The following is a 55,188-nucleotide window of genomic DNA, read 5'->3' on the forward strand; positions in this document are numbered from 1 at the left end:
ACCACGACCATCAGTTTCGCGCCTGCCACGCCGCCCGGCATCACGCGGCCGGCCGGGCCGCCATCGTCCAGTAGCGATTCGCTCATCCACCAATCGCGGAAGGCGGGAAGGTCGGCCGGGAGCAATGCCGGGTCGATCCGGGTGGGCCGGGGCGGCGGCGCGTCGACGTCCACCGGGGGGCGGCGACGCGGGGGCAGCCGGTCTCCGTTTTCGTCCTGTTCGTCCTCGGGCACGATCCACTGGCGGGGCTCGTCCAGAAAGTCGAATTCGACCCCGGCTTCGCGCCACCAGTTCAGCGCACCTGTGATATCGTCCAGAAATTGCCGATTTGGGGCCTGATCCATCGCGTGGGTCTTGACCTCTTGCCATCCACCAATCAAGGCAATTCGCGAAAATTAATCGAGCGACTAAACTAGGGGCTTGCTGCGTGGACGCAATGATTGAACGCGAAGAGATGCCGTATGACGTCGTCATCGTGGGCGGTGGGCCCGCAGGACTGGCGACGGCGATCCGGCTGAAGCAGGTCGATCCTGAGCTTTCGGTCTGCGTGCTCGAAAAGGGCTCGGAGATCGGCGCGCACATCCTTTCGGGCGCGACGATCGATCCCAAGGCGCTTGACGAACTGCTGCCGACCTGGCGCGAGGACGGCTGCCCGCTGGCGGAAACGCCCGTGACCGACAACTGGCACTGGCATCTCACGAAAAAGAAGAAGTTCTCTCTGCCGCATCTGGTGATGCCGCCGTTCATGTCGAACGATGGCAACTACACCGGCTCTCTAGGCAATCTCTGCCGCTGGCTGGCCGAGCAGGCCGAGGCGCTGGAGATCGAGATCTTCCCCGGCTTCCCCGCCGCCGAGATTCTCCATGACGACAATGGCGCCGTCATCGGCGTGCAGACCGGCGACATGGGCGTGGACCGCGAAGGCAAACCCAAGAGCGATTTCCAGCCGGGCATGAACCTGCTGGGCAAGTACACCGTGTTCTGCGAAGGCGCGCGCGGCCACCTGACCAAGCGGCTCAAGGCGAAGTACAATCTGGAGGCCGATTGCCAGCCGCAGATCTATGGCATCGGCATCAAGGAACTCTGGGATATCCCGGCGGACAAGCACGTCCCCGGCCGCGTGATCCACACCCAGGGCTGGCCGATGAGCGAGACCGATAGCTGGGGCGGCGGCTTCCTCTACCACCAGGCGAACAACCAGGTGGCATTGGGCTTTGTTACCGCGCTGGATTACAAGAATCCCTACGTCTACCCGTTCGAGGAATTCCAGCGCTGGAAGCAGCACCCGGAAATCCGGGCGATTCTCGAAGGCGCAAGCGCGTCGCCTACGGTGCGCGTGCGATCAACGAGGGTGGCTGGCAGTCGGTGCCGATGCTGGCCTTCCCGGGCGGCGTGCTGGCAGGCTGTTCGGCCGGCTTCGTCAACGTGCCGCGCATCAAGGGCACGCATACCGCCATGAAAAGCGGCATGCTGGCTGCCGAGGCGATTGCTGCGGCCATCAAGGCAGGCCGCGAGCAGGACACGCTGGGCGAATACGACACCGCCGTGCGCGAGAGCTGGATCGCCAAGGAACTCAAGCTCGTCCAGAACGCGGAGCCGCTGGTCGCCAAGTGGGGCGGCGAGATCGGCACGGTGCTGGCGGGCGCGGACATGTGGCTGCGCACGCTGTTCGGCTTCGGGCTGGCCAGGCCGATGAAGCATCACACCGATGCCTCGACACTCCAGCGCGCCGATCTCTACAAGCCGGTCGCATATCCCAAGCCGGACGGTGTCATCAGTTTCGACCGCCTGACCAGCGTGTCCTACTCCTTCACCAATCACGAGGAAGACCAGCCGGTCCACCTGAAGCTGACCGATCCGACGGTCCCCACGCGCATCAACCTGCCGCTCTATGCGGGGCCAGAGGCGCGCTATTGCCCGGCGGGCGTCTACGAATTCGTCGATCCGGACGGTTCGGGCATGAAGCTCCAGATCAACGCGCAGAACTGCGTCCACTGCAAGACCTGCGACATCAAGGATCCGAGCCAGAACATCGAATGGGTCACCCCTGAAGGCGGCGGCGGCCCGAACTATCCGAATATGTAATCGGAATGAGGGAAGGGCAGCGCCCTTTCCCGGTTCGGAATCTGATTGCCGCCGATTTCTCCCGTCACCCTGAAACGGGTTCAGGGTGACGGTTCCCCGGTTTGCAACGAGGGGTGGGAAGGCCAACGCTCGCCTTGCCTCTGGGCTCGCCTCGCGCCATGGACGGAGCGATGCTGACCGAAACTGCCTATGCCAAGATCAACCTCGCCCTCCATGTCCGCAGGCGGCGCGAGGATGGCTATCACGAGCTGGAAACCCTGTTCGCCTTCGTCGATGCGGGGGACGAACTGGCGGCGGCGCCCGCCGAAGTGGATTGCCTTGCCACGCACGGCGAGTTTGCAGGGAAGATCGACGACCCGCTCGGCAACATCGTCGCCAAGGCCCTGACAGCGCTGCCGCATGGCAAGGGATGGTCGGTCGACCTCGAAAAGCGCTTGCCCGTCGCGGCAGGGCTGGGCGGGGGCTCCGCCGATGCAGGCGCCATCTTCCGCATGGTCGAACGCGCTCATGGCCTCCCGGACGACTGGCATGAGCGCGCCGCAAGGCTGGGCGCCGACGTGCCCGCCTGCGTGCTTTCGCGGCCCTGCATCGGCACCGGCACCGGCACCGATCTTGCCGAAGTCTCCGAAAACGACCTTGCCGGATGCCCGGTGCTGCTGGTCAATCCCCGCGCGCCGGTGCCTACCGGGCCGGTGTTCAAGGCGTGGGACGGCGTAGACCGCGGCCCGATGCCGGGCGGAACCCTGCGCGAGATCGCCCAGGGCGGGCGCAACGATCTGGAAGGACCGGCCATCGCCATCTGCCCGGTTATCGCCGATGTCTTGGCGGCCTTGCGCGATACCGGGCCGTTCCTCGCGCGCATGTCAGGCTCCGGCGCAACGTGTTTTGCGCTCTATGAGAGTCAGGAAGCCTTAAGCGATGCTGCCGCAAGCATCGCGGCGGAACACCCCGACTGGTGGCAACTATCCGGGAAATTGCGTTGAAAGCCCCTGCGATGAAAACCGAACTCTACAAGTTGCTCGGCAAACCCGTGGAAGGCGGCATCGTCGTCATCGCCGACCATGCCTCGAACCATGTGCCTGACGGAATCGACCTCGGCATTCCCGCGGATCTGATGAACCAGCACATCGCCATCGACATCGGCGTCGCCGCCGTGGCGGAGAGGATGACGGGGGCGGGCACTTCGGCATGGCTTGCCGGGATCAGCCGCCTCGTCTGCGATCTGAACCGCGATATCGGGATGCCCGGCATGTTCCCGGTCGTTTCGGACGGCTACGCGATCCCCGGCAACATGATCGGTGACGATGGCCGCGCCGCACGCGTGGCGGAATACTTTGCCCCTTATCACACCGCTCTCGAAGAAATGCTGGAATCTGCCGAGCCTGCACTGATCGTTTCGCTTCACAGTTTCACGCCGGGCCTGGCAACGTGCGACAAGCCGCGGCCCTGGGAGATCGGCATTCTCTACAACCAGGATGACCGCGCGGCGCGCATCGCCATTGCGCTGCTGGAGGCGGAAGGCCTGACGGTGGGCGATCAGGAGCCCTACTCGGGACGGATACTGAACGCCTCCATGAACCGCCATGCCGAGGCGCATGGGCGGCCCTACCTCAGCATCGAGATCCGGCAGGACCAGATTGCGGACGAGGCCGGGCAGGCGCTCTGGGCCGAGCGGATGACGCGGCTTTGCGCAGGCGTTGTCGAACGGCTGTGAGGGGGCGGCATAGGGCAGGGTGAAATTCGAAAACCTGCTTGACCCTTGAACCAATAAAACAATCTTTATGGCGTTTGCGAAAGAAAATGTCTCACTCCCCATTGCTGCGGCGCAGTTCGCAGTGTAGGGGCCGGCGCAAAGGGCGTATAGTCGCGCCCCTGTATCCCGGAGTTCGCACAATGCCCGCCTATCGTTCCCGCACTTCCACCCATGGCCGCAACATGGCGGGCGCGCGTGGCCTCTGGCGCGCGACGGGCATGAAGGATGCGGACTTCGGCAAGCCGATCATCGCGGTGGTGAACTCGTTCACGCAGTTCGTGCCCGGCCACGTCCACCTGAAGGACCTGGGTCAGATGGTTGCCCGCGAGATCGAGGCTGCGGGCGGCGTCGCCAAGGAATTCAACACCATCGCGGTCGATGACGGCATCGCGATGGGCCATGACGGCATGCTCTATTCGCTGCCCAGCCGCGACCTGATCGCCGACAGCGTGGAATACATGGTCAACGCCCACTGCGCCGACGCCATGGTCTGCATCTCCAACTGCGACAAGATCACGCCGGGGATGCTGATGGCCGCGCTGCGCATCAACATCCCGGTCGTGTTCGTTTCGGGCGGGCCGATGGAAGCGGGCAAGGTCGTGCTGCGCGGCAAGGAGCAGGCGCTCGATCTGGTCGATGCCATGGTCGCCGCCGCCGACGAGAGCTACACCGACGAGGAAGTGAAGGCGATCGAGCGTTCGGCCTGCCCCACGTGCGGTTCGTGCTCGGGCATGTTCACTGCAAACTCGATGAACTGCCTGACCGAAGCGCTGGGCCTGTCGCTGCCGGGTAACGGCTCGACGCTGGCGACTCACTCCGACCGTCAGCGACTGTTCCTCGAAGCAGGCCGTCTCGTCGTGGACCTGTGCCGCCGCTATTACGAGCAGGAAGACGAATCCGCGCTGCCGCGCAACATCGCCAGCTTCGCGCTTTCGAAAACGCCATGAGCCTCGATATCGCCATGGGCGGATCGACCAATACCGTGCTTCACCTGCTGGCGGCTGCCGTGGAAGCGGGCGTGGACTTCACGATGGAGGACATCGACCGTCTCAGCCGCAAGGTGCCGTGCCTTTCCAAGGTCGCGCCGGCCAAGAACGACGTCCACATGGAAGACGTCCACCGCGCCGGCGGCATCATGGCGATCCTCGGCCAGCTCGACCGCGCCGGCCTGCTCAACTCTGACCTGCCGACGGTGCATAGCAAGTCGCTGGGCGACGCGCTCAACCACTGGGATATCTCGCGCACCAATTCGCCTTCGGTGCAGGAGTTCTTCAAGGCCGCGCCGGGCGGCGTGCCGACCCAGACCGCGTTCAGCCAGAGCCGCCGCTGGGACGACCTCGACCTTGACCGTGAGCACGGCGTCATCCGTTCGAAGGAACATGCCTTCAGCCAGGACGGCGGCCTTGCGGTGCTCTACGGCAATATCGCTGCTGACGGTTGCATCGTGAAGACGGCGGGCGTGGATGACAGCATCCTCAAGTTCACCGGCACTGCGCGCGTCTACGAATCGCAGGATGCCGCCGTTGCGGGCATTCTCGGCGGACAGGTGGCTGCGGGCGATGTCGTGGTGATCCGCTACGAAGGACCGCGCGGGGGGCCGGGCATGCAGGAAATGCTCTACCCGACCAGCTACCTGAAGTCGAAGGGCCTCGGCAAAGCCTGCGCGCTGCTGACCGACGGTCGTTTCTCGGGCGGCACTTCCGGTCTCTCGATCGGACATGCCTCGCCGGAAGCGGCGGAAGGCGGCGCCATCGGCCTCGTCGAGAACGGCGACACCATCGAGATCGATATCCCCGGTCGCACCATTCACCTCGCGGTCTCGGACGAGGTTCTGGCCCATCGCCGGGCCCAGCAGGAAGCGCGCGGAGCCGACGCATGGTCGCCGGTCCATCCGCGTCCTCGCAAGGTCTCGGCCGCGCTCCAGGCCTATGCCGCGATGACGACCAGCGCTGCCCGTGGTGCCGTGCGCGACGTGACCCAGCTCAAGCGGAAGTAAGGTTCGAGGAAGCCGGCCGAGGGTGCGTGGCGCTTCCGGCCGCATCCTCGGACGGTCCGCTCCTTATCGTCACTGCAAGCATGGCAACGCGATCCGGATCCGGTCATGCGCCGCTCCGGATTGCTCGCGATGAAAGGCGGGGGAACTGAGGCTGGGGAACTGCGCCGGTTAACCGTCGCTGACAGGGGAGAGGCGGACAGCCTCGTCAACCATGTTCTGCCATGCATCGTGAACGTCGGCGACGTTGACGGTAAGGCCACGATCCTTCTTGAGCAGATGTTCGCCGGCAAGGCACATGCCCGGCGTGGGAACCCGCAGCGCCTTTACCACTTCCCGCGCGGTCGCCTTGAACTGCTCGCGATCTTTCGCGGTAAGGCCATTCCAGTCATCCGTTCCGTGTTCAGCCTTCGCCAGCGCCCTTGCTGCGCGTTCGATCAGCGGCATAGTGCTCTCCCTCGGTAGATTATGCCCCAGCGTAACATCACGCGCGGGCCGCGTTAAGTGTCCCATTCTCGGGCTGCGCCGTGCAGAGGCTTGATGTCGACGGGAAAGTCCTTTTAGCCGGCGGCATGGCACGCTCGCTTCCCGGTTTCGTCTTCATCCTCGCACTTGCCGCCTGCTCGTCGCGGCACGAGGCGCCGAATGTCGCCGAAGGCGGCGCGGCTGTCTCCTGCGCCGTGGGCGGTTCCGCCGAACTGAAACCGGTTTGCGCGGTCGAGCGGTCGGAAGAAGGTGGAATGCTCGTTCTCGTGGTCCACCACCCCGACGGCGCCTTCCGGCGTTTCACCGTCATGACGGACGGCAGCGGCCTTGCGGTTGCCGATGGGGCGCAAGTGGCGGTAACAAGGCTGGAAGGTGAACGGCTCGACGTCAGCGTCGGGGCGGACCGCTACCTGTTCCCGGTGACGAGGAAGCCCCATGCCGCAAATCCAGAGCCTTCACGCTGACCAGATTCTCACCGTTGCGCAGATGCGGCGGGCGGAAGAGGCACTGATCGCAGCAGGGTCGTCGGTCGATGCGCTGATGCAGATCGCGGGGCGGGGCGCGGCGGAATGGATCTGGCGGATCTGCGCGGGGCGCAAGGTCACTGTGCTCTGCGGCCCGGGCAACAACGGCGGTGACGGTTACGTTCTGGCCGAGGCCATTCGCGAGCGTGGCGGCCATGTCACTGTCGTTGCCGGCGCCGATCCGAAGAGCGCGGCGGCGGTCAATGCGCGAAAGCTTTATCAGGGCGCGGTGTCTGGGCCGGAGACACCTGCCGAGGGCGATGTCTTCGTCGATTGCCTCTATGGCAGCGGGCTGACCCGTCCGCTTTCGGCAGGCGACCTGGCGCTACTCACGCGGCTGGCGAATGCACATCATCACCGGGTGGCCGTGGACCTGCCGAGCGGCGTGCAATCCGATACCGGCATGGCGCTGAATCCGTCGCTCCCGGGCTATGACCTCACGATCGCGCTGGGCGCTTGGAAATACGCGCATTTCCTGATGCCGTCCGCTGCCGCCATGGGCGCGCTGCGCCTGGTGCCGATCGGCGTCGCGCCGGTGGAAGGGGCTGCATCGGCCGTGGCCAAGCCTCGCCTCGCGGCACCGGCGGCCGACGCGCACAAGTACCGGCGCGGGCTTCTTGCGGTTGTCGGCGGGGCGATGCCCGGCGCAGCGGTGCTGGCCAGCCTTGCCGCGCAGGCCGCCGGGGCGGGCTACGTCAAACTCTTCGCGGATAGCAAGCGTAACGTCCCTGCGGACCTCGTGGTCGATCAGGGCAAGCTGGTCGATGTGCTCGTGGATGACCGCAATACCGCCGTTCTGGTAGGGCCGGGGCTGGGGCGTGACAGTCTGGCGCGGGAGCGGCTCGCCATTGCCCTGGCCGATCCGGTTCCTGCCGTGATCGATGCCGATGCGCTGGTCCTGCTGACGCCGCGCCTGCTTGCCGAGCGCAAGGCCGCCACAGTGGCGACGCCGCACGAAGGCGAACTGCTGGCTCTTGAACGGGCGTTCGGCTGCGAGGGAAGCGGAAGCAAGCCCGGCCGCGCGCTGGCGCTGGCGAGGGCAGGGGGCATGGTCGTGGTGGCCAAGGGCCCTGACACCGTGATCGCCGCGCCGGACGGCCGGGTCGCCTGCGCCCCCCGTGCCAGTTCCTGGCTTTCGACTGCGGGAACGGGTGACGTGCTGGCCGGGTGCATCGCCAGCCGCCTTGCTGCCGGAACCGAAGCTTTCGCGGCCGCCTGCGAGGGCGTGTGGCTTCATGGAGAGGCGGCGCGGCGCGCTTCGCCTGCCTTTACTGCCGGTCAGCTTGGACAAATGGTCCCGGCTGCGCTAGCGGCCTGCCTGTGACTACTGGAACAGAAGAAATCCTGCGCATCGCCTCCAAGGGCGATGGCGTTACCGAATCCGGCCGCTTCGCCTGGGGCGCTGCACCGGGCGACCTCCTGCACGAGGACGGCACGCTCGAATGGGGGCCGCATCATGTGCAGCCCGCCTGCCAGCATTTCGGCCGTTGCGGCGGCTGCCAGCTTCAACAGCTCGACGAGGAAAGCCTCGAACACTTCGTGGGATCGCGCGTGGCCAATGCCTCTGCCTCGCAGGAATTGGGAGCGGAAGCGATCTCGCCGCCCTACCTGTCCCCGCCGGGCGCGCGCCGCCGTGTGTCGTTGAGGGCGGAAAGCTCGGGCGGGCGCGTGGTCATCGGCTTCCGCGAGGCCAAGTCGCACCGACTGGTGGAGCTGGAAGAATGTCCGGTCATGGCGCCGGAACTGTTCGCGATCCTCGGCCCGCTGCGCAAGCTGCTCATCATGATGGGCAAGGCGGCGCCCGCCAAGAAGGGCGGCAGGCCCGGCAAGCCCGCGAAGCACCAGCAGGCGCGCATGGCCGCCGATATCGAGATGACGCTGACGGACCAGGGCGTCGATCTTGGCGTCAAGGGGCTCACCGCCGAAGGGCTCTCGGCGACCGAATCGATGCTCGATTTCTCGCGCCAGTACGGTCTCGCCCGCCTCACCATGGACGGCGGCTACGGCTTCGAGACGGTGTGGGAGCCGGAACCGGTGACGGTGAGCCTCGGCCCCGTCAAGGTCCCGTTCCCGCCGGGATCGTTCCTTCAGGCCACGCTCGACGGCGAACAGGCCCTGGTCGAAGCCGCGCGCGGCTGGCTCGAGGGTGCTGCGACGGTTGCGGACCTGTTTTCGGGGCTGGGCACCTTTGCGCTGGCGCTGGCCGGGCCGCAGACCAAGGTGCTGGCCGCAGAGGCTGCACGCGATGCACATCTCGCCTGCAAGACCGCGGCGGACCGGGCGCAATTGCCGGTGTTCTCCGCTCACCGCGACTTGTTCCGCAATCCGCTCCAGCCCGATGAACTGAGCAAGTTCGACGCCGTGCTGCTCGATCCGCCCCGCGCCGGTGCGCGCGAGCAGGTGGATTGCATCGCCGATTCCACGGTGAACCGGGTGGTCTATATCTCGTGCAACCCGTCGAGCTGGTCCCGCGATGCCGCGCGGCTGGTGGAGGCGGGGTTCCGGCTGGTCGAACTGCGTCCGGTCGGCCAGTTCCGCTGGTCCACCCACGTCGAACTGGCGAGCTATTTCGAAAGATAGCCCGTCCGCATGGTGGCGGGGCAGGGGGCTCCCTGCCTCGCCCCCTTCCTTACTCTCCCTGGGCCTTGGCCATCATGTCCATGAAGTCCCGCGCGGCGTTGCGGTCTTCCTCGTTGTCGAAGGCGACGTCGAGGTCAGGCGAGGCATTGAACAGATAGAGCAGCGACCACAGCGCGAAACGGCGGCTGCGGTCCTTCTCCATGCCAAGATCGACGCGCATCCGGTCAATCCCGGTTTCCAGCGTGCTGGGAGCGATCGTCGAAAGGTCGTCGGTGCCGAAGTAGCGGCGAAGCTGGTCGTCGAAATCCATGGCCTCGCCCTAGCAGGACCGGGGGCCGACGCGAAGGGGCGTCAGGAATCCGTATTGCGCCCGCATACATGCGCGGACACCAGCTGGTAGATCACCAGCGCCCAGCAGCTTCCGATCATCCCCACGAAGAAGGTCGACCAGCTCAGGCCCCAGTCCGCATCGAGCAGGTTGTTGGTAAGCGCCGCGAGGGTGACCACGACCAGAACGGCTTCGAGCGCAAAGAAGGCCCAGCGCATCGAAATGGCGGAAAATGGTTCACTGCGGGTGCTCACGCGTTTTCTCCCGAATGTGTCTTGCCCCTTTTCGCGCAAGATTAATTCAGGTTGCGTCATTCGTCCAGAATTTGCTTTCCGGTGCAAGTGTTTCAAAATGCACCGATCGGCCCTGCCGGTTTTCGGGTCAGTCGGCTCCGGAAAGCACTCTGGCGAAGGCCTGGGCGTCGGTATTGCCGCCCGAGAGCACGATGGCAGTACGCTCCGCCGAAGGAGTTCTGCCGGCCAGAACCGCCGCCAGCGCCGCGGCGCCGCCGGGTTCGATAACGAGGCGCAGCTTCGCAAAGGCGAGGCGCTGCGCCGCGCGGATTTCGGCGGGGGTGACGACGAGGCCGAACGGGCAGCGCGCCCGAAGGATCTCGAAGTTGATCGGCCAGGTTCCGGGCGTCTGCAGCGCATCGCAGGGCGTGGGCGGGGCATCGGCGCCGACGCGGCAGATCGTTCCGGTTTCGAGGCTGCGGCACACGTCGTCCCAACCTTCGGGTTCGACGGGGATCACTGCTGCATCCGGCAGGGCGAGTGCGAGCCCGGCGGTCAGACCGCCGCCGCCGCAGGGAGCCACTACCTGATCCGGCGCCGCGAGACTAAGTTCGGCCATTTGCGCGGCGATCTCGATCCCGGTGCTGCCCTGGCCTTCGATGATCCACGGGTCGCCATAGGCGTGGACCAGCGTCGCGCCCCGGGCGGCGCACAGGCGCGCCGCCACTTCGTCACGGTCCTCGCCGCCGGGCCGGTCGTAGAGCACGACCTCGGCGCCCAGAGCGCGGGTGTTGGCAAGTTTCACTTCCGGCGCGTCGACCGGCATGACGATGGTGGCTTCGATGCCCAGCCTGCGTGAGGCCCAGGCGACCCCCTGCGCATGATTGCCGCTGGAAACGCCGACGACGCCGCGCGCGCGTTCCTCTTCGGTCAGGGCGGTCAGGCGGTGCCAGGCGCCGCGAATCTTGAACGCGCCGACGGGCTGCAGGCTTTCGGCCTTGCACCAGATCGTGCGGCCATCGACGTCGAGCGGCAGAAGCGGCGTTCTTGGCAGGATTTCCGAGATCTTGCGGGCAGCCATGGCAACGCCTTGGCCGGTCGGACGGTGAAGAAGGGCCTGAGTCATGCGCCCGGCCATAGCGTCAGCGGATGAGGCGCACCATCTGGTAATAGCCCAGGGCCCCGCGCTTCACCTCAACCCGCAGCCCCAGTTCTCCGGCGATCCGCGCGGCGACCATCGGCAGGTCCAGCCGGGGGCTGACGTGGAACTTCGTCAGCCACGCGCGCAGGGCTCCGCGCAGAGGGGCGGGCAGGCCGGAAAGGTCGCCGAAGTCGACGGCATGGAGCACGCCGCCGGGTGCCAGCGCATGTGCCGCCTGTCGCAGCGCGGCCTCCCATCCGGGGATCATCGAGAGCGTGTAGGACAGGATGATCCGGTCGAAGCCGGTGCGGCCGAACAGGTCACGCGGCTCGAATCGTGTGGCGTCGCCGAGCGCCAGTTGCACGTCGGGCCCCAGCCGCGCGCGGGCGGATTTCAGCATCTCGCCGGAAATGTCGAAGCCGTGGCAGGCAGCGCCGGGCCAGGCACGGGCGACCCGTTCCAGATTGCGGCCGGTGCCGCAGCCTGCTTCGAGCACGCTCATGCCGGGTTCCGCGCCCAGTTCACGGATCAGCCGGTCCCGGCCGAACAGGTAGTATTTCCGGGTGAGGTCATAGATGTGGCGCTGGCCCCGATAGACCTTGTCCATCAGCGCGGCATGGTCCTGCGAGGTGGCGCTTCCCGTCATCGCGGATGCCTCAGCGCAGGACGTAGAGGTGGACGCCGCCATAGATGGAGGAGCGATCCCCCCGCGTGGCCGCTCGGGATTCCTCTTCGCGGTAGTCCCAGCGGGAAAGGATTTCTTCCGGCACGCGGCCCGGCAGCAGGGTGGGCTCGGCGGCAGTGCGGAACAGCACGCGCGAACCGGCGCGCGCGGTGCGGGTGATCTCGCTCCAGAGTTCGGTGAGCTGCGCGTCGCTCATCCAGTCCTGTGCATCGAGCAGGATGTAGCGGTCGAGCGAGGCTTCGGCGCTTTCTTTCAGAACCTGCGTGAAGTTCGCATGGCGCAAGGTGAGGCGGCCAAGCCGCTCGCGTACCAAGGGAACATTGGCTTCCTGAAGATAGGGCGGCAGCGGGGCCTTGGGCTCGCGTCCGTAGCCGCGCCCGAAAGCCTGCCAGGCGAAGTAGTTGTCGTTGAGGGGGAAGTGGCAGGCCAGCTTCTCCAGCCGTGCGCGCAGCACATCGGCCATGCGGTTGCCGCCTGCCAGCGCGTCGTACTGGGCAGGCGGAATGCCGAGGCCGAAAAGCGAGGCGGGCTGGTCGGTCAGCCAGCGAACCAGCTTGCGCTCGAAGATCGGCGCCAGCCGTTCGTCAAACACGCGGCGCTGTTCCTCCAGCGTCTCGGCGCCGAGGATTTCGCTGGGGTCGATCTTGTAGAGCTTGGCGAGGACATGTGCCGCACCGATGAAGTGGCCGAGCAGGCCCTGCTTGTAGATACCGCGCGCAAAGCCGCGGATGCGGCGGCGACCCACCAGATCGCGGCCTTCCCAGTACCGGCGGGTGGCTTCGTCGAGGTGCGGGGCAAGGCGGTCCCGATATGTCGCGACATTGCCGGGATGATCGGCCTCGGCAATGAAGCGGCGCAAGTCCGCATAGTCGGTCAGCTTGCGGATCGCGGCGATCTTGAGGCGGCCAAGAGCGATATGCGCGGTGTTGAGATCGACGCTGGTGATCGCGGCGGGATCGGCGGTCAGGTAGGACAGCGCGTTGCAGCTGCCGCTGGAGATGGTGATGATCCGGCTCTCCGGCCCGATCTGCAGCGCCTCCATATCGGCAACCGGATCTTCCCAGATCTGCGCGTAGACGAGGCCCTTGAACGCGAGCGCAAAGGCCTTGTCGAGCAGGCGGGCGGCACGGTTCGATTCGGGGCGGACGACGGCCTTGCCGATGAGGTCGGACGCAGGCCTCGCGTGAGGGTGCTGGGCAGGAGGCATCGGATATTCCTTGGCCGCGAGGGAAAGGTGTTCGCTCGCCGCATTGCCCCCGCCGGGTGACCGCGCGATGACGGGACGATGGCGGATTGTGACAGTTTTCGTTGGGTGCGCTCGTCACATCCGGGACGGGCGTGGGCCGGTGCCGCACAAAACGGCCGGATGGCCGTCTTGCCCAACCGACAGGTCGGACAAACGAATCAACGAAACTCGAAGAGTTGAGTTGTCACACAGGGCCTCTATATGCGGCTGTTCGCGAGCATCGCGTTAAGGAGACAAATTGGTGAGCAAGGTTCTGGTGATCGGCGCAGGCGGCGTCGGTTCGGTCGCGGTCCACAAGATGGCGATGAATCCCGACATCTTCTCGGACATCCACCTCGCCAGCCGCACGGTTTCCAAGTGCGAGGCGATTGCCGAATCGGTGAAGGAGCGCACCGGCGTCTCGATCAGCACTTATGCGATCGACGCCGATGACGTGGCGGCAACCAGCGAGCTGATCCGCTCGATCGGGCCGAAGCTCGTCGTCAATCTCGCGCTGCCCTACCAGGATCTCGCGATCATGGATGCGTGCCTGGCAACCGGCGTGAACTACATGGACACCGCGAACTACGAGCCCAAGGACGTGGCCAAGTTCGAGTATCACTGGCAGTGGGCCTATCAGGAGCGCTTCAAGGAAGCGGGCCTGACCGCGCTGCTCGGCTCGGGCTTCGATCCGGGCGTCACCTCGGTCTTCGCCATGTGGCTGAAGAAGCACAAGCTCAAGACTATCCGCACGCTCGACATTCTCGACTGCAACGGCGGCGATCATGGCCAGGCCTTCGCGACCAACTTCAACCCGGAAATCAACATCCGCGAAGTGACCGCGCCGGCCCGCCACTGGGAAAACGGCCAGTTCGTCGAAACCCCGGCGATGGGCGTGAAGCAGAGCTTCGACTTCGAGGCCGTCGGCCCGAAGAACATGTACATGATGTACCACGAGGAACTCGAAAGCCTTGCGAAGTTCATCCCCGAGATGGAGCGCGCGCGCTTCTGGATGACCTTCGGCGACGAGTACATCAAGCACCTCACCGTGCTGCAGAACGTCGGCATGACCCGGATCGACCCGGTGATCTACAACGGCGTGGAAATCATTCCGCTCCAGTTCCTCAAGGCCGTGCTGCCCGAGCCCAGCTCGCTCGGTTCGACCACCAAGGGCAAGACCAACATCGGCGATATCGCGACCGGCGAAGCGCTTGACGATTCGGGCGAGAAGACGTTCTACATCAAGAACATCTGCGACCACGAAGATGCCTATGCCGAAACCGGCAACCAGGCCGTCAGCTACACCACCGGCGTTCCGGCGATGATCGGCGCCGCCATGCTGGTTACCGGCAAGTGGAGCGGTGCGGGCGTGTTCAACATGGAGCAGTTCGATCCCGACCCCTACATGGACATGCTCAACCAGCATGGCCTGCCCTGGACGGTCGAGGAACTCGACGGACCTCTGGCCTTCTGATGACGATGCTGCGGACCGTTCTCGTCGCTGCGGCCGGCGCTCTCGCGCTGGCCGGTTGCGTGCCGCAGGGCGGTCCGCAGCAGCCCGCTCAACCTGCCGGAAACGGCGAGGCCGGGCCGGGCTATTCCCGTGACATGAGCGCTGCCGACCGCACGGCCTGCGAAGGTTCGGGCGGCAGCGTGCAGCGCCGGGGACGGCTGGGCATGGAACAATGTGTCCATGCTTTTGCCGATGCCGGGAAGCAGTGCACCGATTCCTCGCAGTGCCAGGGCAAGTGCATCGGCAGTGCCGGTGCCGCTTCTGCCGATGCCTCGGCCAGCGGCACCTGCCAGGCGGACGATCGGCTGTTCGGCTGCCATGCGGAGATCAAGGGCGGCAAGGCCGTCAATGCGATCTGCATCGACTGAGCGGGTTCGTGAACTGGACCTTCGTTGCCCCCGTGGCCATGCTCGCGGGATCCAATCTGTTCATGAACACGGCGTGGTACCTGCATCTCAAGATGCCCGGCAAGGCGCTGTGGCTGGCGATTGCCATGAGCTGGGGCATCGCATTCTTCGAATATTGCCTTGCCGTGCCGGCCAACCGGATCGGCAGCCAGGTCTACTCTCTGGGGCAGCTCAAGGTGCTTCAGGAGGCGATGTCGCTCACGGCCTTCGTGCTGGTGGCATGGCTGCTGTTCGGGCAGAAGCCGGGACTCAACGAGATCGTCGGTTTCGCTCTGGTCGGCGCGGGGGCATGGTTCATCTTCAAGGGTCCGTTTGCCTGAGGCATCCTTGAAGCTGGCAGCCGCGAAGGCCATCTGGTTGGAAATTTGGCTCAGCCGATGATGTGCGAGCCCACCGAAAGGGATTGAACCGAACATGGAAACCCGCGCCGGCGATCCGGGAGCCTTCGCTCACTTCGATCTGTCGCGAGTCGACAGTCCCAGCTTCGTGGTGGATGCCGCCAAGCTGCGCGAGAACCTGCGCGTGCTGGCCGACATCGGCGAGCGTTCGGGCGCCAAGGTGCTCTCCGCGCTCAAGGCCTTCTCGATGTGGTCCACCGCGCCGATCGTCGGCGAATACCTCGACGGCGTCTGCACTTCGGGCCTGTGGGAAGCGCGGCTTGCCTCGGAATTCTACGACGGCGAGATCGCGACCTATTGCGCGGCCTACAAGGAGCAGGATCTCGACGAGATCCTGCGCCTGTCGGATCATGTGATCTTCAATTCGCCGATGCAGATCGAGCGTTTCTGGGCGCAGATCGAGAACGCCCGCGCGCGGGGCGAGGACTTCGACATCGGCCTGCGCGTCAATCCGATGCATGCCGAAGGCGAGGTTCCGCGCTACGATCCTTGCGCGCCGCACTCGCGCCTTGGCTTCCCGATCAACCAGCTCACCGAAGAGCATGTCGAGATGATTGACGGCATCCATATGCACACCTTGTGCGAGCAGGATTTCGAGCCGCTGCGCCGCACCTGGGACAAGGCGTTCGATTACCTCGAACCGTTCTTCGGCCAGTTCAAGTGGATCAACCTCGGGGGTGGCCACCACATCACCCGGTCCGACTATCAGCGCGACGAACTGGTGGAATTCCTGATCGATCTTCAGGAAGATACCGGCGCCGAGGTCTATATCGAGCCCGGCGAAGCCGTCGCGCTCGATGCCGGTATTCTCGTGGGAACCGTGCTCGACATCGGCCATAACGGCATGCCGGTGGCCGTGGTGGACGTTTCCGCCACCTGCCACATGCCCGACGTGATCGAGGCGCCCTATCGCCCGGCCATGCTGGGTGAGCGGGCGGAGAGCGAAGGCGAGCCGGTACGTCTTGGCGGGCCTTCGTGCCTCGCGGGGGATGTGATCGGAGACTATGTCCTGCCGTCGAGGCGGAACCGGGCGTGCGCTTCGCTTTCCTCGACCAGGCGCATTACTCGATGGTCAAGACCACCACTTTCAACGGGGTGCCGCTGCCCTCGATCTGGCTGTGGGATTCCGAAACAGACCTGCTCGAATGCACCCGCCGCTTCGATTACGAGGATTTCCGCGGCCGTCTGAGCTGAGCGCAGGCAGGCCAACTCGTCATTGCGAAAGGAGCGGTCCGCCTTGGGGGGCGCTCCTTTCCTTTGTTCCCGCTCCGCCGAATCCATGAAAAACGGCTCGATCCGTCCCGCGATTGCCCCGTTCGGGCTCCGATAGATCGACTCGAGAGAACCGAACCCGTGCCGTTTGCATTGTAACCGTGAAACGCGCCTTTCGGGCATTCCGTTCGTGACGGAAGTCCGGGGTGGTGATTTTCAGGTAAATGTCTGTAAAAAGACAATAAAATGAAACGGAGAGGCGGCATGGATCTTCGCGCTATCCCCTTATGTGACGTTTCCGTGAAAGGGGACTTTTTTCACTTGCGATTCAGCTTGGGAGCCCTATATCCCGCCCCTCGCTGCCCCATGGGGACTTCCAAACCGCAAGGCAGCTCTTGTTGTTAACAATTCCGTTTGGGGGTCCCTTGAGTTGCTCGAATTTCTTGACGCACCGGCTGTAGCGCGCGCTCTCGCGCCCGACGAACCCGTTATCCTGAACCGCCCGCACGCTGCTGCGCGCGCGGCCCGTTTCTTCGCCACGAAGTTTCCGGGCAAGTCGCTCTATGCGGTGAAGGCCAACCCGTCGCCCGATCTCATCAAGATTCTCTGGGCGAACGGCATCACGCATTACGACGTCGCATCGATCGGCGAAGTTCGCATGACCCGCGCGGCCGTGCCGGACGCGACCCTGTGCTTCATGCACCCGGTTAAGACCGCCAGCGCCATCCGCGAAGCCTATTTCGAACATGGCGTGCGGACCTTCAGCCTCGACACGATCGAGGAAGTCGAGAAGATCCTCGAAGCGACCACTGACGCCGACGGCAATCGCGCCGCCGACCTGCGTCTCTGCGTGCGCCTGCGCGTCTCTTCCGAATATTCGGAACTGAGCCTGGCCTCGAAGTTCGGCATCGATCTGGCTGATGCCGGCGAACTGCTTCAGGCCACCCGTCAGGTTGCCGACTGGCTGGGCGTATGCTTCCACGTCGGTTCGCAGGCGATGACGCCCTTCGCCTATGTCCAGGCGCTGGAGCGTGCGCGTGCGGCAATCGCCGACGCCGGTGTCGTCATCGACATGATCGACGTCGGTGGCGGGTTCCCCTCGGTCTATCCGGGCATGGAGCCGCCGCCGCTGGAAGACTATTTCCAGGTGATCCACCGTCACTTCGAAGCCCTGCCGATCGCCTACAACGCGGAACTGTGGTGCGAACCCGGCCGTGCGCTTTCGGCCGAGTACAGCTCGATGATCGTCAAGGTCGAGAAGCGTCGCGGTGACGAACTCTACATCAACGAGGGTGCCTATGGCGCGCTCTACGATGCGGCGCACGTTGCCTGGCGCTTCCCCGTGAAGTGCATCTCGCGCGAGACCGCCGTTGGCGGCGAGCGTTCGGAGGACCTCCAGGAATTCGCGTTCTACGGTCCGACCTGCGACGATGCCGACTTCATGGAAGGCCCGTTCATGCTCCCGGCCGATATCAAGGCGGGTGACTGGATCGAGGTGGGCATGCTCGGCGCCTACGGCGCGGCCATGCGCACGGCGTTCAACGGCTTCGGCACCGGCGAGGTGCTGGTTGCCACGGACGAGCCGATGGCGAGCCTCTACACCGGCGAGCGCAAGGACCCGCGCGTGTCGGACAACGTGGTTTCGCTGCGCTGAACCGAGCGGAAAGTTAGCAAAAAGGCCCGCCGGAACCACGTTCGGCGGCCTTTTTTCTTGTCCGCCCGCAGGCTCAGGCCTGGACGAACAGGTCCTCGTAGACACGCGGCTGGCTGCGCAGGAACTGCGGCGCCGCCTTGACCTTCGCGCCGAGCGCGGCGGCTGCGTGCCAGGGCCAGCGGGGATCGTAGAGCACGGTGCGGGCAAGGCCGATCATGTCCGCCTCCCCGGTGGCGACGATGGCCTCGGCCTGCTCGGGCTCGGTGATGAGCCCCACGGCGATCACCGGCATCGAGACCGCTTCCCTGACCTTGCGCGCGAGCGGAACCTGGTAGTTCGGGCCGACGGGGATCTTCTGTCAGGCGTCGAGGCCGCCGCTGGAGACGTGATAGGCCGCGCAGCCGCGTGCCTCCAGCGCCTTGGCGAAAGCGATGCTCTGTTCGACGTCCCAGCCGCCTTCCACCCAGTCGGTACCGGAGACGCGCATCGTCACCGGCTTGTCGGCAGGGAATGCGGCGCGCACGGCGTCGTAGACCTCCAGCGGGAAGCGCATGCGGTTCTCCAGGCTGCCGCCATATTCGTCCTCGCGCCTGTTCGAGAGCGGCGAGAGGAACTGGTGGAGCAGGTAGCCGTGGGCGCCGTGGATCTGGATCGCATCGATGCCGAGCCGGTCGGCACGGCGGGCGGCATCGGCGAAGGCTTCGCGGATGCGGTCGAGACCGGCCTTGTCGAGCGCTCGGGCGGGTTCTCATGGCCGAGGAAGGGAAGGTCGGAGGCTGATACCGTCTGCCAGCCGTTTTCGGCGTCAGGAGCGATCTGGGCGCCGCCGTCCCAGGGCTTGGCGGTGCTGGCCTTGCGACCGGCATGGGCAAGCTGGATAGCGATCGGCATGTCGGACCAGCGACGCACGCTTGCGAGGACCGTGCCCATCGCCTCCTCGGTGGCATCGTCCCACAGGCCGACATCGGCATAGGAGATGCGGCCCTCGGGGCTGACGGCGGTGGCCTCGATCGTGAGGATGCCGGCGCCGGACTGGGCGAGGTTGCCGAGATGGATCGTGTGCCAGTCGGTCATCCGGCCGTCCTCGGCGGAATACTGGCACATCGGGGCGATGACGATGCGGTTGTCGAGAGTGAGGTTGCCGATGGTGATCGGCTCGAACAGCTTGGCCATGAAAGTCCTTCTGGTCACGTCGTCGCGGGGGGGAGGGCGCCGGGAGAAGGGCGCGCGGGAGCGACCGGGCGAACGTGGGGTCGCGCGGGAAAATGAAAAGGGCCCCGCCGCGTTAACGGGGAGCCCATTTCGAAAGAAAATATTGCAACCGCGAAAGCGCGCGGCGCCGTTCAGGCGGCGAGGCGCATTTCCATGCGTTCCCAGATCTCCACGAGAGCCTCGGTGAGGTTCCGCATCATCTCTTCGGTATGGGCCGGGCCGGGCGTGAAGCGCAGGCGTTCGGTGCCGCGCGGCACGGTCGGGAAATTGATCGGCTGCACATAGGCGCCGTATTCGGCGAGCAGGATGTCGCTGATCTTCTTGGCCTTCACCGGATCGCCGACCATCAGGGGCACGATGTGGGTCGTGGAGTCCATGACCGGCAGGCCCGCGTCGCGGAACATCTGCTTCATCATGGAGGCCGAGCGCTGCTGACCCTCACGCTCGGCGCTGGAGCTCTTGAGGTGTTTCACCGAGGCGAGCACGCCTGCCACCAGCACCGGCGAAAGCGAGGTGGTGAAGATGAAGCCCGGCGCATAGGAACGGATGCAGTCGATGATCTTCTGGTCGGCGGCGATATAGCCGCCCATCACGCCGAAAGCCTTGCCCAGCGTACCTTCGATGATGTCGATGCGGTGGGCCGCCTCGTCACGATCGGTGATACCGCCGCCGCGCGGGCCGTACATGCCCACCGCGTGGACTTCGTCGATGTAGGTGAGGGCGTTGTACTTTTCGGCGAGGTCGCAGATCGCGTGGATCGGCGCGACGTCTCCGTCCATCGAATAGACCGACTCGAAGGCGACCAGCTTGGGCAGCGCGGGATCGGTGGCGGCCAGCAGTTCCTCGAGGTGTTCGAGGTCGTTGTGGCGCCAGACCCGCTTTTCGCAGCCCGAATTGCGGATGCCGGCGATCATCGAGGCGTGGTTGAGCTCGTCCGAGAAGATCACGCAGCCCGGCAGGAGCTTGGCAAGCGTGGAGAGCGTCGCATCGTTCGAGACATAGCCCGACGTGAACAGCAGCGCGCCTTCCTTGCCGTGCAGGTCGGCAAGTTCGCTTTCGAGTTCAATGTGATAGTGGGTATTGCCGCCGATGTTGCGCGTGCCGCCGGAGCCGGCGCCGACATCGTGCAGCGCTTCTTCCATGGCCTCGATCACCTTGGGGTGCTGGCCCATCGCAAGATAGTCGTTCGAGCACCAGACGGTGATGGGCTTCGGGCCGTTGTGGCCGGCGAAGCATCGTGCGTTCGGGTAAGCGCCCTTGTTGCGCAGGATGTCGATGAAGACACGGTAGCGACCTTCCGAATGGAGCCGCTCGATTGCCTGATCGAAGATGTGTTCGTAGTTCACCTAGGCTCTATCCTGCGTTCGCCTTGAAAGGGCTTTTACCCGTTGATGCGGGCAAATACATGATCGTTCCGGACATGACCAGTCGCTTGTCCTGCTCACCGTGATCGATCTTTCGTGAAACCTCTGAGCGCGCCGGGGACCGGGCCGGGATCGTGGCCGGGAACGATGAACATCGCGGGAGCGGCATGCTTGAGCGCGTTTATGGTCTTGAGCCAGGACACGATCCGCACCCGTTCGTCCACGTCGCCGACGGTGGAGAAGGTGCGCGCAGGCGGCCGGGCGTCCACCCAGTTCTCGTTGATCGTGGCGACGTCTCCGGTGAACAGGTACTCGCGCCCGTTTTCGAGGCGGGCGTAGACCATCATCGCGCGGTTCGGCAGCCCCTTGAGCGGGATGGCCACCACGCCGTGCGCCACGGCGTGCGGCTCGCCGTCGGAAAAGTCGGGCAAGGGGCGGGCGCCGGGCGATACCAGCGCGCGGTTGCCGCGGTGGAGCAGGTGGTCGAGCAGGACGAGCCGGAGGCCGGCCGCTTCCACATGCCGGTCGATCCGGGCCTGGGCGGCGGTGTCATAGTCCTGGAGGTGGCGTTCCTCGGCCCCTGCGGGCGTGGTGCCCGCGTCGATCATGATAGGCCCGGAATCCGGCACCGTCAGTTCGAAGGCGCGAACCGAAAGGCGGATCGGCCGCAGGCCGCCACCGGCGGCGATCTGGTTGTGAAGGACCGAGCGATAGCCGATCAGTTCCTCGTGCAGATGGGTCGGGCCGTCTCCGGGGATCTCATCGGCCAACTGGCGCAGTTTCCCGATGGTCAGCGGCAGCGGCTTGGCGCCGGGTGCGCTGGCATCGAACTGGAACCAGTAAAGCGGCACCCCGACGAGCAGAAGCACGACGAGCAGAAACAGATTCAATCGCGGCGTCAAAACCTTCCGCCCCCCAGCAGACCGTAGCGTGCCAGCGCTTCGCCGTACGCTCCGGGAAATTCCCCTGGCCCGGTGAATAGCGCGCGGTCGGGTTCCTGGCGAGCGTATTCCTGGCCTTGCGTGAGACGCTCGATCTGCCGGGCGATTCCTTCCGCGCCATGAACGAAGCGCACCTGCGGCCCGAAGGCTTCGGCGAGTTCCTCTTCCAGCAGGGGAAAATGCGTGCAGGCCAGGACGAGCGTGTCGATATCGGCGCCGCCGGGCATGGCGCGAAGGGCTTCCGCGGCGCGCAGGATGGCGGTGCGGTCAACCGGCTCGCCGCGCAGCTTCGCTTCGGCCGCTTCGACCAGGCCGGGGCCGCCGTAGCGCAGCAATTGCTTGTCGGCGGCGAACTCTTCCTCGAGCCGGTCCACATAGGCCTGCCGCACGGTGGCCTTCGTTCCCAGCAGGCCGATCACGCCGGTCCGCGTCATGGCGGCGGCGGGCTTGATCGCCGGAACCGTGCCGACGATGGGCACTTCGAGAACCTCGCGCACCATGCCGAGAGCGATCGTCGAGGCGGTGTTGCAGGCGATGCAGACGAGGCGCGGCGCGAACCGCTCGGTCATGCGGCCCAGCAGCCCGGCAACCCGCGCGGTGATCTGCGCCTCGGTCTTGGTGCCGTAGGGAAGGCCGGCCATGTCGGCGGCGTAGATCACGGGCGCCTGAGGCAGGATCTTGCGCAGCTCGCCGAGCACGGTGAGCCCGCCCACGCCCGAATCGAACAGCAGGATCGGCGCGCCGGGTGGGGGCCCGGCGTCAGCCATTGCGGGAAGGCGGCGCGGAGCGCGACGCACTGGTATGTTCGGAAGACATCGTTTTTTCCTGGACCTTGCACCCTGTTAATCGCGGAACGGCCCAAAGAGCAATGTTCATTGCTGCAAGTCCCTTCGCCATTTCCGCGCAAGTCGCTAAGAGACGCGCATGGAATGGATTCTCGCCCTCGTCTTGGGTTACGCTCTCGGTTCGGTGCCCTTCGGCCTGCTCATCACTCGCATCGCGCGCCGGCGATCTACGCTCGATCGGCTCCGGGAATATCGGCGCCACCAAGTGCTGCGCACGGGGCGCAAGGGGCTTGCCGCCGCCACTCTCCTGCTCGACCTGCTGAAAGGCCTCGCCGCCGTGCTGATCGCGGCGCATTTCCTGCCGGAATGGACCTGGCTTGCGGCGCTCGGCGCCTTTATCGGACACTGCTTCCCGGTCTGGCTGCGTTTCCGGGGCGGCAAGGGCGTGGCGACCACGGCAGGCATCGCCTTCGGGCTCGCCTGGCCGGTGGGGCTGGCCTATGCCCTGACATGGATCGGCCTGCTGCTGACCGTGCGCATCTCCTCGGTGGCGGGCATGACGGCAGCGGTGGTCGCGCCCATCGCCGCGCTCGCGCTGGGGCATGGAGAGGCTTCTGCCGTGCTCGCGGTGATCGCGGCGGTGGTGCTGTTCCAACACCGTGAGAATATCGCCCGGCTTCGCGCGGGCACCGAGCCGAAGATCGGGAGCGGCAAGAAGCCGTGAGCGAGGCCGGGGGGCAGGCTCGGGGGGAGCAAGGGCAAACGCTTTCGCAGGAGGAAGCCTTCGCGCGCATCCGGCTGCTGCGTTCCCCCAATGTCGGCCCGGTCACTTACATGCAGTTGATGGGCCGCTTCGGCGGCGCCCGGGCGGCGATAGAGGCGTTGCCGGGGCTCGCGGGGAGGGCGGGCAAGCTTACCAGGCCGCTCCGGAGCGCGCCGTCCACGCCGAGATCGCGCAAGTCCGCAAGGCCGGCGCGCGGTACCTGTTTCACGATTCGCCCGACTATCCGGCGCTGCTCACCCATTCCGAAGGCGCGCCGCCTATCCTCACCCTTCGCGGCGACAGTGCCATGCTGTCACGCCCGTGCATCGCGGTGGTGGGCGCGCGCAACGCTTCGGCAGGTGCCGTGCGCATCGCGCGGGATTTCGCGCATGGACTGGCGGAGGCCGGTTTCACGGTCGTCTCCGGACTGGCGCGTGGAATAGACGGCGCGGCGCACGAGGGTTCTCTCGCGTCGGGGGCGCCGGGCGGAACGGTGGGCGTGATCGCCAGCGGCATCGACATCGCCTATCCCCCGCAACATGCCGCCTTGCAGGAACGGGTCGCCCGCGAAGGCGTGCTGCTGGCTGAGCAGCCGCCCGGAACCGAACCGCTGGCCCGCCATTTCCCGACCCGCAACCGCATCATCGCCGGGCTTGCTGCCGGAACGCTGGTGGTGGAGGCCGCGCCGAAATCCGGTTCGCTCATCACCGCAAGGCTGGCGGGCGAGATGGGCCGGGAAGTCATGGCCGTTCCCGGATCGCCGCTCGATCCGCGTTCCCATGGCTGCAACCAGCTCATCCGTGACGGCGCGATGCTCGTGCAGTCGGTGGAGGATGTGATCGAGCTGTTGTCGGGCTTCGACGGCTTGCCGCGCAGCAGCTTCCGCGAAGTCTCGGCAGCATGGCATGCCGTTTCCGACGTGGATCTCGGCGCCCCGCCGGCCGATCTGGACGGGGATATCGAGAACCTTCTGACAACCGCTCCGGTGACGGTGGACGAACTGATCCGGCAATCGGGCGCCGGCGCGGCTTCGGTCCAGCTGGCCTTGCTGGAACTCGAGATCGGCGGCCGCCTGCTGCGCCATGCTGACGGAAGGGTCAGCCTCGGGTAAAGGGCGCGGTCGCTCAGGGCGCCCAGCGGTTTTCGCGAATCCAGCGGTTGTAGAGCAGCTTCGTGCCCCGGGTGACGGGGAGGCCGGCATGTTCGGTGAGGGTATCGAGGCTGCGGTCCGGCAGCGCATTGCGGAACAGCACGGCGTCGCCGACACGGCCTTTCAATTGCAGGCCGGTCTTGAGGAAGGCGGTCTCTCCGCCTTCATAGGCGTCGTTCAGCCAGACCAGCACGGTGGTGACGCGCTGGTTGGGGGAGGCTTGCACGAAATCGTAATGCGGTCGGTATTGCTGGCCATCGCGGTAGCGCAGCACTTGCGCCGCTTCGCCGTTCTCTGGAGGGAGCCCGGCAAGCGCGGCGATGCGGCGGTTCAGGGCATGGATCGCAGGGTCTTCGAGCAGCCAGTGCAGGACCGAGCCATCGGAAGAGCGGATCGGGTCCCGCACCAGCTCGCGTTGCCGATTGTAGACCATGGAGGGCTGGAAGCTGCTGGACGCCAGGGCGCTGACGTAATCACATTCTTCCCGTGTGAAGAGCTTCCGGAATACCTGCACGAACGGGGCGGAGCTCGCCTGTTCCGCTATGGCTTGCCCAACCGGGTTACCCTCCGCGTCGAGCTTCATGGAGCCGATCAGGTCCAGTGCCTTGCGGCGGGGCGCGATCTTCGTTGCCTCGAGCCGGAGCCGGGCAAGGGCGGCCTGCCAGTCCCTGCGCCCGGCCACGCCGTTCGCCAGGAGATTGGTCGCGAAAACATGGGCATCCGCATCGCCGCGCAGGGAGGCAAGTTCGAAGAGGCGCCGGGCATCGACGGGATCCTGCTCGATATCGCCGCCCCAGCGCATGATCCCCAGCGTGTATATCGCGCGTGCCAGCCCTCCGACGGCAAGGCGCTGGATGATCGTCAGGCCTTCGGTCTTGCGGCCTTGCGTGAACAGGGCGATGCCGTGATCCAGTTCCGTCTGTGCCATGGTGTCGGTATTCTGCATGGCGCCGGTATGGCAAACTTGCGAAAAGCCTGCCAGTGGCCCTGATTATGCAAAAGCGCTGTCGCGGCGGCGGCAGTATCGCGTCACGGCTATTGCGCCGCGAAGCAGTATCGGTAACGCGTTGATGCTATTGGGCTGCGGATCAGGAATGGGGGAGCACGCGCGAATGAAGATCACCTTTGGAGACATCACGGGAGAGGCCTTCGCCATCCTGCGGGAGCATAAGGCACTGATCATCCCGCTGGTGGCGGCAATGACGGCGGGGTTTGCCGTGATGGACCTCGTTTCCGACAAGCTCGGCAACTTCAGCGGCATCATTTCGAGCGTTTTCGTCCAGTATATCTTCCTTGAGCAAGTGCTTTCCGTGCGTTCGGAGCGGCGGCGGTTCGGATCGATGCTCGGCGCCAGTATGCTGGCGGGGCTGGGTATCATCGTCGGTCTGGTTTTCCTCGTGCTGCCGGGATTGTTCGTTGCCGTGCGGTGGGTGCTGGCGCCGGCCTATGTGGTGACCGAAGGGCAGCGGGCTTCGGAATCGCTGTCGTCGAGCTGGGATGCGACACGGGAAAACTGGCTTCCGCTGATGCTCGTCTATCTGGTCCTGGCGGTGCCTTCGCTGGTCATTCTGGTGGGCATCGGCTTCTCGCTCGGATTTTCTGGAGCGACGCCGGGCTGGGTCGAGACAGTGCTGCTCAACCTGATGGTTACCGTGTTCACGGTAGGCAACTGGGCCGTCGTGGCGGCAGCCTTCCGCCTGCTGGGCGAGCGCCGCGACGATCTGGAATCGCTTTTCGCCTGAACCGGGCGGAATGTCGGGCGCCGTATCTCGGCGCTTGACGAAGCCCTCAATCGCTTCCCACCCTATGCGTACACGTATATGCGCACGCGTAAGGGCGCATTGGCGCTTAGGGGCACACAGAGTCTAAAAGTATGCAGCTAGTCATCGTAGAATCGCCGGCCAAGGCGAAGACCATCGAGAAGTACCTCGGCAAGGACTACAAGGTTCTCGCCAGCTACGGCCATGTCCGCGACCTTCCGCCCAAGGACGGCTCCGTCCGTCCGGACGAGGGTTTCGAGATGGACTGGGAGCTCTACGGCGACAAGCAGAAGCAGGTGAAGGCGATCGCCGATGCCGCCAAGGGGGCCGATCGCCTGATCCTGGCGACTGACCCTGATCGCGAGGGCGAGGCGATTTCGTGGCACGTGCGCGAGCTGCTGGCCAAGCGCCGGGTGCTGCCCAAGGACGTGCAGCGCGTCACTTTCAACGCCATCACCAAGGAAACCGTCACCAAGGCGATGACCCAGCCGCGCGAGCTGGACCAGGACCTGATCGATGCCTACCTCGCCCGCCGCGCGCTGGACTATCTGTTCGGCTTCACGCTGTCGCCGGTGCTCTGGCGCAAGCTGCCGGGCGCCAAGTCGGCCGGCGCGTGCAGTCGGTGGCGCTGCGCCTGATCGTCGATCGCGAACGCGAGATCGAGGCGTTCAAGCCGCAGGAGTACTGGTCGGTCGCGGCGCAGATGGCGCATGACGGCACGGACTTCACCGCCAAGCTCGTGGCGTTCGAGGGCAAGAAGCTCGACCGGCTGAGCATCGGCGAGGAAGGCACCGCGATGCGGGCCCAGGCCGCCGTCGAAAGCGGCGCCTTCAAGGTCGAGTCGGTCGAGACCAAGCCGCACAAGCGCAATCCGCAGCCGCCGTTCACCACTTCGACGCTGCAGCAGGAGGCGGCACGCAAGCTCGGCTTCTCGGCCAGCCAGACGATGCGCGTGGCGCAGACGCTCTACGAGGCGGGCGCCATCACCTACATGCGTACCGACGGCGTGCAGATGGACCCGAGCGCGATCTCCGCCGCACGCGCCGCGATCACGGACCGTTTCTCGGGGCACTACCTGCCCGAGCAGCCGCGCATCTACCAGACCAAGGCCAAGAACGCGCAGGAAGCGCACGAGGCCATCCGCCCTACCGAGTTCACCCGCGACCGCTTCGGCTCGGGCGATGAGGCGCGCCTTTACGACCTGATCTTCAAGCGCGCCATGGCCAGCCAGATGGCTTCGGCCGCGCTGGAGAGGACCACCGTTACCTTGCGCGACGGCACCGGCCAGCACGAGCTGCGCGCTTCGGGCCAGGTCGTGAAGTTCCCGGGCTTCCTCGCGGTCTACGAGGAAGGGCAGGACAACAAGTCCGACGATGAGGACGGCGGCCTGCTGCCGTTCATGAAGTCGGGCGACATGCCCGCCAAGAAGGACGTCACCGCCGAACAGCACTTCACCCAGCCGCCGCCGCGCTTCTCGGAAGCGAGCCTGGTCAAGCGTCTGGAAGAACTGGGCATCGGCCGTCCTTCGACTTATGCGGCGACGATCCAGGTCATCAAGGACCGCAACTACGTCCGCACCGAGAAAAACCGTTTCTTTGCAGAGGAATCGGGCCGACTCCTCACATCGTTCCTCGAACGCTTCTTCCAGCGCTATGTCGCCTATGACTTCACGGCGGGCATGGAGGACGAACTCGACAACGTCTCCGGCGGCCGTCAGGAATGGAAGGCGCTGCTCGAAGCCTTCTGGCGTGACTTCAAGCCGAAGTCGGATGAGGTCATGGAGAAGAAGCCCTCGGAAGTGACTGAGGCGCTTGACGAATTCCTGTCCGATTACCTCTTCCCGCCGAAGGCCGACGGCACCGATCCGCGCCTTTGCCCCAAGTGCGGCGAAGGCCGCCTGTCGCTGCGCGGCGGGCGTTATGGTGCCTTCGTCGCCTGCTCGAACTATCCGGAGTGCAAGTTCACGCGCAAGTTCGCGCAGCCCGGCGGCAGTGCCGAGGGCGGCGACGACGAGGTGCTGGGCCAGGACCCCGAGACCGGGCTCGAGATCGTCCGCCGCACCGGCCGGTTCGGACCTTACATCCAGCTGGGCGAGGGCAAGGAAGCCAAGCGTGCGTCGATCCCCAAGGACATCGACGAATTGACGCTGGAGTGGGGGATCAAGCTGCTCAGCTTGCCGCGTACCATCGGCCCGCATCCGGAAACCGGCAACGACATCACCGCCAGCATCGGCCGCTACGGTCCCTATCTGGCGCATAACGGCAAGTATGCCCGCCTGCGTTCGACCGCCGAAGTGTTCGAAACGGGCATGAACATGGCCGTCACCAAGCTTGCCGAAGCGGCGGCGGGCGCCGGTGCGCGCGGTTCGCGTGCCGCGGCCGAGCCGATCAAGGTGCTGGGCGCTCACCCGACTTCGGGCGGCGAGATCAAGGTGCTGGCGGGCCGTTACGGTCCCTACGTCACCGACGGCACCACCAACGCGACCCTGCCGCGTGACCAGAAGCCGGAAGATCTGACCGCCGAGCAGGCGATCGTGCTGATCGATGAAAAGGCCGCCAAGGGGCCGGCCAAGGGCAAGAAGAAGGCGGCGCCGAAGAAGGCCGCTGCCAAGAAGGCTCCGGCCAAGAAGGCTCCGGCTAAGAAGGCTGCCGCGAAGGACGACGGAGAAAAGCCCGCCGCCGCGAAGAAGCCTGCTGCAAAGAAGCCTGCCGCCAAAAAGACAGCTGCCAAGGCTCCGGCCAAGGCCAAGAAGGAAGCCGCCGAATGAGCGACAAGATCGCCAAGCACAAGCAGCCCTGGAAGCCGGAGGAACTGCAGAAGCTCCAGGTTCTCGCCGGAAAGGGCAAGGGCCTGAAGGAAATCGCCAAGGCCCTCAACCGCACCGAGGAATCGACCAAGGATGCCGCGCGCCAGCACGGCATCGCCGTCGCCAAGGCGCGCTGAGGTTCACCGCCTGAGGCGGTAGAGACCGAATTTCCGCGTACCGATTACCACGCCCTCGTAGCGCTCGTAGGAGCGCGCGAGGGCGTTTCGTATCAACGCCCGCGTTCTGAAATTGGGCTGGTTGGGGCGGCTCGATTCCGCGACCACGATCACGCCGGGACGCAAGGCGAGCACGCGGGAGACTTCCGCCACCGGATCGACGCCGAGCGCTCCGGCCTCGTTCATCGCGTTGAGATGGCTGGGATAGGCGAAGCGTGTCGGGATGCAGGCGCGGGTGGTGCGATAGAGCGCACTGTCGCCTTCGTAGACGTAGAGGCAGCGGCCGTGCAATTCGCGGGATACGGCCGCGCTGGCGGCGGCGAACTCGGCCGAGGTTCCGCGCTCGCGGACTTGCAGCGCAGGGACGATGACGGCGCCGAGCAGGCCGAAGCCGAGCAGCAACCGTCCGTACCATCGCTCGCCCGGGGCGCTGCGTGCCAGCGCAGGGGCGGCCAGGACGCAGAGCGGCACGAGCACGGGCCGAGATAATGATCGTACCACGTCCCGAACGCGAGAAACCCCAGCACGGCGCTGAGCGCCCAGATGCGGATGCCGGTCAGGATAGCCGGATGAGAGGCGGGCAGGGGCGACAAGCGGCGCGGCGCCAGAATGATGGCCAGCGCGAAGGGGATCAGCGCCAGCGCCTCCTTGCCAAGCTGGGCGAAGGCGTCCTTCTGGTCGGTGATCCGGCCGAAGATCGAGAGGAAATTGGCCTGCACGAAAGCCTCGCCATGCCCGGTGTGGGCATAGCCTGCCCAGACCGCAAGCGTCGGGGCGAGGGCGGCTCCGGCCCAGAGCAGCGCCGTCGCGCCGAGGCGCGGCAGGCTCCAGCCATCGCGGATCCCCCGTGACAGCAGCATGAGCCCGAGCCCGACCCCCTCGAAGACGACGCTGTACTTGATCTGCATGGCAAGGCCGAGCAGCAGCATGACGCCGAGGCGCGCCTGCCGAGTGCGGCGTCCTGCCTGCGCGCGAATGCACCGATCGCCAGCATTGCGGCGAGGGCGACAGGCAGGTTGTAGAACACCGGCGATTGCCCCAGCGCCACGTTGAACACCGGCTGGTAGATCAGGTAAGCCAGCCCCGCCGCCTGCGCGCCGCGCGGGGGTGCGATCCGGCGGGCCATGCGCTCGATCGCCAGCGCCGTCAGGACCGAAAACAGCAGCCCGGCAAGCTGATACGCCAACACCGGATCGCCAGGCAGCGCGATCAGGCTGCGATACAGGAGGAACAGGCCGTAAGGCTTGCGGTCCCAGATATCGACGTAAGGCAGGGCGCCTGCGGCCATGCGCTGGCCGACAAGCAGGTAGAACTGTTCGTCCGACTGGAATGCCGGCTTGCCGAACATCGCAAGCCTCAGCACGAAACCGGCCGCGAGATAGAGCAGGGGCGAGGCGATACCGAGCCGCCGCCCGGCCGTGAAGCCGGGGTGTGCGGCAAGGCGCCTTGCCGCCGCTCGTCCGATTGCGATCATTGCGCGACCCTTTCAGCCCCCATCGCCGTTGGAGGAAGCCGGGCGGGTGACAAGGGCGGGGGCTTCATGGCGCGCCAAGATTGCAGTCCGGCGACTACCGCGTGACGGGGACGGACTTTCGTATGGCTTGCGACAAATTCTTACACCGGGCAGCTTGCGACCGATCCCGAACTCGGGCGTTGGGGTGCCATGCTGCGTATGCGAGACGAAGAGGCGGCGCTCGAACCGGCTGCCGTTGATGACCACGATTCCGGCCTGCCGATGCCGCGCAGGTTGTGGGCGATCGTGGCGATCTCCTTCGGCACGGCCCTGTTCGTGCTCGACGGGACCATTGCCAATGTTGCCCTGCCGACGATCGCCCGCGAACTGTCGGTGGAGCAGGGCGTCGTCGTCAACGTGGTGACGGTCTACCAGCTCGTCATGGTCATGGCCCTGCTGCCTTTCGCCAATCTTGGCGAGCGGCTGGGGCTGCGGCGGGTCTACCAGACGGGGCAAGTAATCTTCATGGCAGCCTCCGCGCTGGCATTCCTCGCCAACTCGCTGCCGATGCTGCTGGCGATCCGCGCCGGGCAGGCGCTCGGTGCGGGCATGGCGATGAGCGTCGGTACCGCGCTGATCCGGCAGATCTACCCCAAGGCGCGGCTCGGCAGCGGGCTGGGCATCAATTCGGTGATCGTCGCTTCGTCTAACGCGCTGGCGCCGGTGCTGGGCGGCTTCATCGTCGCCCATGCCGACTGGCGCTGGGTCTTCGTGGCGGCGGTGCCGTTCGCCCTGATCTCGCTGGTGATCGGGCGCTTCCTGCCCGATCCCGAACGCGGAGACACGCCGTTCGACTGGGTATCGGGCCTGTGGAGTGCGGGTAGCTTCGTATTGCTGATCGGCGGGGTGGAACTGGCGGCGCATGGCGGCATGGTGGAACCGGGCATTGCGGCGGCGCTGGCAGGCATCGGCTCGGCCCTGCTGCTGGCCCGCCGGGAGCGCGGGAAAGCGAGCCCGGTGTTTCCGGTGGACCTCATGGCCCGTCCCGCCATCGGGCTGTCCACCATCGCCGCCGTCGCGCCTTCATCGGTTCGGCGGCGCTGATCGTGGCGCTGCCGTTCCGGCTGGAGCAGGGCATGGGTTACAGCGCCGAGCAGGTCGGGCTGCTGGTCCTGCCGTTTCCCCTGACGATGCTGGTCGTCGCGCCCCTTGCGGGGTGGCTGTCGGACCATGTCTCGCCGTCGATCATGGGGCTGGTGGGAATGACCATCGCGGTGACCGGGCTGGTGCTGCTCGGCTTCCTGCCCGACCATGCCGGCGCTTTCGCAATTGCCTGGCGGCTGGTCGTGGCCGCGTTCGGTTTCAGTCTGTTCTTCTCGCCCAACGCGCGCATGATCGTGGGCAATGCCCCGCGCGAGCGCTCGGCGGCGGCGGGCGGGTTGCTCGCTACCGGGCGCCTGTTCGGGCAGACGCTCGGCGCGGCGTGATCGGGGCGGATGCTCTCGCTCGGCGCGGGACAGGGGCCGGCGCCGATGCTGATGGCCGCCGGACTGGCGGCCATCGCGGCCATCGCCAGCCTCGCGCGGTGGAGGCTGGCGGAAAGGGCCTAGCGCCGACTGGGCTTGCCAGTGGCGGTCGAGGCTGTCGGCGTCGCGGTGGGCGTGGGGGACGGTTTCGGTGTGGGCGCGGTGCCGGGAACGGCGGGCGGCACGACGATCGTGGGTACACCTTGCGGTACGGACTGCGGCTGGACGGTTACCGTCGGCTTCGTCTGCTTCACGCCGCTGCGGGTCAGCCACCAGCCGATGTCGTTGGCGGTCGCCTGCATTCCGGCGAAATTGAGGTGCCATTGCAGGCCCTGCCTGCCATCATAACCCTCGGGCGAGCCGATCATCCACGGCACCGCATCGCAGGGCGTATGCGCGGCCGAAGACTGGTTCATCTCGACGACGATGGCGCCGTAGGCCTGTGCCACGCGGCCGGTGATCTCGGACAGGCGCAGGCCGATGCGGCGGACTATCGCGGCGTGTTCCTCGCTGATCGGCGTGGCGGCGCAGAGCGAGCCGGGCTGCGGCAGCGGATTGAGGTACTGCACGAAGACCAGCCGCGCGCGCGGGGCCACCGTGCGGATGCGGCGCGCGATCTCCATCATCTGCATCTCGTCGCGCGCATATTCGACTTCGGTGGGCACTTTCACCGTGCCGCAGGCGGCGCGCTTGCTGCCGGGCGGCAACTGGCTGGCGCGGTAGAGGCAGGTCGCGGTGAAAAGGTTGCCGATGTAGTTGAGATCGTTGCCGCCGATGGTCACCGTCACCAGCCGCGTCTGCGGTGTGACGGAGTTGATCTGCGGCGGAATGTCGCCCCATGGACCCAGCACGTTGTTGGTCGTTGCGCCCGAGCAGGAACGGTCGGTCAGGACCATGCCGAAGCGTTCGGCCAGCAGGGTCGGGTAATTGTTCATGCTCTGCCCGCAGCGCACCGGCGCGCCGGGCTTGGCGGGGGGCAGCATCGGGCCGGCGGCAAACGACGAGCCGATCGCGACATAGCGCTGACCGGCAAGGCTTTCCTCGACGGCGGCGACCTGGTCGTTCTCGGCCGCGCGGGCCTTCATGTAGGGGGTGGCGCAGCCGCCCAGCAGCAGGACGGCGGCCGTGATCGCCGTCGACGTGATTCGCGTCATTACTTGACCCAGTCCAGCCCGATCTCTTCGTAGATGTCGCGGGCGTCGGCCCAGTTTTCCTCGACCTTGACGTGCAGGAAGAGGTGGACCTTCTGGCCCAGCACTTCGGCCAGTTCCTTGCGGGCGGCCTCGCCGATGGACTTGATCTTGGAACCGCCCTTGCCCAGCACGATGGCGCGCTGGTTGTCGCGGGTGACGACGATCTGCTGGCGGATCTCCACCGAGCCGTCCTTGCGCTGCTCGTAGCCTTCGGGGCGCACGGCGGCGTCGTAGGGCAGCTCCTCGTGAAGCTGGCGATAGAGCTGCTCGCGCGTGATCTCGCAGGCGAGCAGGCGTTCGCTGGCGTCGGACACCTGGTCTTCGGGATAGTGCCAGGGGCCTTCGGGCATCAGCCCGGCAAGATGGGTCTTGAGTTCGGGCACGCCGTCGCCCGAGAGCGCCGAGACGAAGAACACTTCGTCGAACTCGACCTTGCCGGTCAGTTCCTGGGCCAGCACGAGAAGCGGTTCCTTGGCGCCGGCATCGACCTTGTTGATGACCAGGATCTTGCGTTCCGGGCGCGCGGCCAGGGCTTCGAGCAGGGGCTCAAGTTCATGGCGGCGCTTCTTGATGGGATCGACCACCAGCAGCACGGCGTCCGCTTCCTGCGCGCCTTCCCAGGCGGCGGCGACCATCGCGCGGTCGAGCCTGCGGCGCGGCTCGAAGATGCCGGGCGTGTCGGCCAGGATGATCTGGGTTTCATCGAGCAGGGCAATGCCCATCAGGCGGGCGCGGGTGGTCTGGGCCTTGGCCGAGACGATCGCCACTTTCTGCCCGACGAGCGCATTGACGAGCGTGGACTTGCCCGCGTTGGGGGCGCCGATGACGGCAACGAGACCGCAATGCTGGGTCATGCGAATTTCCTCATGAATTCCTCGGCGGCGCGGGTTTCGGCATCCTGCTTGGAATTGGCCGTGGCACGCGCTGCGCCGACATTATGTACTGCCACCTCGACGGTGAACTGCGAGGCATGGTCGGGGCCTGAACGCTCGACCAGCTTGTATTCGGGGGTGCGGCGGCGATTGCCCGCCGCCCATTCCTGCAGGGCGGACTTGGGATGCTTGCGCTTGCCCGTCTTGCCCTGCATCGGTTCGGCCCAGAGAGCCCTTACCATATCGCGCGCGGCTTCGAAGCCCCGCTCGGTGAAACAGGCGCCGATCAGCGCCTCCATCACGTCGCCCAGGATATTGTCGCTGTCGAGGCCGCCATCGTCGCGGGCTTGCTTGCCCAGCCGCATGTGCGGGCCGAGGCCGATCTGACGGGCGACCTGCGCGCAGGTCTGGCGGCTGACGAGCGCGTTGAGGCGCTGCGAGAGGCGGCCTTCCGCTTCCTCGCTGTTTTCGAAAAGCCATTCGGCGACCGAGAGTCCGAGAACCCGGTCGCCGAGGAATTCCAGTCGTTCGTAATTGCGCTTCTCGCCGGTGCTGCCGTGAGTGAGGGCGGCTAGCCAGAGTGCCTCGTCGGCGGGCTTGCCGCCCGAGACGCCGGCGAGGAACTCGCGGTCCTTTTGGTCAAGCACTCAGATCACGCTCCCGATCCGGCTCCAGCGCGCGGCGGTGAACCAAGTCCAGGGCTTGAGCCATTCGGCTCCGCCGTTGGTGGAGAACATCATGACGGCGGCCTTGCCCACCAGGTTGTCCTGCGGGACGATGCCGATGCCCTGGCCCTCGATCGCCGGGAAGCGACTGTCGAGCGAGTTGTCGCGGTTGTCGCCCATCAGGAACATGTGGCCTTCGGGCACGATATAGACGCCGGTGTCGTCCTGCGGGGTCTGGCCGAGGTCGAGCACGTTGTAGCTCTTGCCGCCGGGCAGCGTCTCGCGGAACTGCGGATAGTTGCAGACCGGGTCGCCCGCGGCGTCCTTGCCCTCGAACTCCGGCGCGTAGCAATGGGTGTTGGCGGTGACCGGCAGCACGAAATCGGGCTGCTTGACGCGCGGCACGGCCTTGCCGTTGAGCCAGACCTGTCCACCCTTCACCTGCACTTCGTCGCCGGGCAGGCCGATCACGCGCTTGATGTAGTCGACGTCGTTGCCGGGAGGCGCCTTGAAGATCACCACGTCGCCGCGATCGGGCTGGCTGGCGAGGATGCGGCCCGGGATCAGCGGCAGGCTGAAGGGCAGCGAATACTTCGAATAGCCGTAGGACCACTTGGACGCGAACAGGTAGTCCCCGTTCAGCAGGCGCGGCAGCATCGACTCGCTGGGGATGTTGAAGGGCGAGATGATGAAGCTGCGCAGCACCACCACGCCGAGAACCAGCCAGAGGAGGAAGGAGAAGAAGCCCTCGTCCTTCTTGGCATCCTTCTTGGCGTCCTTTTTGACAGGCTTTCCGCTGGCGCCCGGCGCGGGCGCGGCAGATGTTTCGGTGGTGAGGCCGGAAGTCGCGGTTTCGATGTCGCTCATGGCTCGAACCCTTGTTGCGCGCAGGGGCATCCGTCAAGTGAGATACCGAGGGAAAGCGTACCGGTATCGATCAAAAACGTCATGTTCCCGACGTGCATCTGTGCACAAGAATGACCTTGGCCTTCTCCCGCCTGCTATGCATAAGGCTGGCCCCCAACCCTGAGACAAGGAACCATGGCATGAGCGAAGCGGTGTGGAACAAGCTGGAAGCATTGCCCAAACCGACGCTTTCCGAGCTTTTCGACGCCGATTCCGGCCGTCTGGACCTGCTCGCGACCCGTCTCGAACTCGGTGACGAGACCAGCCCCGGCGCAATCCGGTTCGACTGGTCGAAGACTCACCTCGATGCCGCCCATGTTGCCGCCTTCGAGGAACTGGCCGCCGCGATGGACTTCGACGGTCGCCGCGCGGCGCTGTTCGCGGGCGAGATCGTCAACCAGACGGAAGGCCGCGCGGCCGAGCATACCGCCCAGCGCGGTGTCGGCAGCGAGGAAGGCGTCGCGACCGCGTTCGAGAACCATGCCCGCATGGCCGCCATCGTCGAGGCCATCCACCGCGGCGCCATGGGCGAGGTGAAGCACCTGATCCACGTCGCATCGGCGGATCGGCGCTCGGCCCGGCACTGGCGATCGACGCGCTGGCCCGCGACGGTGCCATGGTGGACGTCCATGTCGTCTCCAATATCGACGGATGCGCGCTCGAAGCCGCGTTTGCAAAGTGCGATCCGGCCACGACGATGCTGGCGGTCGCTTCCAAGACCTTCACCACCATCGAGACGATGACCAATGCGGACAGCGTGCTGGGCTGGATGCGCGAGCACGGCGTCGAAGACCCGTACGGCCGCGTCGTCGCGCTGACCGCCGCGCCGGACAAGGCGATGGAGTGGGGCGTGGACGAAACCCGCATCCTGCCGTTCTCGGAAAGCGTGGGCGGCCGTTACTCGCTGTGGTCGTCGATCGGTTTCCCGGTCGCCATGGCGCTGGGCTGGCCGGATTTCGCCGAAATGCTGGACGGCGCGGCCGCGATGGACATCCATTTCCGCGACGCCGACGGCCTCGACAACCTGCCGCTGCGCGCCGCCTTCGCCGACCAGTATTATACGCGCCTGCGCGGCTGCCAGACCCGCGCGGTCTTCGCCTATGACGAGCGTCTCGCCCTGCTGCCCGACTATCTCCAGCAGCTGGAGATGGAATCGAACGGCAAGAGCGTGAAGGTGGACGGTTCGCCGGTGGGCGCGCCGACCGCGCCGATCACCTGGGGCGGTGTCGGCACCGATGCCCAGCATGCGGTGTTCCAGCTCCTCCACCAGGGCACCAACCTCGTGCCGGTGGACTTCATCGCCGCCATCGCGCCGGGCGACGATCTCAACCCCGCGCATCACCGCATCCTCCTGTCGAACTGTTTCGCTCAGGGCGCGGCGCTGATGGCGGGCAAGGGCAGCGAAGATCCCGCGCGCGCCTATCCGGGGGACCGTCCCTCCGCGACGATCCTGCTCGACGAAGTCTCGCCCGCCACGTTCGGCGCGCTCGTGGCGTTCCATGAACACCGGACGTTCGCCAATGCCGTGCTGATGGGGATCAACCCGTTCGACCAGTTCGGCGTGGAACTGGGCAAGGAGATCGCCAAGCAGATCGAGAAGGGCGGCACCACGTTCGATCCTTCGACCGAGGCGCTGCTTCAGCTTTCCGGGATCGCCTGAACAAGAGCCTGAGCCGAAGGGGGCGTGATCATGCCCCCTTCGGCTTGTTGCTGAATTCGGCCCTGGCGCTCAGTGGCCCAGTTCAAGGCCGTCAGACCCGTCGGCATGGGCCGATGGGTAGTGCCGGGCAGAGGCAGCGGCGCTGCCGGTCAACTGGCGAAGCAGCTGCTTGCCGTCTTCCCAGCTTCCGATCTTCGAATCCGCATTGATGTGGCCGGTCTCGCCCGCGTCCACGAACTGGCTGCCCCATTGGCGGGCCAGCAGCCGCGCAGTCGGGAAGCCGATCCACGGATCGTTGCGGCTGGCCACGAGGATCGAGGGGAAGGGCAGTTCGTCGCTCGGCGTCGGCGCGAAGCCGTTCAGGCGGTCGTCGCGCGGGAAGAAGTCCACTTCCGGCGGGGCCACCAGCAGCGCGCCCACGACGCGAAGACCAGCCGGGCTGTTCGAATTTCGCCCACCACGCCGTCAACAGGCAGCCGAGGCTGTGCGCCACAGCACCACGCGCGCGCGCGCTGGACCGATAGGTTCAGGCGGTTGATCCAGGTGTTGCGATGCGGCTTTTCCCAGAGGCCGAGGTCGACCATCTGGGCATTGTCCATCTCTTCGGCCCAGCGGCGCTGCCAGTGACCGGGGCCGCTGCCGTCAAGACCGGGGATGAGCAGCACCAGGGGTTCTTGCGCGGGTGCTGCGTGCTGGTTCGTCTTTGCCATTCTCTCTTCTCCCGATGCAGGAGGGGATGTCCGCCGGCGCAGGCTGTCCTGTAGGGAGCGGCTCTCGATGCGACTCCTATAAACTCAACTGTTTTAGTTGACAATGTATTTGCGGCCAGCGGAGCTCGCGTTTCGACGATCCGTTCCCGCGCTTCTGCGGGGGCATGCGGCGCGGGCGGCCTTGCGGGATGCGGGTGGAGGCGATGGGGGTGGGCAAAACACCCGTTGAATCGGCGATGTCCTGCCCCATATGCGCCGGTGCCCCGGAACCAGGCCGGCGCAGCAGGAGCCAAGTGCATGTCAGAATTCGACTATGACCTCTTTACCATCGGCGCAGGATCGGGCGGCGTGCGCGCCAGCCGGATCGCGGCGGCGCACGGCGCGCGCGTGGCGGTGGCCGAAGAGTACAGGGTCGGCGGCACTTGCGTGATCCGCGGCTGCGTTCCCAAGAAGATGCTGGTTTACGGCGCGCACTTCGCCGAGGACCTCGAGGACGCCAGGCAGTTCGGCTGGGACATTCCGCAAGCGACGTTCGACTGGGTGAAGCTGCGCGACAACGTGCTGGGCGACGTCGACCGGCTGAACGGGATCTACACGCAGACGCTCGAGAACAACAAGGTCGAGATATTCCACGAGCGCGCCGCGATCACCGGCCCGCACGAGATCACGCTGGCCAGCGGCGAGAAGAAGACCGCCAGGGTCATCCTCATCGCCACGGGCGCCCGCCCGATGGTGCCGTCCTGCCCCGGCCACGAACACGGCATCACCTCCAACGAGGCGTTCCACCTCGATGCCTTGCCCAAGCGCATCCTGATCGCGGGCGCAGGCTACATCGCCAACGAGTTCGCGGGCATCTTCCACCAGTTCGGATCGAAGGTGACGCTCATCAACCGCTCGGACCAGCTTCTGCGCGGCTATGACGAATCCATGCGCGATCGTCTCCTCCAGATCTCGATCACCAAGGGCATCGACTTCCGCTTCAATGCCGACTTCCGCGGCATCGAGAAGAACGCCGATGGTTCGCTCACCGTCTCGATGACCAATCACGAACCGATCGAGGTGGACTGCGTCCTCTTCGCCACCGGCCGCGTACCCAATATCGAGGGGCTCGGGCTGGAGAACGTCGGCGTGGAGCTTGACGACAAGAACGCGATCCGGGTGAATGACTATTCGCAGACCAATGTCGACTACATCTATGCCGTGGGCGACGTGACCAACCGGGTGCAGCTCACCCCCGTCGCGATCCGCGAAGGGCAGGCCTTTGCCGATACCGTGTTCGGCGACAAGCCGACGACGGTGGACTATGGCTGCATCCCCTCCGCCGTGTTCAGCCACCCGCCGATCGGCGCGGTGGGCCTGACGGAAGCGCAGGCCCGCCAGCAGCTCGGTTCGGTGGAAATCTACACCAGCGACTTCCGCCCGATGAAGAACGTCGTGGCGCATCGCAACGAGCGCTCGCTCTACAAGATGGTTTGCGAAGGCACGACGGGCAAGGTCGTCGCCTGCACATGATCGGGCCGGATGCGCCCGAGATCATCCAGGCCGCTGCCATCGCGGTGAAGGCCGGGCTCACCAAGGCGGACTTCGACGCCACCGTCGCGGTTCACCCGACGATGTCGGAAGAACTCGTGCTCATGAAGTAAGGCTGGTCGCTGGTTGGACAGTCCTGTCCGACCAGCGGTCATCGCCGCGATCGGCCGGTGCTTTGCCCCCGGCGGAATAGAGAGGCGCCATGACTGTCCATACAGTCGCGGCGCCTTTTCCGTTGGAGGCAAGGAGCGGCGGAAAACCGCAAGGTCGGCGGGATCAATCCGTGCAGGCGATCTTGGCCCGTGCAAACACATCGGTGGGGCGAAATCGACGCGAAGCTGCCGCTTTTGTGGTTTAACCGTTCGATTAAAACTATTGACCTTGGCGCTTCAACCTGCCTTAGCAGGGCAACGAATTCGTGCCGTCAAGGTCACTGCCAAGGGAACCCGGATGTCAGCCAATATCGCCGAGATGGAAAAGCGCCGCGCCGCCGCAAAGCTGGGCGGGGGCGAAAAGCGCATTGCCGCGCAGCATGCCAAGGGCAAGCTCACCGCGCGCGAACGCCTCGATATCCTGCTGGATGAGGACAGCTTCGAGGAGTTCGATCTCTACGTCGAACATGACTGCACCGATTTCGGCATGGAGAGCCAGAAGATCCCCGGAGACGGTGTGGTCACAGGCTCGGGCACCATCAACGGCCGCCTCGTCTTCGTGTTCAGCCAGGACTTCACCGTGTTCGGCGGTTCGCTCTCGCACCGTCACGCGCAGAAGATCTGCAAGCTGATGGACAACGCGATGAAGGTCGGCGCGCCGGTGATCGGCCTCAACGATTCCGGCGGCGCGCGCATCCAGGAAGGTGTGGCCTCGCTCGGCGGCTATGCCGAAGTGTTCCAGCGCAACGTGCTCGCCTCGGGCGTGGTGCCGCAGCTTTCGCTGATCATGGGGCCTTGCGCCGGCGGCGCGGTCTATTCGCCCGCCATGACCGACTTCATCTTCATGGTGAAGGACTCGTCCTACATGTTCGTCACCGGGCCGGACGTGGTGAAGACCGTGACCAACGAAGTCGTCACGCAAGAGGAGCTGGGCGGCGCGATCACGCACTCCAGCAAGACCTCGGTGTCCGACCTGGCGCTGGAAAACGACATCGAGGCGCTGCTGGCGGCGCGCGATTTCTTCGACTTCCTGCCGCTGAGCAACCGCGAGGAAGTGCCCGAGCGTCCCTGCGCCGATCCGTGGGACCGTGCCGAGGAAAGCCTCGACACCGTGATCCCACCTTCGGCCAACCAGCCTTACGACATGCATGAGGTGATCCGGAAGACGCTCGACGAGGGCGACTTCTTCGAGGTTCAGCCGCTGCATGCGGGCAACATCATCGTCGGTTTCGGCCGCATCGAGGGCAAGACCGTGGGCGTCGTCGCCAACCAGCCGATGGTGCTGGCGGGCGTGCTGGACATCAACTCGTCCAAGAAGGCTGCGCGTTTCGTGCGCTTCTGCGATGCCTTCAACATCCCGATCATCACTTTCGTGGACGTGCCGGGCTTCCTGCCGGGCACCGATCAGGAGCACAACGGCATCATCAACACGGCGCCAAGCTGCTGTTCGCCTATGCCGAAGCGACCGTGCCGAAGATCACCGTGATCACCCGCAAGGCCTATGGCGGCGCTTACGACGTCATGGCGTCCAAGCACCTGCGCGGCGATCTCAACTATGCCTGGCCGACCGCCGAAATCGCGGTGATGGGCGCCAAGGGCGCGGTGGAGATCATCTTCCGCGGCCTCTCGCCCGAAGGCATTGCCGAGAAGACCAGGGAATACGAAGACCGCTTCGCCAACCCCTTCGTGGCGGCGAGCCGGGGTTATATCGATGAGGTGATCTACCCGCACTCGACCCGCAAGCGCATTTGCGCTGGGTCTGCGCAAGCTGCGGACCAAGAGCCTCGAAAACCCCTGGAAGAAGCACGACAACATTCCGCTTTGATCGCGTCACGGATTGCGGCGTATCGCCTGGGGGCGAGCGCTGCGATCCACTCCAGCCGCGAAAGACGGCACGCATCGAAAAACCAGATTGGGAAGTCAGGTCATGGAAGACATCTACATCGTCAGCGGCGTACGCACGGCAGTCGGCGATTTCGGCGGCTCGCTGAAGTCGTTCATGCCGTCCGATCTCGGCGGCAAGGTCGTGACCGAGGCGCTGGCCCGTGCGGGCGTTTCGCCGGAGGACGTTGGCCATATCGTCATCGGCCAGGTCATGCCGACCAGCGCCAGGGACGAGATGCTCAGCCGCGTGATCGGCCTTAACGCGGGCGTGCCGTTCGAAGTGCCTTCGATGACGCTCAACCGCCTCTGCGGATCGGGCGTGCAGGCGATCGTTTCGGCCGCGCAGATGATGAAGCTGGGCGAGGCGGGGATCACCGTCGCGGGCGGCGCGGAATCGATGTCGAACGTGCCCTATCACGACCACGGCGTGCGCTGGGGCAAGAAGATGGGCGACAACACGCAGGAAGACGCGCTGACCCTGGGCCTGTCGGACGCCATTGGCGGCTACCACATGGGCATCACCGCCGAGAACGTGGCCGAACGCCACTGCATCTCGCGTGAGGACATGGACACGGTTGCCGCGACCAGTCATCAGCGCGCCGCCAAGGCCATCGCGGAAGGCCGCTTCAAGGAGCAGATCCTCCCCGTCGAAGTGAAGACCCGCAAGGGCGTGACCGTATTCGATACCGACGAGCATGTCCGCGCGGACACCACCGTTGAGACGCTCGGCGCGATGCGTCCGGCGTTCAAGAAGGACGGCACGGTTACCGCAGGCAATGCCTCGGGCATCAACGACGGTGCTGCCGCCGTGGTGCTGGCGACGGCCTCGGAAGTCGAGAAGCGGGGCCTCAAGCCGTTTGCGAAGATCCTCGCCTGGGGCCACGCCGGGGTCGAGCCCGCCTATATGGGCGAAGGCCCGATCAAGGCGGTGCCGGTGGCGCTGGAGCGGGCCGGGCTTTCGCTGGGTCAGATCGACGTGATCGAGAGCAACGAGGCTTTCGCCGCGCAGGCCGCCGCCGTGTCCAAGGTGCTCGGCTTCGATCCGGAGAAGGTGAACCCCAACGGTTCGGGGGTGTCCATCGGCCACCCGGTCGGCGCGACCGGCACGATGCTCGCCATCAAGTGCATGTACGAATTGAAACGCACGGGCGGGAAGTACGGCCTTGTCACCATGTGCATCGGCGGCGGGCAGGGTATCGCCCTCGTGCTGGAGAACGTGGCGTGAAGCTCGGCCGTCTCAACCACATCGGCGTCGCCACGCCCGATCTCGACGCCTCGATCGCGTTCTACCGGGACGTGATGGGCGCCACCGATATTACCGAGCCGTTCGTGCTGGAAAGCCAGCAAGTGCGCGTCTGCTTCGTCAATACGCCGGGTGAGGATGGCACGGCAGGCACGCAGATCGAGCTGCTCCAGCCGACCGCGACGGATTCGGCCGTGGGCAAGTGGCTGGAGAAGAACCCGCTCGGGGGCCAGCACCACATCTGCTACGAAGTGCCGGACATTCACGCCGCCAAGGCGTGGTTCGAAAGCCTTGGCAAGCGCGTGCTGGGTGAGCCGCGCATGGGCGCGCACGGGACGCTGATCTTCTTCGTCCACCCCAGGGACATGGGCGGCCAGCTTACAGAGATCATGGAAACGCCCAAGGGCGCTCACTGAGAAAGATCACGGCCCGCCGCAACCAGCGCGGGCCGGAAGGGATGCGGACTATGGCAGACATCAACGACTGGAAGGCAGCCGCCGACAAGGAGGTCAAGGGCAAGGACCTGACCTGGAATACGCCCGAGGGTATCGCGGTGAAGCCGCTCTACACCGCCGAGGACGTGACCGTCGATCCCGGCCTTCCCGGCTTCGCGCCGTTCACGCGCGGCGTGCGCGCCTCGATGTATGCCGGCCGCCCCTGGACCATCCGCCAGTATGCGGGTTTCTCCACTGCCGAGGAATCGAACGCCTTCTATCGCCGCAACCTTGCGGCGGGCCAGAAGGGCCTTTCGGTCGCCTTCGACCTTGCCACCCATCGCGGCTACGACAGCGACCATCCACGTGTCGTGGTGACGTCGGCAAGGCGGGCGTCGCCATCGATTCCGTCGAGGACATGAAGATCCTGTTCGACGGCATTCCGCTCGACAAGATGTCGGTCTCGATGACGATGAACGGCGCGGTGATCCCGATCCTGGCCTTCTTCATCGTTGCCGGTGAAGAGCAGGGCGTAGACCGCAAACTGCTCGACGGGACCATCCAGAACGACATCCTCAAGGAGTTCATGGTCCGCAACACCTACATCTATCCGCCCGAGCCTTCGATGCGGATCATCTCGGACATCTTCGGCTACACCAGCCGCGAGATGCCGAAGTTCAACTCGATCTCGATTTCCGGCTATCACATGCAGGAAGCCGGTGCGACGCAGGTGCAGGAACTGGCCTTCACCATCGCCGACGGCGCGGAATACGTGAAGTACGGCGTGGCATCGGGCCTCGATATCGACAAGTTCGCGGGCCGCCTTTCGTTCTTCTTCGCCATCGGCATGAACTTCTTCATGGAAGTGGCCAAGCTGCGCGCCGCACGCGTGCTGTGGCACCGGGTCATGACGGAGCTTGGCGCCAAGGACGAACGGTCGAAGATGCTGCGCACCCACTGCCAGACTTCGGGTGTTTCGCTGCAGGAGCAGGACCCCTACAACAACGTCATTCGCACCACGATCGAGGCGATGGCCTCGATGCTGGGCGGCACCCAGTCGCTGCACACCAACGCGCTGGACGAGGCGATCGCGCTGCCGACCGACTTTTCGGCCCGCATCGCCCGCAACACGCAGATCATCATCCAGGAGGAGACCGGCATGTGCAATGTCGTCGATCCGCTGGGTGGCTCCTACTACATCGAATCGCTCACGAAGCAGCTGGTCGACCAGGCCTGGGAGATCATCGAGCGCGTGCAGGCCGAGGGCGGCATGGCCAAGGCTGTCGCCGCCGGCTGGCCCAAGGCGATGATCGAGACCGCTGCCGCGGCCCGTCAGGCCCGCGTGGACCGGGGCGACGACGTGATCGTCGGCGTCAACAAGTACCGCCTTGCCAGCGAAGACCTGCTGGAAACGCTGGAAGTGGACAACGCCAAGGTCCGCGAAGGCCAGATCGCCCGCATCGAGAAGATGAAGGCGGATCGCGACGAGGCGGCATGCCAGGCTGCTCTCAAGGCCCTTCGTGAAGGCGCGGCGGGCGAATCGAGCATCGAGAACAACCTGCTCGCGCTGGCGGTGGAATGCGCCCGTGCGCGCGCCACGCTGGGCGAGATCAGTTCGGCCATGGAAGACAGCTTCCAGCGTTATGGTACGCAGCCGACCCCGGTGAAGGGTGTTTACGGCGCGCCTTACGAGGGCGACAGCCGCTGGCAGCAGGTGCTGGACGGCGTGGCCGCGGTGGAACGCCGCCTCGGCCGCAAGCCGAAGCTGCTGGTCGCCAAGATGGGGCAGGACGGCCACGATCGCGGCGCGAACGTGATCGCCTCGGCCTTCGGGGACATGGGCTTTGACGTGGTGTCCGGTCCGCTGTTCCAGACTCCGCAGGAAACCGTGGTGCTGGCGCTGGAAAGCGACGTGGACGTGGTGGGTGCATCGTCGCTGGCGGCGGGCCACAAGACGCTGATTCCCGAACTGATCCAGAAGCTGCGCGAAGCCGGGCGAGGGGACGTCAAGGTGATCGCAGGCGGCGTCATCCCGCCGCAGGACTACGAATATCTGCGCGGTGCAGGCGTTCAGGGCATCTACGGCCCCGGCTCCAACGTGGTGGAATGCGCGGCGACGTGCTGCGCCTGCTCGGCCACAACATGCCGCCGGTGGGCGACGCGCTGGCCACGGCCGAGTGATGATTGCCGTGCGGGGGAACACGGGAAACTGGCACGAGACGCCGCTCCGCTCTATGCGGGCGGCATCGACTGGACTCCGGCTCCGTGCCGCGCGTCCGAACGTAACAGGAAGATTTTGATGACCGACCCCCGTTTTGAACCGCGCAACGACTGGACCCGCGAAGAGATCGCCGAACTCTTCGACCTGCCGTTCACCGAACTGGTGTTCCGCGCGGCCGAGGTTCACCGGGCCAATCACCGGGCAAACGAAGTGCAGCTTTCCACGCTGCTTTCGATCAAGACCGGCGGCTGCGTGGAAGATTGCGGCTATTGCTCGCAGTCGGTTTCGGCGAGCAGCGGCGTCAAGGCGACCAAGCTGATGGAAGTGCAGCAGGTGCTGCAGCGCGCGGCGCAGGCGGCGGATCAGGGCTCCACCCGCTTCTGCATGGGCGCCGCCTGGCGCAATCCGAAGGACCGCGACATGCCTGCCATCATCGAGATGGTGAAAGGCGTGCGCGCGATGGGCATGGAAACCTGCATGACGCTGGGCATGCTGACGCCCGATCAGGCGGACATGCTCTCGGAAGCGGGCCTCGATTACTACAACCACAACATCGACACCTCGCCCGAGCGGTACGATCAGGTGATCACCACGCGCACCATGGACGACCGTCTCGACACGCTGTCGAACGTGCGCATGGCGGGCATCAACGTCTGCTCCGGCGGCATCGTCGGCATGGGCGAGACGCGCACCGATCGCGTGGGCTTCGTCCACACGCTGGCGACGCTGCCCGATCACCCGCAGTCGGTTCCGGTCAACGCGCTGGTGCCGGTAAAGGGCACGGTGCTGGGCGACATGCTGGCCGATACCCCGCTCGCCAAGATCGACGACGTGGAATTCGTGCGCACCGTGGCGGTGGCGCGCATCACCATGCCGCTGTCGATGGTGCGCCTCTCGGCGGGCCGCGAATCGATGTCCGAAATGACGCAGGCGATGTGCTTCATGGCCGGCGCCAACTCGATCTTCACCGGCGACCAGTTGCTCACCGCGCCGAATGCCGGTGACGACAGTGACATGGCCATGTTCGCCCGCCTCGGCATCAAGCCGATGGCCATCGAACTGACCGAGGCTCAGGTCGAAGCCCAGCGCATGCCCAAGGGCTGCGCCAAGCTGGAAGCGGCTGAGTGATCCGCGCGTGATCCTGCCGATCCTTCTCCTGGCCTCGGAGCCCACGATCGATTGCGCCAATGCGATGACGCAGACGGACATGAACGTGTGTTCGTACCGCGACTTCCAGTCGGCCGACCGGGCGATGAACGAGGCCTGGGGGAAGGCGGCAGCGGCGGCGAAGGCCGCCGACAGGCAGGGCCCCGGCGGAAATTTCAATCGGCTGCTCGATGCGCAGCGCAAGTGGCTCGCCTATCGCGATGCCCAGTGCTTCGCAGAAAACGGCCCGCGTGAGGAAAGCGGCACGATCTGGCCGCTTCAGCAGAACGGTTGCCTCAAGGAATTGACCGAGGCGCGCACAAAACAACTGCGCGCCGTTGTGGAAACGGGCGAGCGGTGACGTTCGACCGGTGTGAGGGGCGGCGACCGGTGAGTTTTAGCGATTCCGGCACAAGCCTGAAACAGCATTTGAGCTGCATTGGCGGTGGCCTGCTTGGCAGCGCCTTTGTGGTGACGTTGCTGGGCGGGGCAGCAATGGGAGACTGCGGTCGCCCTGGCAGTGCGGAGTGCAAGAACGATGGGTTGATCAAGTTCCTCATGTTTCCGGGGAGCCTGATCGTTCTGATCTTGGTGGGACTTTTCGCCGCTTGGCGCATGACAAAAGACAGGGATTGAGATGTTCAAGAAAATCCTCATCGCAAACCGGGGCGAGATTGCCTGCCGCGTGATCAAGACCGCGCGCCGGATGGGCATCCAGACGGTGGCCGTCTATTCGGACGCCGATGCCCGTGCGCCTTTCGTGCAGATGGCCGATGAGGCGTCCACATCGGCCCCGCGCCCGCCGCGCAGTCGTACCTGATTGCCGACAAGATCATCCAGGCATGCAAGCAGACCGGCGCCGAAGCCGTCCATCCGGGCTACGGCTTCCTGTCCGAACGTACCTCCTTCGCAGAGGCGCTGGCCGCAGAGGGTATCGAGTTCATCGGCCCTCCCGTCGGCGCGATCGCGGCGATGGGTGACAAGATCGAGTCCAAGAAGCTTGCCAAGCAGGCCGGCGTCAACGTCGTGCCCGGCTTCGTCGGTGAGATCGAGGATACCGAGCACGCCGTGCGCATCTCGAACGAGATCGGCTATCCGGTGATGATGAAGGCCAGCGCGGGCGGCGGCGGCAAGGGCATGCGCCTTGCCTATGACGAAAAGGACGTGCGCGAGGGCTTCGAGAGCGTGAAGCGCGAGGGCCTCAATTCCTTCGGCGACGACCGCGTCTTCATCGAGAAGTTCATCCTCAACCCGCGCCACATCGAGATCCAGATCCTCGGCGACAAGCACGGCAACATCCTCTACCTGAACGAGCGCGAATGCTCGATCCAGCGCCGCCACCAGAAGGTGGTGGAGGAAGCGCCGTCGCCCTTCGTCACCGAGAAGATGCGCAAGGCCATGGGCGAGCAGTGCGTCGCCCTGTCGCGTGCGGTGGGCTACTATTCGGCGGGCACCGTCGAACTGATCGTCTCGGGCGCGGACCCGACGGGCGAGAGCTTCTACTTCCTCGAAATGAACACCCGCCTTCAGGTGGAGCACCCGGTTACCGAGGCGATCACCGGCGTCGATCTGGTCGAGCAGATGATCCGCGTCGCCGCCGGCGAAAAGCTGGAGATGACGCAGGCCGACGTGAAGATCGACGGCTGGGCCATCGAAAACCGCGTCTACGCCGAAGATCCCTATCGCGGCTTCCTGCCGTCGACCGGCCGTCTCGTGCGCTATCAGCCGCCGGTTGACGGCTGGGACGACGATGGCTCCGCAAACGGCCGCCGCGGTATCGACGGCGTGCGTGTCGATGACGGCGTCTACGAAGGCGGCGAAGTCTCGATGTTCTACGACCCGATGATCGCCAAGCTCATCACCTGGGGCGAGACCCGCGACGAGGCGGCGGACAAGCAGGTTGCCGCGCTCGACCTGTTCGAGATCGAGGGCCTTGGCCACAACATCGACTTCGTTTCGGCCATCATGCAGCACCCGCGCTTCCGCTCGGGCGAACTGACCACCGGCTTCATCGCCGAGGAATATCCCGAAGGCTTCACCGGCGCGCCTGCGTCCGAGGAACTCAAAGGCAAGCTGGCCGCCGTTGCCGCGTTCGTCGCCACCGCCCGGGCCGACCGTGCGCGCCGCGTGGACGGGCAACTGGCTTCGCGCCGTCTGGCACCGCCTTCGGAATGGACCGTCATCATCGACAAGGCGCCTTTCGAAGTCGTCATCGACGATGAGGACGTGACGGTGAACGGCATCTCGGTTGATCTCGCGATGGAATATACGCCGGGCGACCGCCTGATCGATGCCGAGATCGACGGCGAGGCTATCGGCATCCGCGTTGCGCCCACGCGCACGGGCCTGAAGATGACCACGCGCGGCTGCATCCACGATGTGCTGATCCTGCCGAGCCGGGTGGCTTCGCTGAACGAGCACATGATCGAAAAGATTCCGCCGGATCTTTCGAAGTACCTGATCTGCCCGATGCCGGGCCTGCTCGTCGCGCTCCATGTGGGCGAGGGCGACAAGGTGGAAGCGGGCCAGCCGCTGGCCGTGGTGGAAGCCATGAAGATGGAGAACATCCTGCGCGCCGAGAAGTCGGGCGTGGTGAAGGCGGTCAATGCCAAGGCGGGCGAAAGCCTTGCGGTGGACGTCGTGATCCTCGAAATGGAATAAATGCATCTGGACCACGACCCCGCCGCACCCGCGGCCGAGCAGATATCCTTCGACGACTTCCTGAAAGTGGACATCCGCGTTGGCACCATCGTCGCCGGGGAATCTACGAGGGCGCGCGCAAGCCAAGCTGCAAGCTGCGGATCGATTTCGGCCCCGGCATTGGCGAGCGCAGGAGCGTGGGGCAAGTCGCCGCGCTCTATGCGCCGGAGGACCTGGTCGGGCGGCAGGTGGCGGCGGTCGTGAACTTTCCCACGCGGCAGATCGGCAAGGCGCTGTCCGAGGCATTGACGCTCGGCTTCGCGGACGAGGAAGGGCGCGTGGTCCTATTCGCACCGGACCAGCCGGTGCCCAATGGTTCGAGGTTGTTCTGATGACGGGTTTCGCCGCGCTTCTGGCCGAGGCAGAGGAAATCGAGGGCGGTTTCGCGTTCGATGTCACCGATGACTGGCTTCAGGGCCGCACCGCTTACGGCGGGCTGACTTCGGCGCTGGCGCTGGCAGCGGCGCAGCGGGTCGATCCCGAATTGCCGCCGCTGCGTTCGGGCCAGTTCGCGATGATCGCGCCGCTGGCAGGCCGCGTGGAGGCGCGGGGCGCGAATCGTGCGCAAGGGGCGCAACGCCACCTGGGTTGCGGCGGAACTGTCGAACGAGAAGGGCGTGGGTTTCAGCGCCAGCTTCGTGTTCATGCGCCAGATCGAAAGCGCTGCCGATATCGCCGGTTATCCGCTGCCGGAAGGCGTGAGCCCGGTCGCGGATGCCAAACCGGTGCCGATGGACCATGCGCCGCAGTTCCTGAAGCAGAACTTCGATGCGCGCTTTGCCCTGCCGAAATCGGCGCTGGGCGAAGCGGATCTGTGCTGGTGGGTGCGGCTCAGGGCGCGCGAAAATCTCGACCCGGCGCTTGAAGCGGTGCTGGTGGGCGATGCCTTGCCGACGGCGGTGCTGCCGCTGCTGGGCTTCCGCGTGCCGATCAGCTCGATGCACTGGCACGTCAACTTGCTGGAGCCTGTGCCGACGACGGAAGATGGCTGGTGGCTGCTGCGCTCCACCAGCGAATTCGCGCGCGGCGGCGGGGCGAGCGAGCAAATCCTTCAGTGGAATGCAGCGGGCAGGCCGGTGATCGCGGGGATGCAGTCGGTCGCCGTGTTCGGCTGACGGGCTTTCCGCTTGATCCCAGAACGGCGCCCTTGCCTGAGCAGGGGCGCCGCTTTGCTATCAGGCGGGGCCGGGCTCACCGGCCAGCGTCTTGCCCAGTGCGATCTTGAACGCCGCGAAGGCGATCAGGCCCACGGCGGCCGAGGCGACGTGGATCAGCCAGAAAGACACGGTATCCATCGAGGAATACCAGCCGCCCACTTCGCCCACGACCTTGTTGGCGCCGAAGAACGCAAGGTAGTAGATGCCCACCACCGTCGCATTGAGCGCGCGCGGGGCAACCTTGGTGAACAGGGCCAGGCTGACCGGCATGATGTGCGCGAAACCGATCGAGTTGAACAGGTGGAACATCACCGGCCAGAACAGGCCGATCTTGGCATCGCCAGCGGTTGCGGCGGCGATGACGAGGCACATGCCGCCCATGATGCTGAACACCGAGCCGATGATCATCTTGCCCAGTTCGTCGGGCTCGCGGCCGGTGCGGGTCGAGTACCACTTCCAGAATGCCGCCACGGCAACCAGCATGGAGAAGCTGAGGGTGGCGTCCACGGTGATCATCCAGCTCGTCGGCAGGGTATCGCCGAAGAAGGTCAGCTGGAACTTGTCGTCCGCCCAGACGAGGTAGGCGTTGAAGATTTCCTGATTGCTCATCATCGCGATGGCCAGCACCGGCACCAGCACGGCCAGTGCGCCGAGGCGGGGCCAGTCGGAACGGGTCAGGCGGATTTTTTGCGCCTTTTCCCCCTTCGGAGCGCGGCTATCGGCGGGAAGCCAGTGTCCGGCCCTCAGGTAGATGATCAGGCCCAGCACCATGACCACGCCGGCGGTGCCGAAGCCGTAGTGCCAGCCCACCTTCTCGCCCAGGGTGCCGGCGATCAGCGGCGCGGCGATGACCGAAACGTTGATGGCGATGTAGAAGATCTGGAACGCCATGGCGCGGCGCAGGTCGCCGGGCTTGTAGAGTTCGCCGACCTGGCTGGCGATATTGCCCTTGAACAGGCCGACGCCCACCACCAGCGAGATCAGCGCGAAGAGGAACATGCCCTCGAACGCCATGAGGAAGTGGCCGAGCGACATGACCACGGCGCCAGCGATCAGGGTGGCCTTGCGACCGAGCCAGCGGTCGGCGACGATGCCGCCGAGAATAGGGGTCAGATAGACGAGCGAGGTATAGTCGCCGAAGATCGCCGATGCGAGCGGCTGCCCTTCAAGCCCGGCATAGTGCCAGCCGCGCAGCCACGACAGCCCCATGACCTTGCCGACGTTCTCCGGCAGCAGCAGGTACTTGACCATGTAGAGCACGAGCAGCGTCTGCATGGAGTAGTAGGAGAATCGCTCGCAACCCTCGACGAAGGAGAGGTAGCCGAGGCCCTTGGGGTGGCCCAGGAAGGCGCGGTCGTCTCGCTCGATCTCCTCGGGGAAGTCGAGCTCGGGAGTGGCTTCTGAAAGTGTCATGGCGGTCTGGTGCGGCCCGGTACTTTTGTTGTCCAAGCGCGCACCATAGTGGCGCGTCATTGTAATGTCACGCACGAGCCCCGTCTATGAGAGTAAGTGCGATGCAGGGGTGTCGGTTACGGCTCTCGCCTTCTCTGTACCTTTTAGGTGTCGTTCAATACCGGGGCCGCCAAGTGCCTGAAAGCAGGCGGTTCAGGGCTGGCGGGCCAGTTCCTCGTCAAGGAATGCAGCGACGTCTTCGAGCGAAACCTGCTTGTCCAGATAGGTCTGTCCAATGCCCTTGAGTAGCAGGAACGGCAGGGTTCCGGCATCCATCTTCTTGTCGTGGAGCATGTGACCGACCAGTTTCCCGCCATCGCAATCGAGGCTCAGTTCCGGAAGGCTGGAGGGCAGGCCGATCTCGCGGATATGGTTGGCGATATGCTCGGCGCTGGCCCGGGGCAGCAGTTCGCGGCGGGCCGAATAGCGGGCCGCCAGCACCATGCCGAGCGCGACCGCCTCGCCGTGAAGCAGCCGGGAGGAGAAGCCGGTTTCCGCTTCCAGCGCATGGCCGAAAGTGTGGCCAAGGTTGAGAAGCGCGCGCTTTCCCGTGGTTTCGAACTCATCCTCGGCAACGATCCGCGCCTTGCTCGCCACGGAATGCGCCACGGCATATTCGCGAAGCTGGCTGTCTCCGGCGATCATCGCGCCGCCATTGGCATCGCACCAGGCGAAGAAGTCGGCATCGTCGATCAGGCCGTATTTCACCACTTCGGCATAACCGGCCCGAAGCTCGCGTTCCGGCAGCGTTTCGAGGGCGGAAAGGTCGGCCAGCACCAGCGAGGGCTGATGGAACGCGCCGACGAGGTTCTTGCCAGCCGGCGTATTGATCGCGGTCTTGCCGCCGACGCTCGAATCGACCTGGGCGAGCAGGGTGGTGGGAACCTGGATGAACTTGCAGCCGCGCTTGAGAACCGAGGCGCAGAAGCCCGTAAGGTCGCCGATCACCCCGCCGCCCAGCGCGATGATATGGTCGCCGCGCTCCACTTCGAGCGACAGGAGCCAGTTGACGGTCGCCGCCAGTTCATCCCAGGATTTGGTCGCCTCACCGGCAGGCAGGATGCGCCAGTGCGGCTCGTGGCCGCTTTCGCGCAGGCTTGCCTCGACCACCTGGCCCCAGGCCGCATGGACGTTGATGTCCGTGATGATCGGCACGCCGCGCTTTCGCAGGCGCCCGCGGCACTGCGGCACGAGTTCCGCGAGCAGACCGGCTCCGACCCGGACTTCATAGGGACGACCGGCGATATCGACGGGGATTACAGCCATTGCGAAATTCCCTGAAGGACCTTGTTGATGGTCTGAACGTGAGGCCCGCTGTTGCTGATCACATGGATCGGTGCCTGCGAATAGTGCGGCCTGCGGTCTTCGCGCAGCCGGGCGAGTATGTCGCGCGGATCTCCGCCGCGCAGGAGCGGACGGTGATCCTTGCGCGCGGTGCGTTCGACAAGGGTGTCCACCTCGCTGTCGAGCCAGACGGTGATCGCCTTGTCGAGGATCAGCGCCCGCGTCGTCTCGTTGCAGAACGCGCCGCCGCCGGTGGCGATCACGCAGCGTTCCACGCCGGATTCGATGAGGCGGGAGATCACCCGGCGTTCGCCGTCGCGGAAGTAATCCTCGCCGTAAGTCTCGAAAATCTCGGGGATCGTCATCTGCGCCGAGCGCTCAATCTCATCGTCGGCGTCGACGAAGGCGCAGTCGAGCAGCGTGGCAAGGCGCTTGCCGACGCTGGACTTGCCCACGCCCATCATTCCGACCAGCACGATGGGGCGATCGATGCGCCGCGCGAGTGCGGCAATTTCCTGTGCGGAAAACCGGGTTTGTTGAACGTCCATTGCTCCATCGCCTATAGTTGCGCTAGGTCGCAGCGCAAGCATCGGTGAAGGAAGGCGAGTGACGATACAAAAACGCAGGCGCAGGTTTTCAGGCGTGGCTGCCGTTTCCATCGTCGTACTGGCGGTCGTTCTGGGTGTCTGGGCGTGGATGGATGGCGGTCGTTCTCCGGTCCGCGATATCGTCCAGCCGGTGCCGGTTCCGGAGCTGCCGCGATGAAGCCTCGCAAGGGAACATACATGAGGACCTGGCACTTGCTCGCCGGCGCTTCGCTCGCCGTGACGTCCGCGTGGGCGATGGCGCAGGATGCCCCGGAATCGCTGCTGCCCAAGATGTTCTCAGAGCCCGCGCCCACGCAGGCGCCCGCTACGCCGCCACCCGCGAATCGCCCTGCCACCGCCACGCCGGCCACGGCGCCGCGTTCGGTGTCGACCCCCGTGGTCCAGCCGTTGCCTGCGCAGGTGCCGCCATTTGCCACGGATTCCTTCGTTACCACTGACGTGAACGGCAAGAGCACGCTGTCACGCCTGCCGAGCCTCGAAGAACTGGAGCGCATGTCGCCCGAGGATTTCGAAGCCCTGCTGGGGGACAAGCTCGACCTCGACATGCCTTCGGGCGCGCGCGCTCGATGGAGCGGATCGGCCTTATCGACGAGAGCGAGGGCGGGATGCCGGAGGCGTCGCTCGCCGGGCAGAATCCCTATCTGGTCCAGTCCGCGATCGCGGCAAACCGGGGCGCGGTGTTTTCGCGATGGGGCCATATCCTGCTGCGCCGCGCGCTTGCCTCGCGTCTCGAGACTCCGGCGGGAATGAGCCCGCAGCAGTTCCTGGCCCTGCGGGTCGGCCTGCTGCTCCGCATGGGTGAAACCGATGCCGCCGGCGCTTGCTGCAAGGTATCGACATATCGAACTTCACGCCCGAGATCGGAAACGAGGCGTTCGACGTCTATCAGCGTTCCGCCGATTTCACGGGCATGTGCCCGGTGATGTCGATCCAGGGTTCGCTGCGGGACGATCCTGAATGGAACGCAGCCCAGGCGATCTGCGAGGCCTTCCGGGGCGGCGGTGCCTCGGCGATCTCGAAGCTTGAACGCGCGCGTGTCAGCGGCAAGCTGGAGCGCATCGATTCGCTGCTGGCGCAAAAATACGCCGGCGCGGCAGGGCGTTCGCGCAAGGCCGTTACGATCGAGTGGAACAACGTCGATACGATGACGCCCTGGCGCTATGGCCTTGCCCTTGGCGTGGGCCTGACCCCGCCGGAAAGCGCGATGTCCGCGCGCGA

The 55,188-nt window shown here is 65.6% G+C and carries 44 protein-coding genes and 13 pseudogenes (1 of these 57 cut by a window edge); 34 read left to right on the plus strand and 23 right to left on the minus strand.

Annotated elements, in window-relative coordinates; all coding sequences use genetic code 11:
- A protein-coding gene (locus tag ADT71_RS23575; RefSeq protein WP_054440817.1) for a uracil-DNA glycosylase family protein crosses the window boundary here: on the minus strand, positions 1-344 show its beginning. It extends 457 nt beyond the left edge of the window; 344 of the gene's 801 nt are visible here — the first part of the coding sequence; its start codon is at positions 342-344; the stop codon falls past the left edge of the window.
- A gap of 92 nt (positions 345-436) precedes the next feature.
- On the opposite strand from ADT71_RS23575, the pseudogene ADT71_RS23580 reads away from it, so the two are divergent.
- The 4 genes and pseudogenes from ADT71_RS23580 to ilvD all read left to right on the plus strand — a co-directional run bounded on the left by ADT71_RS23580 (position 437) and on the right by ilvD (position 5,834).
- Positions 437-2,085 (plus strand): annotated as a pseudogene (locus tag ADT71_RS23580) (electron transfer flavoprotein-ubiquinone oxidoreductase).
- Positions 2,086-2,255: 170 nt separating this feature from the next.
- The gene (locus tag ADT71_RS23585; RefSeq protein ID WP_132468966.1) at positions 2,256-3,068 is read left to right on the plus strand and encodes a 4-(cytidine 5'-diphospho)-2-C-methyl-D-erythritol kinase; all 813 of its coding nucleotides are present in this window, start codon (positions 2,256-2,258) and stop codon (positions 3,066-3,068) included.
- Between the two features lie 11 nt (positions 3,069-3,079).
- Positions 3,080-3,799, plus strand: coding sequence for an N-formylglutamate amidohydrolase (locus ADT71_RS23590; protein WP_054440821.1), 720 nt, complete (start codon positions 3,080-3,082; stop codon positions 3,797-3,799).
- Positions 3,800-3,978: 179 nt separating this feature from the next.
- Positions 3,979-5,834: pseudogene (ilvD, locus tag ADT71_RS23595) on the plus strand (dihydroxy-acid dehydratase).
- A gap of 168 nt (positions 5,835-6,002) precedes the next feature.
- Here the strand turns inward: ilvD and ADT71_RS23600 are convergent.
- Positions 6,003-6,278 (minus strand): hypothetical protein, encoded by a 276-nt coding sequence (locus ADT71_RS23600; RefSeq protein ID WP_054440823.1) that lies wholly within the window; start codon positions 6,276-6,278, stop codon positions 6,003-6,005.
- Positions 6,279-6,403: 125 nt separating this feature from the next.
- Between ADT71_RS23600 and ADT71_RS23605 the strand changes: the two genes are divergently transcribed.
- From ADT71_RS23605 to ADT71_RS23615, 3 genes are read left to right on the plus strand one after another with little or no spacing between them, the layout of a single operon-like run.
- Positions 6,404-6,781 (plus strand): hypothetical protein, encoded by a 378-nt coding sequence (locus ADT71_RS23605; protein WP_054440825.1) that lies wholly within the window; start codon positions 6,404-6,406, stop codon positions 6,779-6,781.
- Positions 6,753-8,165 (plus strand): NAD(P)H-hydrate epimerase, encoded by a 1,413-nt coding sequence (locus tag ADT71_RS23610; protein ID WP_054440827.1) that lies wholly within the window; start codon positions 6,753-6,755, stop codon positions 8,163-8,165. The genes ADT71_RS23605 and ADT71_RS23610 overlap by 29 nt, the downstream gene beginning before the upstream one ends.
- On the plus strand, positions 8,162-9,421 hold the full coding sequence (locus ADT71_RS23615) for a class I SAM-dependent RNA methyltransferase (RefSeq protein WP_054440828.1): 1,260 nt from the start codon (positions 8,162-8,164) through the stop codon (positions 9,419-9,421). The genes ADT71_RS23610 and ADT71_RS23615 overlap by 4 nt, the downstream gene beginning before the upstream one ends.
- A gap of 49 nt (positions 9,422-9,470) precedes the next feature.
- Here the strand turns inward: ADT71_RS23615 and ADT71_RS23620 are convergent, their stop codons facing one another.
- From ADT71_RS23620 to ADT71_RS23640, 5 genes are all read right to left on the minus strand, one after another.
- On the minus strand, positions 9,471-9,731 hold the full coding sequence (locus ADT71_RS23620) for a hypothetical protein (RefSeq protein WP_054440830.1): 261 nt from the start codon (positions 9,729-9,731) through the stop codon (positions 9,471-9,473).
- A gap of 41 nt (positions 9,732-9,772) precedes the next feature.
- A complete protein-coding gene (locus ADT71_RS23625; protein WP_132468968.1) occupies positions 9,773-10,003 on the minus strand; it encodes a hypothetical protein in 231 nt (76 codons plus the stop codon).
- A gap of 127 nt (positions 10,004-10,130) precedes the next feature.
- Complete coding sequence (locus ADT71_RS23630) at positions 10,131-11,108, minus strand: threonine/serine dehydratase (protein ID WP_054440908.1); 978 nt, start codon at positions 11,106-11,108, stop codon at positions 10,131-10,133.
- 16 nt (positions 11,109-11,124) lie between these two features.
- Entirely contained in the window at positions 11,125-11,769 is a 645-nt protein-coding gene (locus tag ADT71_RS23635) for a class I SAM-dependent methyltransferase (protein WP_054440834.1), read from the minus strand.
- 10 nt (positions 11,770-11,779) lie between these two features.
- Complete coding sequence (locus tag ADT71_RS23640) at positions 11,780-13,015, minus strand: DUF3419 family protein (protein WP_054440836.1); 1,236 nt, start codon at positions 13,013-13,015, stop codon at positions 11,780-11,782.
- A gap of 280 nt (positions 13,016-13,295) precedes the next feature.
- Between ADT71_RS23640 and ADT71_RS23645 the strand changes: the two genes are divergently transcribed.
- From ADT71_RS23645 to ADT71_RS23665, 5 genes and pseudogenes are all read left to right on the plus strand, one after another.
- The gene (locus ADT71_RS23645) at positions 13,296-14,507 is read left to right on the plus strand and encodes a saccharopine dehydrogenase family protein (RefSeq protein ID WP_054440837.1); all 1,212 of its coding nucleotides are present in this window, start codon (positions 13,296-13,298) and stop codon (positions 14,505-14,507) included.
- A complete protein-coding gene (locus ADT71_RS23650) occupies positions 14,507-14,914 on the plus strand; it encodes a hypothetical protein (protein WP_054440839.1) in 408 nt (135 codons plus the stop codon). Before ADT71_RS23645 ends, ADT71_RS23650 begins: the two co-directional genes overlap by 1 nt.
- Before the next feature lie 8 nt (positions 14,915-14,922).
- Positions 14,923-15,273: a DMT family protein gene (locus ADT71_RS23655; RefSeq protein ID WP_054440842.1), complete on the plus strand. Its 351-nt coding sequence runs from the start codon at positions 14,923-14,925 to the stop codon at positions 15,271-15,273.
- Between the two features lie 94 nt (positions 15,274-15,367).
- A pseudogene (locus ADT71_RS23660) lies at positions 15,368-16,545 on the plus strand (carboxynorspermidine decarboxylase).
- A gap of 448 nt (positions 16,546-16,993) precedes the next feature.
- Positions 16,994-18,217: a type III PLP-dependent enzyme gene (locus tag ADT71_RS23665; RefSeq protein WP_054440844.1), complete on the plus strand. Its 1,224-nt coding sequence runs from the start codon at positions 16,994-16,996 to the stop codon at positions 18,215-18,217.
- A 73-nt stretch (positions 18,218-18,290) separates the two neighbouring features.
- Here ADT71_RS23665 and ADT71_RS23670 read toward each other — a convergent pair.
- The 4 genes and pseudogenes from ADT71_RS23670 to murI all read right to left on the minus strand — a co-directional run bounded on the left by ADT71_RS23670 (position 18,291) and on the right by murI (position 22,501).
- Positions 18,291-19,390 (minus strand): annotated as a pseudogene (locus ADT71_RS23670) (NADH:flavin oxidoreductase/NADH oxidase).
- A 170-nt stretch (positions 19,391-19,560) separates the two neighbouring features.
- A complete protein-coding gene (hemA, locus tag ADT71_RS23675) occupies positions 19,561-20,775 on the minus strand; it encodes a 5-aminolevulinate synthase (protein ID WP_054440846.1) in 1,215 nt (404 codons plus the stop codon).
- Between the two features lie 95 nt (positions 20,776-20,870).
- On the minus strand, positions 20,871-21,683 hold the full coding sequence (locus ADT71_RS23680; RefSeq protein WP_231636149.1) for a hypothetical protein: 813 nt from the start codon (positions 21,681-21,683) through the stop codon (positions 20,871-20,873).
- Between the two features lie 8 nt (positions 21,684-21,691).
- Entirely contained in the window at positions 21,692-22,501 is an 810-nt protein-coding gene (gene murI / locus ADT71_RS23685) for a glutamate racemase (protein ID WP_054440849.1), read from the minus strand.
- A gap of 157 nt (positions 22,502-22,658) precedes the next feature.
- Here murI and ADT71_RS23690 point away from each other — a divergent pair, with 157 nt between their 5' ends.
- Positions 22,659-23,243 carry a glycerol-3-phosphate acyltransferase gene (locus tag ADT71_RS23690; RefSeq protein WP_082370522.1) on the plus strand — a complete coding sequence of 195 codons (585 nt, stop codon included), beginning with the start codon at positions 22,659-22,661 and terminating at the stop codon, positions 23,241-23,243.
- Positions 23,240-24,393 (plus strand): annotated as a pseudogene (gene dprA, locus ADT71_RS23695) (DNA-processing protein DprA). The gene ADT71_RS23690 and the pseudogene dprA overlap by 4 nt, the downstream one beginning before the upstream one ends.
- Positions 24,394-24,406: 13 nt before the next feature.
- On the opposite strand, the gene ADT71_RS23700 reads toward dprA, so the two are convergent.
- Positions 24,407-25,360, minus strand: coding sequence for a 2OG-Fe(II) oxygenase (locus ADT71_RS23700; protein WP_197283112.1), 954 nt, complete (start codon positions 25,358-25,360; stop codon positions 24,407-24,409).
- Here ADT71_RS23700 and ADT71_RS23705 point away from each other — a divergent pair.
- From ADT71_RS23705 to ADT71_RS23715, 3 genes and pseudogenes are all read left to right on the plus strand, one after another.
- Entirely contained in the window at positions 25,359-26,174 is an 816-nt protein-coding gene (locus ADT71_RS23705) for a hypothetical protein (protein WP_231636150.1), read from the plus strand. The two genes, ADT71_RS23700 and ADT71_RS23705, sit on opposite strands and share 2 nt — an antisense overlap.
- Before the next feature lie 131 nt (positions 26,175-26,305).
- A pseudogene (topA, locus tag ADT71_RS23710) lies at positions 26,306-28,959 on the plus strand (type I DNA topoisomerase).
- Positions 28,956-29,135 (plus strand): hypothetical protein, encoded by a 180-nt coding sequence (locus ADT71_RS23715; protein ID WP_054440854.1) that lies wholly within the window; start codon positions 28,956-28,958, stop codon positions 29,133-29,135. Before topA ends, ADT71_RS23715 begins: the two are co-directional and overlap by 4 nt.
- Positions 29,136-29,138: 3 nt before the next feature.
- Here ADT71_RS23715 and ADT71_RS34415 read toward each other — a convergent pair whose 3' ends face one another.
- Together ADT71_RS34415 and ADT71_RS34420 are read right to left on the minus strand one after the other, a co-directional pair.
- A complete protein-coding gene (locus tag ADT71_RS34415; RefSeq protein ID WP_231636151.1) occupies positions 29,139-29,645 on the minus strand; it encodes a hypothetical protein in 507 nt (168 codons plus the stop codon).
- A 160-nt stretch (positions 29,646-29,805) separates the two neighbouring features.
- Positions 29,806-30,648, minus strand: a complete 843-nt coding sequence (locus ADT71_RS34420) for a glycosyltransferase family 39 protein (RefSeq protein ID WP_054440857.1) — start codon at positions 30,646-30,648, stop codon at positions 29,806-29,808.
- Between the two features lie 189 nt (positions 30,649-30,837).
- On the opposite strand from ADT71_RS34420, the gene ADT71_RS35985 reads away from it, so the two are divergent.
- Both ADT71_RS35985 and ADT71_RS35990 read left to right on the plus strand, forming a co-directional pair.
- Positions 30,838-31,731, plus strand: coding sequence for an MFS transporter (locus ADT71_RS35985; RefSeq protein WP_369818329.1), 894 nt, complete (start codon positions 30,838-30,840; stop codon positions 31,729-31,731).
- A 2-nt stretch (positions 31,732-31,733) separates the two neighbouring features.
- On the plus strand, positions 31,734-32,114 hold the full coding sequence (locus ADT71_RS35990; RefSeq protein ID WP_369818330.1) for an MFS transporter: 381 nt from the start codon (positions 31,734-31,736) through the stop codon (positions 32,112-32,114).
- Positions 32,115-32,233: 119 nt separating this feature from the next.
- On the opposite strand, the gene ADT71_RS23735 is transcribed toward ADT71_RS35990, so the two are convergent.
- Genes ADT71_RS23735 through lepB form a run of 4 tightly spaced genes read right to left on the minus strand, consistent with a single transcriptional unit; the run spans position 32,234 to position 35,750 of the window.
- Entirely contained in the window at positions 32,234-33,307 is a 1,074-nt protein-coding gene (locus tag ADT71_RS23735; protein WP_054440859.1) for an SGNH/GDSL hydrolase family protein, read from the minus strand.
- Entirely contained in the window at positions 33,307-34,200 is an 894-nt protein-coding gene (era, locus tag ADT71_RS23740; RefSeq protein WP_054440861.1) for a GTPase Era, read from the minus strand. Before era ends, ADT71_RS23735 begins: the two co-directional genes overlap by 1 nt.
- Positions 34,197-34,865 (minus strand): ribonuclease III, encoded by a 669-nt coding sequence (rnc, locus tag ADT71_RS23745; protein WP_054440863.1) that lies wholly within the window; start codon positions 34,863-34,865, stop codon positions 34,197-34,199. The genes era and rnc overlap by 4 nt, the downstream gene beginning before the upstream one ends.
- Positions 34,866-35,750, minus strand: a complete 885-nt coding sequence (lepB, locus tag ADT71_RS23750; protein WP_082370523.1) for a signal peptidase I — start codon at positions 35,748-35,750, stop codon at positions 34,866-34,868.
- Between the two features lie 179 nt (positions 35,751-35,929).
- Here lepB and pgi point away from each other — a divergent pair.
- A pseudogene (gene pgi / locus ADT71_RS23755) lies at positions 35,930-37,449 on the plus strand (glucose-6-phosphate isomerase).
- A 69-nt stretch (positions 37,450-37,518) separates the two neighbouring features.
- Here pgi and ADT71_RS35170 read toward each other — a convergent pair.
- Together ADT71_RS35170 and ADT71_RS35175 are read right to left on the minus strand one after the other, a co-directional pair.
- Entirely contained in the window at positions 37,519-37,854 is a 336-nt protein-coding gene (locus ADT71_RS35170; protein WP_255351689.1) for an alpha/beta hydrolase, read from the minus strand.
- A complete protein-coding gene (locus ADT71_RS35175) occupies positions 37,809-38,159 on the minus strand; it encodes an alpha/beta hydrolase (protein WP_255351690.1) in 351 nt (116 codons plus the stop codon). Before ADT71_RS35175 ends, ADT71_RS35170 begins: the two co-directional genes overlap by 46 nt.
- Before the next feature lie 297 nt (positions 38,160-38,456).
- Between ADT71_RS35175 and gor the strand changes: the two are divergent.
- The 11 genes and pseudogenes from gor to ADT71_RS23815 all read left to right on the plus strand — a co-directional run bounded on the left by gor (position 38,457) and on the right by ADT71_RS23815 (position 50,584).
- Positions 38,457-39,802: pseudogene (gene gor, locus ADT71_RS23765) on the plus strand (glutathione-disulfide reductase).
- A 337-nt stretch (positions 39,803-40,139) separates the two neighbouring features.
- Positions 40,140-41,666, plus strand: a pseudogene (locus ADT71_RS23770) (acyl-CoA carboxylase subunit beta).
- A gap of 102 nt (positions 41,667-41,768) precedes the next feature.
- Positions 41,769-42,950, plus strand: coding sequence for a beta-ketothiolase BktB (gene bktB / locus ADT71_RS23775; RefSeq protein ID WP_054440865.1), 1,182 nt, complete (start codon positions 41,769-41,771; stop codon positions 42,948-42,950).
- A complete protein-coding gene (gene mce / locus ADT71_RS23780) occupies positions 42,947-43,384 on the plus strand; it encodes a methylmalonyl-CoA epimerase (protein ID WP_054440867.1) in 438 nt (145 codons plus the stop codon). The genes bktB and mce overlap by 4 nt, the downstream gene beginning before the upstream one ends.
- 50 nt (positions 43,385-43,434) lie before the next feature.
- Positions 43,435-45,583, plus strand: a pseudogene (gene scpA, locus ADT71_RS23785) (methylmalonyl-CoA mutase).
- 118 nt (positions 45,584-45,701) lie between these two features.
- Positions 45,702-46,751, plus strand: a complete 1,050-nt coding sequence (bioB, locus tag ADT71_RS23790) for a biotin synthase BioB (RefSeq protein ID WP_054440868.1) — start codon at positions 45,702-45,704, stop codon at positions 46,749-46,751.
- A 7-nt stretch (positions 46,752-46,758) separates the two neighbouring features.
- Positions 46,759-47,130 carry a lysozyme inhibitor LprI family protein gene (locus tag ADT71_RS23795; RefSeq protein ID WP_082370524.1) on the plus strand — a complete coding sequence of 124 codons (372 nt, stop codon included), beginning with the start codon at positions 46,759-46,761 and terminating at the stop codon, positions 47,128-47,130.
- A gap of 29 nt (positions 47,131-47,159) precedes the next feature.
- The gene (locus ADT71_RS23800) at positions 47,160-47,405 is read left to right on the plus strand and encodes a hypothetical protein (RefSeq protein WP_132468978.1); all 246 of its coding nucleotides are present in this window, start codon (positions 47,160-47,162) and stop codon (positions 47,403-47,405) included.
- 1 nt (position 47,406) lies between these two features.
- A pseudogene (locus ADT71_RS23805) lies at positions 47,407-49,430 on the plus strand (biotin carboxylase N-terminal domain-containing protein).
- Positions 49,431-49,801 (plus strand): annotated as a pseudogene (locus ADT71_RS30700) (tRNA-binding protein). It begins immediately after the preceding pseudogene.
- A 228-nt stretch (positions 49,802-50,029) separates the two neighbouring features.
- Positions 50,030-50,584, plus strand: a complete 555-nt coding sequence (locus ADT71_RS23815; RefSeq protein WP_231636152.1) for a thioesterase family protein — start codon at positions 50,030-50,032, stop codon at positions 50,582-50,584.
- A gap of 60 nt (positions 50,585-50,644) precedes the next feature.
- Here ADT71_RS23815 and ADT71_RS23820 read toward each other — a convergent pair whose 3' ends face one another.
- From ADT71_RS23820 to ADT71_RS23830, 3 genes are all read right to left on the minus strand, one after another.
- Positions 50,645-52,039: a peptide MFS transporter gene (locus ADT71_RS23820; protein ID WP_054440914.1), complete on the minus strand. Its 1,395-nt coding sequence runs from the start codon at positions 52,037-52,039 to the stop codon at positions 50,645-50,647.
- 192 nt (positions 52,040-52,231) lie between these two features.
- The gene (gene aroB, locus ADT71_RS23825) at positions 52,232-53,344 is read right to left on the minus strand and encodes a 3-dehydroquinate synthase (protein WP_054440874.1); all 1,113 of its coding nucleotides are present in this window, start codon (positions 53,342-53,344) and stop codon (positions 52,232-52,234) included.
- Entirely contained in the window at positions 53,335-53,910 is a 576-nt protein-coding gene (locus ADT71_RS23830) for a shikimate kinase (RefSeq protein ID WP_054440877.1), read from the minus strand. Before ADT71_RS23830 ends, aroB begins: the two co-directional genes overlap by 10 nt.
- Before the next feature lie 94 nt (positions 53,911-54,004).
- On the opposite strand from ADT71_RS23830, the gene ADT71_RS35180 reads away from it, so the two are divergent.
- The 3 genes and pseudogenes from ADT71_RS35180 to ADT71_RS23840 form a co-directional block, all read left to right on the plus strand.
- Positions 54,005-54,127, plus strand: coding sequence for a hypothetical protein (locus ADT71_RS35180; protein WP_255351691.1), 123 nt, complete (start codon positions 54,005-54,007; stop codon positions 54,125-54,127).
- 20 nt (positions 54,128-54,147) lie between these two features.
- Positions 54,148-54,720 carry a hypothetical protein gene (locus ADT71_RS31645; RefSeq protein WP_156336778.1) on the plus strand — a complete coding sequence of 191 codons (573 nt, stop codon included), beginning with the start codon at positions 54,148-54,150 and terminating at the stop codon, positions 54,718-54,720.
- A gap of 70 nt (positions 54,721-54,790) precedes the next feature.
- Positions 54,791-55,188: pseudogene (locus tag ADT71_RS23840) on the plus strand (hypothetical protein); the annotation flags it as partial.

The sequence above is a fragment of the Novosphingobium sp. ST904 genome, from assembly GCF_001298105.1.
Lineage (GTDB): Bacteria > Pseudomonadota > Alphaproteobacteria > Sphingomonadales > Sphingomonadaceae > Novosphingobium.

What these genes read in the sequence shown, in the direction of transcription:
- ADT71_RS23585 (WP_132468966.1), top strand. Translation starts at nt 2,256, where the DNA reads ATGCTGACCGAAACTGCCTATGCCAAGATCAACCTCGCCCTCCATGTC.
- ADT71_RS23590 (WP_054440821.1), top strand. Translation starts at nt 3,080, where the DNA reads ATGAAAACCGAACTCTACAAGTTGCTCGGCAAACCCGTGGAAGGCGGC.
- ADT71_RS23600 (WP_054440823.1), bottom strand. Translation starts at nt 6,278, where the DNA reads ATGCCGCTGATCGAACGCGCAGCAAGGGCGCTGGCGAAGGCTGAACAC.
- ADT71_RS23605 (WP_054440825.1), top strand. Translation starts at nt 6,404, where the DNA reads ATGGCACGCTCGCTTCCCGGTTTCGTCTTCATCCTCGCACTTGCCGCC.
- ADT71_RS23610 (WP_054440827.1), top strand. Translation starts at nt 6,753, where the DNA reads ATGCCGCAAATCCAGAGCCTTCACGCTGACCAGATTCTCACCGTTGCG.
- ADT71_RS23620 (WP_054440830.1), bottom strand. Translation starts at nt 9,731, where the DNA reads ATGGATTTCGACGACCAGCTTCGCCGCTACTTCGGCACCGACGACCTT.
- ADT71_RS23630 (WP_054440908.1), bottom strand. Translation starts at nt 11,108, where the DNA reads ATGACTCAGGCCCTTCTTCACCGTCCGACCGGCCAAGGCGTTGCCATG.
- ADT71_RS23635 (WP_054440834.1), bottom strand. Translation starts at nt 11,769, where the DNA reads ATGACGGGAAGCGCCACCTCGCAGGACCATGCCGCGCTGATGGACAAG.
- ADT71_RS23640 (WP_054440836.1), bottom strand. Translation starts at nt 13,015, where the DNA reads ATGCCTCCTGCCCAGCACCCTCACGCGAGGCCTGCGTCCGACCTCATC.
- ADT71_RS23650 (WP_054440839.1), top strand. Translation starts at nt 14,507, where the DNA reads ATGACGATGCTGCGGACCGTTCTCGTCGCTGCGGCCGGCGCTCTCGCG.
- murI (WP_054440849.1), bottom strand. Translation starts at nt 22,501, where the DNA reads ATGGCTGACGCCGGGCCCCCACCCGGCGCGCCGATCCTGCTGTTCGAT.
- ADT71_RS23690 (WP_082370522.1), top strand. Translation starts at nt 22,659, where the DNA reads ATGGAATGGATTCTCGCCCTCGTCTTGGGTTACGCTCTCGGTTCGGTG.
- ADT71_RS23705 (WP_231636150.1), top strand. Translation starts at nt 25,359, where the DNA reads ATGGTGTCGGTATTCTGCATGGCGCCGGTATGGCAAACTTGCGAAAAG.
- ADT71_RS23700 (WP_197283112.1), bottom strand. Translation starts at nt 25,360, where the DNA reads ATGGCACAGACGGAACTGGATCACGGCATCGCCCTGTTCACGCAAGGC.
- ADT71_RS23715 (WP_054440854.1), top strand. Translation starts at nt 28,956, where the DNA reads ATGAGCGACAAGATCGCCAAGCACAAGCAGCCCTGGAAGCCGGAGGAA.
- ADT71_RS34420 (WP_054440857.1), bottom strand. Translation starts at nt 30,648, where the DNA reads ATGATCGCAATCGGACGAGCGGCGGCAAGGCGCCTTGCCGCACACCCC.
- ADT71_RS35985 (WP_369818329.1), top strand. Translation starts at nt 30,838, where the DNA reads ATGCTGCGTATGCGAGACGAAGAGGCGGCGCTCGAACCGGCTGCCGTT.
- ADT71_RS23735 (WP_054440859.1), bottom strand. Translation starts at nt 33,307, where the DNA reads ATGACGCGAATCACGTCGACGGCGATCACGGCCGCCGTCCTGCTGCTG.
- era (WP_054440861.1), bottom strand. Translation starts at nt 34,200, where the DNA reads ATGACCCAGCATTGCGGTCTCGTTGCCGTCATCGGCGCCCCCAACGCG.
- lepB (WP_082370523.1), bottom strand. Translation starts at nt 35,750, where the DNA reads ATGAGCGACATCGAAACCGCGACTTCCGGCCTCACCACCGAAACATCT.
- ADT71_RS35175 (WP_255351690.1), bottom strand. Translation starts at nt 38,159, where the DNA reads ATGGCAAAGACGAACCAGCACGCAGCACCCGCGCAAGAACCCCTGGTG.
- bktB (WP_054440865.1), top strand. Translation starts at nt 41,769, where the DNA reads ATGGAAGACATCTACATCGTCAGCGGCGTACGCACGGCAGTCGGCGAT.
- bioB (WP_054440868.1), top strand. Translation starts at nt 45,702, where the DNA reads ATGACCGACCCCCGTTTTGAACCGCGCAACGACTGGACCCGCGAAGAG.
- ADT71_RS23820 (WP_054440914.1), bottom strand. Translation starts at nt 52,039, where the DNA reads ATGACACTTTCAGAAGCCACTCCCGAGCTCGACTTCCCCGAGGAGATC.
- aroB (WP_054440874.1), bottom strand. Translation starts at nt 53,344, where the DNA reads ATGGCTGTAATCCCCGTCGATATCGCCGGTCGTCCCTATGAAGTCCGG.
- ADT71_RS23830 (WP_054440877.1), bottom strand. Translation starts at nt 53,910, where the DNA reads ATGGACGTTCAACAAACCCGGTTTTCCGCACAGGAAATTGCCGCACTC.
- ADT71_RS31645 (WP_156336778.1), top strand. Translation starts at nt 54,148, where the DNA reads ATGAGGACCTGGCACTTGCTCGCCGGCGCTTCGCTCGCCGTGACGTCC.